At 58.9% G+C, this 56,015-nt stretch carries 56 protein-coding genes and 3 pseudogenes; 17 read left to right on the forward strand and 42 right to left on the reverse strand.

Annotated features, from left to right (window positions below):
- Positions 1–811, reverse strand: a pseudogene (locus BM035_RS08130) (hypothetical protein); the annotation flags it as partial.
- 283 nt (positions 812–1,094) lie between these two features.
- Between BM035_RS08130 and BM035_RS08135 the strand changes: the two are divergent.
- Both BM035_RS08135 and BM035_RS08140 read left to right on the forward strand, forming a co-directional pair.
- Entirely contained in the window at positions 1,095–1,343 is a 249-nt protein-coding gene (locus tag BM035_RS08135) for a hypothetical protein (protein WP_092031072.1), read from the forward strand.
- Complete coding sequence (locus BM035_RS08140; RefSeq protein ID WP_254775431.1) at positions 1,292–1,795, forward strand: hypothetical protein; 504 nt, start codon at positions 1,292–1,294, stop codon at positions 1,793–1,795. The genes BM035_RS08135 and BM035_RS08140 overlap by 52 nt, the downstream gene beginning before the upstream one ends.
- Positions 1,796–2,003: 208 nt before the next feature.
- Here the strand turns inward: BM035_RS08140 and BM035_RS08145 are convergent, their stop codons facing one another.
- The 24 genes from BM035_RS08145 to BM035_RS08260 all read right to left on the reverse strand — a co-directional run bounded on the left by BM035_RS08145 (position 2,004) and on the right by BM035_RS08260 (position 28,095).
- Positions 2,004–3,182 carry an NAD(P)/FAD-dependent oxidoreductase gene (locus BM035_RS08145; RefSeq protein WP_092031075.1) on the reverse strand — a complete coding sequence of 393 codons (1,179 nt, stop codon included), beginning with the start codon at positions 3,180–3,182 and terminating at the stop codon, positions 2,004–2,006.
- A 58-nt stretch (positions 3,183–3,240) separates the two neighbouring features.
- A complete protein-coding gene (locus BM035_RS08150; protein WP_092031077.1) occupies positions 3,241–3,561 on the reverse strand; it encodes a P-II family nitrogen regulator in 321 nt (106 codons plus the stop codon).
- A 136-nt stretch (positions 3,562–3,697) separates the two neighbouring features.
- On the reverse strand, positions 3,698–5,143 hold the full coding sequence (gene nuoN, locus BM035_RS08155) for an NADH-quinone oxidoreductase subunit NuoN (RefSeq protein ID WP_441295078.1): 1,446 nt from the start codon (positions 5,141–5,143) through the stop codon (positions 3,698–3,700).
- Complete coding sequence (gene nuoM, locus BM035_RS08160; RefSeq protein WP_092031080.1) at positions 5,140–6,663, reverse strand: NADH-quinone oxidoreductase subunit M; 1,524 nt, start codon at positions 6,661–6,663, stop codon at positions 5,140–5,142. The genes nuoN and nuoM overlap by 4 nt, the downstream gene beginning before the upstream one ends.
- Entirely contained in the window at positions 6,660–8,528 is a 1,869-nt protein-coding gene (nuoL, locus tag BM035_RS08165; protein WP_008169468.1) for an NADH-quinone oxidoreductase subunit L, read from the reverse strand. Before nuoL ends, nuoM begins: the two co-directional genes overlap by 4 nt.
- Complete coding sequence (gene nuoK, locus BM035_RS08170; RefSeq protein WP_008169467.1) at positions 8,525–8,833, reverse strand: NADH-quinone oxidoreductase subunit NuoK; 309 nt, start codon at positions 8,831–8,833, stop codon at positions 8,525–8,527. The genes nuoL and nuoK (BM035_RS08170) overlap by 4 nt, the downstream gene beginning before the upstream one ends.
- On the reverse strand, positions 8,830–9,354 hold the full coding sequence (gene nuoJ / locus BM035_RS08175) for an NADH-quinone oxidoreductase subunit J (RefSeq protein ID WP_008169466.1): 525 nt from the start codon (positions 9,352–9,354) through the stop codon (positions 8,830–8,832). Before nuoJ ends, nuoK (BM035_RS08170) begins: the two co-directional genes overlap by 4 nt.
- Positions 9,355–9,372: 18 nt before the next feature.
- Positions 9,373–9,933 carry an NADH-quinone oxidoreductase subunit NuoI gene (gene nuoI / locus BM035_RS08180; protein ID WP_039881756.1) on the reverse strand — a complete coding sequence of 187 codons (561 nt, stop codon included), beginning with the start codon at positions 9,931–9,933 and terminating at the stop codon, positions 9,373–9,375.
- Positions 9,934–9,942: 9 nt separating this feature from the next.
- Positions 9,943–10,920 carry an NADH-quinone oxidoreductase subunit NuoH gene (gene nuoH, locus BM035_RS08185; RefSeq protein ID WP_008169464.1) on the reverse strand — a complete coding sequence of 326 codons (978 nt, stop codon included), beginning with the start codon at positions 10,918–10,920 and terminating at the stop codon, positions 9,943–9,945.
- Positions 10,917–13,673 carry an NADH-quinone oxidoreductase subunit NuoG gene (nuoG, locus tag BM035_RS08190; RefSeq protein WP_092031081.1) on the reverse strand — a complete coding sequence of 919 codons (2,757 nt, stop codon included), beginning with the start codon at positions 13,671–13,673 and terminating at the stop codon, positions 10,917–10,919. Before nuoG ends, nuoH begins: the two co-directional genes overlap by 4 nt.
- A gap of 60 nt (positions 13,674–13,733) precedes the next feature.
- Positions 13,734–15,134, reverse strand: a complete 1,401-nt coding sequence (nuoF, locus tag BM035_RS08195) for an NADH-quinone oxidoreductase subunit NuoF (protein WP_092031083.1) — start codon at positions 15,132–15,134, stop codon at positions 13,734–13,736.
- Entirely contained in the window at positions 15,131–15,646 is a 516-nt protein-coding gene (nuoE, locus tag BM035_RS08200) for an NADH-quinone oxidoreductase subunit NuoE (protein WP_092031084.1), read from the reverse strand. The genes nuoF and nuoE overlap by 4 nt, the downstream gene beginning before the upstream one ends.
- The gene (gene nuoC / locus BM035_RS08205) at positions 15,646–17,424 is read right to left on the reverse strand and encodes an NADH-quinone oxidoreductase subunit C/D (protein WP_092031086.1); all 1,779 of its coding nucleotides are present in this window, start codon (positions 17,422–17,424) and stop codon (positions 15,646–15,648) included. Before nuoC ends, nuoE begins: the two co-directional genes overlap by 1 nt.
- 48 nt (positions 17,425–17,472) lie before the next feature.
- A complete protein-coding gene (locus tag BM035_RS08210) occupies positions 17,473–18,150 on the reverse strand; it encodes a NuoB/complex I 20 kDa subunit family protein (RefSeq protein ID WP_092031088.1) in 678 nt (225 codons plus the stop codon).
- Between the two features lie 87 nt (positions 18,151–18,237).
- Positions 18,238–18,645 carry an NADH-quinone oxidoreductase subunit A gene (gene ndhC, locus BM035_RS08215; RefSeq protein ID WP_008169454.1) on the reverse strand — a complete coding sequence of 136 codons (408 nt, stop codon included), beginning with the start codon at positions 18,643–18,645 and terminating at the stop codon, positions 18,238–18,240.
- 350 nt (positions 18,646–18,995) lie between these two features.
- Positions 18,996–19,526, reverse strand: coding sequence for a proton-conducting transporter transmembrane domain-containing protein (locus BM035_RS08220; RefSeq protein WP_254775433.1), 531 nt, complete (start codon positions 19,524–19,526; stop codon positions 18,996–18,998).
- A 53-nt stretch (positions 19,527–19,579) separates the two neighbouring features.
- Positions 19,580–20,731, reverse strand: coding sequence for a hypothetical protein (locus BM035_RS08225; protein ID WP_039881755.1), 1,152 nt, complete (start codon positions 20,729–20,731; stop codon positions 19,580–19,582).
- A complete protein-coding gene (locus tag BM035_RS08230; RefSeq protein ID WP_008169451.1) occupies positions 20,719–22,092 on the reverse strand; it encodes an NADH-quinone oxidoreductase subunit N in 1,374 nt (457 codons plus the stop codon). Before BM035_RS08230 ends, BM035_RS08225 begins: the two co-directional genes overlap by 13 nt.
- Positions 22,092–23,561, reverse strand: coding sequence for a complex I subunit 4 family protein (locus BM035_RS08235; RefSeq protein ID WP_008169450.1), 1,470 nt, complete (start codon positions 23,559–23,561; stop codon positions 22,092–22,094). Before BM035_RS08235 ends, BM035_RS08230 begins: the two co-directional genes overlap by 1 nt.
- A 35-nt stretch (positions 23,562–23,596) precedes the next feature.
- Complete coding sequence (locus tag BM035_RS08240; RefSeq protein WP_092031091.1) at positions 23,597–25,417, reverse strand: NADH-quinone oxidoreductase subunit 5 family protein; 1,821 nt, start codon at positions 25,415–25,417, stop codon at positions 23,597–23,599.
- Positions 25,414–25,725, reverse strand: a complete 312-nt coding sequence (gene nuoK / locus BM035_RS08245) for an NADH-quinone oxidoreductase subunit NuoK (RefSeq protein WP_092031092.1) — start codon at positions 25,723–25,725, stop codon at positions 25,414–25,416. Before nuoK (BM035_RS08245) ends, BM035_RS08240 begins: the two co-directional genes overlap by 4 nt.
- Positions 25,722–26,258 (reverse strand): NADH-quinone oxidoreductase subunit J family protein, encoded by a 537-nt coding sequence (locus BM035_RS08250; protein WP_092031094.1) that lies wholly within the window; start codon positions 26,256–26,258, stop codon positions 25,722–25,724. Before BM035_RS08250 ends, nuoK (BM035_RS08245) begins: the two co-directional genes overlap by 4 nt.
- A complete protein-coding gene (locus BM035_RS08255; protein ID WP_092031095.1) occupies positions 26,258–27,154 on the reverse strand; it encodes a complex I subunit 1/NuoH family protein in 897 nt (298 codons plus the stop codon). Before BM035_RS08255 ends, BM035_RS08250 begins: the two co-directional genes overlap by 1 nt.
- Positions 27,151–28,095 carry a Ni Fe-hydrogenase III large subunit gene (locus BM035_RS08260; RefSeq protein ID WP_092031097.1) on the reverse strand — a complete coding sequence of 315 codons (945 nt, stop codon included), beginning with the start codon at positions 28,093–28,095 and terminating at the stop codon, positions 27,151–27,153. Before BM035_RS08260 ends, BM035_RS08255 begins: the two co-directional genes overlap by 4 nt.
- 27 nt (positions 28,096–28,122) lie before the next feature.
- Here BM035_RS08260 and BM035_RS23180 point away from each other — a divergent pair, with 27 nt between their 5' ends.
- Positions 28,123–28,710, forward strand: coding sequence for a hypothetical protein (locus BM035_RS23180; protein ID WP_092031099.1), 588 nt, complete (start codon positions 28,123–28,125; stop codon positions 28,708–28,710).
- Here the strand turns inward: BM035_RS23180 and BM035_RS23185 are convergent.
- The 9 genes and pseudogenes from BM035_RS23185 to BM035_RS08305 all read right to left on the reverse strand — a co-directional run.
- Positions 28,618–29,121: pseudogene (locus BM035_RS23185) on the reverse strand (hypothetical protein); the annotation flags it as partial. The gene BM035_RS23180 and the pseudogene BM035_RS23185 overlap by 93 nt on opposite strands.
- A complete protein-coding gene (locus BM035_RS08270; RefSeq protein ID WP_199452674.1) occupies positions 29,118–29,483 on the reverse strand; it encodes an NADH-quinone oxidoreductase subunit A in 366 nt (121 codons plus the stop codon). The pseudogene BM035_RS23185 and the gene BM035_RS08270, both read right to left, overlap by 4 nt.
- A 148-nt stretch (positions 29,484–29,631) precedes the next feature.
- Positions 29,632–30,048, reverse strand: a complete 417-nt coding sequence (locus BM035_RS22300) for a hypothetical protein (RefSeq protein WP_139216027.1) — start codon at positions 30,046–30,048, stop codon at positions 29,632–29,634.
- Positions 30,049–30,161: 113 nt separating this feature from the next.
- Complete coding sequence (locus BM035_RS08280) at positions 30,162–30,395, reverse strand: hypothetical protein (RefSeq protein ID WP_008169431.1); 234 nt, start codon at positions 30,393–30,395, stop codon at positions 30,162–30,164.
- Positions 30,396–30,407: 12 nt separating this feature from the next.
- Positions 30,408–31,763, reverse strand: a complete 1,356-nt coding sequence (locus BM035_RS08285; RefSeq protein ID WP_075267639.1) for an APC family permease — start codon at positions 31,761–31,763, stop codon at positions 30,408–30,410.
- An 11-nt stretch (positions 31,764–31,774) separates the two neighbouring features.
- Positions 31,775–32,131 (reverse strand): hypothetical protein, encoded by a 357-nt coding sequence (locus BM035_RS08290; protein WP_092031100.1) that lies wholly within the window; start codon positions 32,129–32,131, stop codon positions 31,775–31,777.
- A gap of 146 nt (positions 32,132–32,277) precedes the next feature.
- Positions 32,278–33,027, reverse strand: a complete 750-nt coding sequence (locus BM035_RS08295) for a copper resistance protein B (protein WP_092031102.1) — start codon at positions 33,025–33,027, stop codon at positions 32,278–32,280.
- Positions 33,024–34,804: pseudogene (locus BM035_RS23125) on the reverse strand (copper resistance system multicopper oxidase). Before BM035_RS23125 ends, BM035_RS08295 begins: the two are co-directional and overlap by 4 nt.
- An 87-nt stretch (positions 34,805–34,891) precedes the next feature.
- Positions 34,892–35,419, reverse strand: a complete 528-nt coding sequence (locus tag BM035_RS08305) for a cupredoxin domain-containing protein (RefSeq protein ID WP_092031103.1) — start codon at positions 35,417–35,419, stop codon at positions 34,892–34,894.
- 201 nt (positions 35,420–35,620) lie between these two features.
- Between BM035_RS08305 and BM035_RS08310 the strand changes: the two genes are divergently transcribed.
- The 3 genes from BM035_RS08310 to BM035_RS08320 all read left to right on the forward strand — a co-directional run bounded on the left by BM035_RS08310 (position 35,621) and on the right by BM035_RS08320 (position 38,623).
- Positions 35,621–36,286, forward strand: coding sequence for a response regulator transcription factor (locus BM035_RS08310; protein WP_053113967.1), 666 nt, complete (start codon positions 35,621–35,623; stop codon positions 36,284–36,286).
- Complete coding sequence (locus BM035_RS08315; protein WP_092031105.1) at positions 36,273–37,601, forward strand: ATP-binding protein; 1,329 nt, start codon at positions 36,273–36,275, stop codon at positions 37,599–37,601. The genes BM035_RS08310 and BM035_RS08315 overlap by 14 nt, the downstream gene beginning before the upstream one ends.
- A gap of 332 nt (positions 37,602–37,933) precedes the next feature.
- The gene (locus BM035_RS08320) at positions 37,934–38,623 is read left to right on the forward strand and encodes a hypothetical protein (RefSeq protein ID WP_053113969.1); all 690 of its coding nucleotides are present in this window, start codon (positions 37,934–37,936) and stop codon (positions 38,621–38,623) included.
- 2 nt (positions 38,624–38,625) lie between these two features.
- On the opposite strand, the gene BM035_RS22765 is transcribed toward BM035_RS08320, so the two are convergent.
- On the reverse strand, positions 38,626–38,925 hold the full coding sequence (locus BM035_RS22765; RefSeq protein WP_008169415.1) for a hypothetical protein: 300 nt from the start codon (positions 38,923–38,925) through the stop codon (positions 38,626–38,628).
- A 962-nt stretch (positions 38,926–39,887) separates the two neighbouring features.
- Here BM035_RS22765 and BM035_RS08330 point away from each other — a divergent pair.
- Complete coding sequence (locus tag BM035_RS08330; RefSeq protein ID WP_008177322.1) at positions 39,888–40,358, forward strand: MarR family winged helix-turn-helix transcriptional regulator; 471 nt, start codon at positions 39,888–39,890, stop codon at positions 40,356–40,358.
- Between the two features lie 42 nt (positions 40,359–40,400).
- On the opposite strand, the gene BM035_RS08335 is transcribed toward BM035_RS08330, so the two are convergent.
- A complete protein-coding gene (locus BM035_RS08335; RefSeq protein ID WP_053113887.1) occupies positions 40,401–40,793 on the reverse strand; it encodes a glutaredoxin family protein in 393 nt (130 codons plus the stop codon).
- Between the two features lie 160 nt (positions 40,794–40,953).
- On the opposite strand from BM035_RS08335, the gene BM035_RS08340 reads away from it, so the two are divergent.
- Positions 40,954–42,669, forward strand: a complete 1,716-nt coding sequence (locus BM035_RS08340; RefSeq protein WP_254775437.1) for an FAD-binding oxidoreductase — start codon at positions 40,954–40,956, stop codon at positions 42,667–42,669.
- Here BM035_RS08340 and BM035_RS08345 read toward each other — a convergent pair.
- Positions 42,647–43,780, reverse strand: a complete 1,134-nt coding sequence (locus BM035_RS08345) for a putative sulfate/molybdate transporter (RefSeq protein ID WP_092031106.1) — start codon at positions 43,778–43,780, stop codon at positions 42,647–42,649. The two genes, BM035_RS08340 and BM035_RS08345, sit on opposite strands and share 23 nt — an antisense overlap.
- Positions 43,781–43,818: 38 nt before the next feature.
- Positions 43,819–44,703 carry a helix-turn-helix transcriptional regulator gene (locus tag BM035_RS08350; RefSeq protein ID WP_092031108.1) on the reverse strand — a complete coding sequence of 295 codons (885 nt, stop codon included), beginning with the start codon at positions 44,701–44,703 and terminating at the stop codon, positions 43,819–43,821.
- Positions 44,704–44,821: 118 nt separating this feature from the next.
- Between BM035_RS08350 and BM035_RS08355 the strand changes: the two genes are divergently transcribed.
- From BM035_RS08355 to BM035_RS08385, 7 genes are all read left to right on the forward strand, one after another.
- Complete coding sequence (locus tag BM035_RS08355) at positions 44,822–45,520, forward strand: ABC transporter permease (RefSeq protein WP_008177308.1); 699 nt, start codon at positions 44,822–44,824, stop codon at positions 45,518–45,520.
- Positions 45,517–46,260 (forward strand): ATP-binding cassette domain-containing protein, encoded by a 744-nt coding sequence (locus BM035_RS08360; protein WP_008177307.1) that lies wholly within the window; start codon positions 45,517–45,519, stop codon positions 46,258–46,260. Before BM035_RS08355 ends, BM035_RS08360 begins: the two co-directional genes overlap by 4 nt.
- 68 nt (positions 46,261–46,328) lie before the next feature.
- The gene (locus BM035_RS08365; protein ID WP_008177306.1) at positions 46,329–47,135 is read left to right on the forward strand and encodes a substrate-binding domain-containing protein; all 807 of its coding nucleotides are present in this window, start codon (positions 46,329–46,331) and stop codon (positions 47,133–47,135) included.
- A 182-nt stretch (positions 47,136–47,317) separates the two neighbouring features.
- On the forward strand, positions 47,318–48,187 hold the full coding sequence (locus BM035_RS08370) for a formate dehydrogenase accessory sulfurtransferase FdhD (protein WP_008177305.1): 870 nt from the start codon (positions 47,318–47,320) through the stop codon (positions 48,185–48,187).
- 12 nt (positions 48,188–48,199) lie between these two features.
- A complete protein-coding gene (mobA, locus tag BM035_RS08375; RefSeq protein ID WP_092031110.1) occupies positions 48,200–48,787 on the forward strand; it encodes a molybdenum cofactor guanylyltransferase MobA in 588 nt (195 codons plus the stop codon).
- Positions 48,784–49,275 (forward strand): molybdopterin-guanine dinucleotide biosynthesis protein B, encoded by a 492-nt coding sequence (gene mobB, locus BM035_RS08380; protein ID WP_053113873.1) that lies wholly within the window; start codon positions 48,784–48,786, stop codon positions 49,273–49,275. The genes mobA and mobB overlap by 4 nt, the downstream gene beginning before the upstream one ends.
- Before the next feature lie 26 nt (positions 49,276–49,301).
- Positions 49,302–50,549, forward strand: coding sequence for a molybdopterin-binding protein (locus BM035_RS08385; protein WP_092031111.1), 1,248 nt, complete (start codon positions 49,302–49,304; stop codon positions 50,547–50,549).
- Here BM035_RS08385 and BM035_RS08390 read toward each other — a convergent pair whose 3' ends face one another.
- Genes BM035_RS08390 through BM035_RS08405 form a run of 4 tightly spaced genes read right to left on the reverse strand, consistent with a single transcriptional unit; the run spans position 50,550 to position 54,569 of the window.
- Positions 50,550–51,026 carry a DUF6505 family protein gene (locus BM035_RS08390; RefSeq protein WP_008177294.1) on the reverse strand — a complete coding sequence of 159 codons (477 nt, stop codon included), beginning with the start codon at positions 51,024–51,026 and terminating at the stop codon, positions 50,550–50,552.
- Complete coding sequence (locus tag BM035_RS08395) at positions 51,023–51,727, reverse strand: biotin/lipoate--protein ligase family protein (protein WP_008177292.1); 705 nt, start codon at positions 51,725–51,727, stop codon at positions 51,023–51,025. Before BM035_RS08395 ends, BM035_RS08390 begins: the two co-directional genes overlap by 4 nt.
- Positions 51,724–52,572 (reverse strand): Mrp/NBP35 family ATP-binding protein, encoded by an 849-nt coding sequence (locus BM035_RS08400; RefSeq protein WP_075267633.1) that lies wholly within the window; start codon positions 52,570–52,572, stop codon positions 51,724–51,726. Before BM035_RS08400 ends, BM035_RS08395 begins: the two co-directional genes overlap by 4 nt.
- Before the next feature lie 17 nt (positions 52,573–52,589).
- Positions 52,590–54,569 carry a 4Fe-4S binding protein gene (locus BM035_RS08405; protein ID WP_053113870.1) on the reverse strand — a complete coding sequence of 660 codons (1,980 nt, stop codon included), beginning with the start codon at positions 54,567–54,569 and terminating at the stop codon, positions 52,590–52,592.
- 143 nt (positions 54,570–54,712) lie between these two features.
- Between BM035_RS08405 and BM035_RS08410 the strand changes: the two genes are divergently transcribed.
- Together BM035_RS08410 and BM035_RS08415 are read left to right on the forward strand one after the other, a co-directional pair.
- Positions 54,713–55,291, forward strand: coding sequence for a DUF3305 domain-containing protein (locus BM035_RS08410; RefSeq protein WP_092031113.1), 579 nt, complete (start codon positions 54,713–54,715; stop codon positions 55,289–55,291).
- Positions 55,291–55,917: a DUF3306 domain-containing protein gene (locus BM035_RS08415; protein ID WP_092031115.1), complete on the forward strand. Its 627-nt coding sequence runs from the start codon at positions 55,291–55,293 to the stop codon at positions 55,915–55,917. Before BM035_RS08410 ends, BM035_RS08415 begins: the two co-directional genes overlap by 1 nt.
- The last annotated feature ends 98 nt before the right edge of the window (positions 55,918–56,015 follow it).

Here is a 56,015-nt window from a genome sequence, read left to right on the forward strand (position 1 = left end):
ACGACTTTTTGTAAAGTACCGAGCCGCTATAGGCCATTTTGTTATAGGTAAAATCGGCGTAGGCACCGAAATAGTTGTCATCCGTTCGAGCCGCCGTACCATTCAGAGCAGCCTGACTGCTGTTGCTGATCTGAGCTCCGGTAAGGCCGTAGTGGAAAACCTCGCTGGGATGAAGTTCGGCACTCAACATGTAGAAGTCCACGTCGTCCGCAGAATCTCTATCGTTTTCTTCCCACTTGAACCAGCCACCTGTCAGCGTGGCCATACCAACATTGCCCGCAAAGGAGACGCCATTCATGTCGTCGTTGGTAACAAAGCTCTCGTACTTGCCGAAGCCATACCCCTGGACGCCCGCTCGCACCCTCCAGTCGCTGTTCGGCACCTTCAGTTCAGCGTAGGCATTTTTGGTCTCAACGCCAACGCCGTCGGCGCTGAGTTTGCCGCAATTGTCACCCTGGCAGCTTCCCTTCTCACCCCAGGGAGAATCGAGCTCACCGTACCAAACCAGGCTCACGTTATCGTTGAGGTCGCCGGTGATCTTTGCACGCAGGCGCTGGTCAACAAATGAACTGCTGTTCTCGTTGGTTTCATCCAGGCTTTCTGAGGTCGCCTGCAGGCGGTAATAACCGTTCACCGTGAAGGGGGAATCGCCTTTCTTGAGCTCTTCCACTTCAGCCGTCAGTTGATTTATTTCAACCTTCAGGTCTTCTACGGTTGGTGACGCACGCCCGACCGGCTCCGCGGCCAACGCCGGTGTTGCTACTAAAGCTATCGCCAGCGGAGCGCTTATTGATTTGAAGATTTTGCTCACCTGAAACTCCTTATTTTAATTTTCATACCGACAACGATTTATTGCCTCAATATGGATGTGCCAGTTAAACGGCACTTAATCTTGACGCACAAAGCTTGTAGTGGTCAACTGAAACGAACCTGAATTTTCAGCTAAATTTCATTTTCCCGATTTTCGTACTGACATCCCCACCCGTCAGACTGTCAGACCTGACGACGCATCAAAGAGGCTATTTCGCCCCCAGCGCCCATCTTGGAGAGGTGCTATGATTGCTCACTATTGAAAGGCATACTGGGCGCCAAGCATGCAATCCGACCATTTGGCGCATGAAATCGAGATGGCCGCAATGAACCGACGAGTTATCTCCTTGCTGCTGCCGTTGTTTTTGGGTGGACCGGTTCTGGCCATTTCCGAATTATCGGGTGGTCAGGAGGCCGCTGCGATGAAGGGTTGCGATTTCAACTTCGGCTGCCTGAAGTTATTAGATTGGCTGGATAGATTATGCATTGTTCACGTCGACCATCACGTAGAGGCTGGTTCCTGTTTTTTTTAATCTGGTCTGTCAGCTTTTTGCTGCATTTTTTTTGGGAAATGATCCAGGTGCCTTTCTTTACAGGGATGATGGAGGCGTCCCATGGTGCGGTCGTCTGGCTCTGCACGCGGGCGGCAATCGGCGATGCCAATATTGCACTATTTGCCTATGGCGTCGCCGCAGCGGCAACTAAAGATGGCTTTTGGATACAGGGGCGGTGGCGCCGCCATGCTTTAGGAGCGTATTTTGCTACCGGTCTGCTTATAACCATAGTCTTTGAAGCCTGGGCCACAGGCGCAGGCCAGCGCTGGAGCTACAATGATTCTATGCCCCTGTTTCCCTTCCTTGGCACAGGTATCGCCCCTCTAGCGCAGTGGATTATCGTTCCAACAGTCTCGCTCTTTGGTTTGCGTTGGCTCTACAGAGGCTGGCTTGATCTCAGACGTCAGGGCTGTGATCACCCTCGGCAATGAATGCCGGAGCCCCGGGCATCATATAAACCGCCCTACAGACAACTGCACATCCACACCAATCACGAGTGTGGCGGTCAGCGACACTACACTATTGATGATTGCCACCATTGCCAGACGTAGACAAGTACGATCACAATAATACGATGTTCCACTGTGACTGATCGACTCATCCATCACTCAACTCCGAAATCCTTGCGGACGGTTGACATCACGTATGCGGCTCCCGGCCATGCCGGCACCAGACACAGCTGCAATCGACATGATTGCAGCTTATATCCCGTCGCTGGCTCCGCAAATGCAAACCCGCCAACGGCGCCAGCAGACGCCTGGCAAGTGTGGGCCGGTAGAGACGGCGCAAAAACTCGCGCGCATCCAGATGGTTTTCCTGGCGGCGCATGCACCAGCGATAACCGCGGTTACCCAGCAGCCCATAAAACGCGCGGTTCACCAACGCCGCCGCCATCGGACGCTCCAGGGATTCTCGCCAAAGCCGGTTGTAGTCGTCACCATGCAGCAGGCTGCGTGCGGCCAGCACGCCGGAGGTGATGGCCGCGCGCATCCCGAAGCCCCACAGCGTATCCTGGAAACCGGCCTGCTCACCCGCTACCGGGTGCACCCCGGACAATGCGGTTACAGGGATACGGAAGTTTCCAACACCGCCGTGCGGCTGAGGATTCATCATCTCCATGCCGGCCAGCCTCTGAAACGCACTGACAGTTCGCTCCACATACTTTGCTTCATCCCTGAAACCAGTAAACATGCAACTCTTTACCGTTCCCTTGCCTCCCATTACCAAAAGGTAGGCATACCCTTTAGGGGCAAGGTTGTTATCACAAATTGCCCAGAAACCGTCCGGCATGGATGTATCGAAATGATAGCCGACCGCAATGGCATCGGCGGCCTTTGGGCCAGTCGCCAGGATGGCCGGGCCCCGGGCATGCCGCAGCCGGCTTTTGAAATGCACCTGCACGCCCAGTTCCCTGGCCTGTCTCAGCAACGCCGTGTCCAATGTGTCTGGCCCGGAGCCACGCTCCACCAGGTAGAACAGCGGCTCAATGCTCTCAATGGCGTACGGGGAATCCCAGGCATCAAAGGCGGTACCCCGGCGGCATGGAACTCGCTTGAAGTCGGTGGTGATTCCGAGTTCCTGCAACACCGCCAGGGCATCCTGCTGCGTGCTCCAGTTCTCCAGCCCCTGAAGGTCCCGTTTGAAGCGGTGCCCCACCTCGGCCCGGGCCTCATGCACGATGACTGACCGCCCCGCCCGCGCCAGTGTGATGGCGGCTGCCAGCCCGGCCGGCCCGGCGCCGGCAATCTCGACCGCGCCATTTCTGTTGTCTGACATCATGGCTCCGATACCAGTCCCAGCCTCGTTGACGCCCATCATGTCCGCACCCGCCTTCCCCTCACCTTGTCACAAAGACATAAGACACAGCGATACCCGATCACTGGGCCTCCTTGAAGTCACGGATGTGCAGCAGGTCTTCCACCGGCAGCACGGCTATGATTCCGTCGCTGGCAAGCCCCTTGTGCACCGTCCGGGCAATGAGGTCAACGATCTCGTCTGCCTGCTCGGCTTCCGTGAATATCTCCACGCGAACGGAATCGGCCATGGTGTCCTTGGCATAGTAGTTTTTATATCTGCCACGGCCATGGGTTTTAGACACCGTCATACCGGAAAAACCAGCCGCGATCAGCGCATCCTCTACTTTCTTCAAGTCCAGGCTGGAGAAGATCGCAGTCACTTTGCAAAACTTCGTATTCATTTCGCCTCCTCGTCAGTGAGCTGAAGAAGGATCGCTCCGGTTCTTCGGCTTGAAAATGACAGTTAATCACCCACAACTGAACTGACACTGAAAATAGGGAACAATCTGAAACCAGCCGAGGCTATATTGATTTAAGTCAAAGAAGCCTGGCCGCCCAGGCGAGACCCGCCACCCAGTCAATAAACGGCACCGGGTAAATACCCAGCAGCAGTATTGAGACGGCAACAATCAGAAGGGCGAGTTTCTCTACCCGACCCCGGCCGGCATCCGCCACCGCCTGCTGCATACCCGGTTCGCGCAGATACAGGGTGACGATCACCCTCAGGTAGTAGAACAGCCCGATAACGCTGCCGATAACGATCCCTCCAACAAGCCACCACCGGCTGCCTTCCACACCCAGGGCGATGATATAGAATTTACCGAAGAATCCGGCGGTCAGCGGAATGCCGGCCAGGGACAACATGCTCAGAGTCAATAATGCTGCCAGCCAGGGGCTGTGCCAGAACAATCCCCTGTAATGGTGCAACCCGGAGGCATCCTCGCCACTGCCAGTGCCGGAGACATGCATAATCACGCCAAACGCCCCCATGGTGGCCACAATATAGGTGAACAGGTAAACCCCGGTGGTTTCCAACGCCAGGGGGCCACCTACTATAACGGCCACCAGCAGGTAGCCCATATGGGCGATGGAAGAGTAGCCCAGCAGGCGCTTCAGGTCAGGCTGGAACAGGGCCAGCAGGTTGCCACCGAACATGCTGAGAAGAGCCAGCAGGCTGATCAGGCCAAGGAGCCATCCACTGCCGAAGACCGGGGCCACCAGTACCAGCCGCAGCAATACCAGAAACACCGCCAGTTTGCTCACCGTGGCCAGCACAGTGGTCGCCGGCGCCAGACCTCCCTGGTATACGTCCGGTGTCCACTGGTGAAACGGTATGATGGACAACTTGAACCCCAGCCCCACCAGTAACAGTGCGGCGCCGCCCAGAATCCAGGGGTCCGGACTGCCAGCAACCCCCGCGGCGAGTGCCGTCAGCTCAAGGTGGCCGGTGCGGGCATAGATCAACGCCATGCCAAACAGCAGAAAGGCGGTGGCGGCGGCGGACAATATGAGGTATTTGATCCCCGCCTCCAGGGACCGTTCTGTCCGGAAACTGTACGCCACCATGCCGTACAAAGGCATCGACAACAATTCAAGGCTGATGAACAGGCTGGCCAGGTGGTTGCTGGCCACAAGGCCCAGGGCACCCGTTACCGCGCAAAGCAACAGCAGGTAAAACTCTTCCCGCGGCCCCCTGTAGCCGGCCAGGTAACCATGGCTCATGGCGGCGATAAACAGGCCGCTCACCAACACCAGCGCGCTGCCCATGAGGGCAAGGCCGTCAAAGATCATCAGCGGCGGCGAAGAGGGCGCGGCCGAGGCCAGCGGCAGGCTCGCCAGGGCCAGGGCCAGACCGCTGACAGTGACCGCCGCGGTACCACCGTGGTGGCGTCGCCAGGCGACGCCCAGCATTACCAGTACGGCTGTCGAGGCGACAATAAGCAGGGGCAGCAGCCCCACAAGATCGATCAGGGTCAGCATCAGTTCATCCCTCCTGCCCGGACCGGGCCCGCCATGAACAGGTCCGCCACCGGCCGGACCATTGACGCCGTGGTATCAAGCAGGGGTTGCGGATTCAGGCCCACTGCCAGGGTGAGTCCGATCAAGGCCAACATCATGCCGTACTCCCGCACATCCGGACCCGCGAGCAGGCCCGGTTGTTGTTCGCGACCGAAATGCACCCGCTGCATCATCAGCAGTGAATAGATCGCGCCAAGCACCAGCCCGGCGCTGGCGATGACCACCACCACCGGAGCGCTGCGGAAGGTACCGAACAGTACCATGAACTCGCCAAGGAAATTGGCCGTGGCGGGCATCCCCAGAGAGGCCGCCAGGAAAAACAAGGTCACGCCGGGCAACACCGGTATTCGGCCCCAGAGCCCGCCCATGCGACGCATATCCCGGGTATGAATGCGTTCAAAGAGCTGGCCACTGAGAATGAACAGAGCGGCACTGGAGAACGCATGGGCCACCATGAGTACGATTGCGCCCTGGATCGCCAGTTCGGATCCGGAATAAACGGCAATCAGCACGAACCCCATATGGGATATGCTGGCATAGGCAATCAGCCGCTTGATATCCTGCTGGCCGCAGGCCAGGACCGCGCCGTAAATAATACCCACGACCCCCAGCGCCATGGCCACCGGCGCAAAGGCCTGGGACTGTTCCGGAAACAACGGAATCGCAAAGCGCAGCATGCCGTAGGCGGCGGTTTTCAGCAGAATGCCCGCAAGGTCCACGCTGCCGGCAGTGGGCGCCTGGGCGTGCGCATCCGGCAGCCAGCCATGAAAAGGCACGACAGGCAGCTTCACCGCAAAGGCAATAAAAAACCCGAGCATAATCCAGAAGGACAGATTGTCGGGCACGTCGGCGTTCAACAGTGCGTCATAGCTGAAGGTTATCTCGCCGGAGCTGGTGTAATGCACGAACACCAGCGCAAGGATCGCCACCAGCATCAGCAGGCCGCTGGCCTGGGTGTAGATGAAGAAGCGGGTGGCGGCACGAATCCGGGTTTGCCCCGGGGAGCCGCTGTGCCCCCAGAGGGCAATCAGAAAATACATGGGTACCAGCATCACTTCCCAGAACAGGAAGAACAGGAGCAGGTCCAGCGCCAGAAACACACCCACGACGCCACCCAGAACAAACAGCAGATTCAGATGAAAAAAGCCCACCCGCTCGACAATCTCTTTCCATGAGCAAAGTACCGCCAAGGCACCGAGAAAGCCGGTCAGCGCAATCAGGATCAGCGACAAGCCGTCCAGAGCCAGATGAATCTCGATGCCAAAACGAGGAATCCAGGGGACTCGCCACTCCAGCAGCCACGGTCTCTCGCCGGTGCCATAGGCGCTGAAATCACCGCCTGCCCAAAGCACGACGCTGACCGCCAGCACGAACAGCATGGTGGCCAGGGCAATCCAGCGCGGCGCCTGTTCGCCCCAACGCTCCGAGTGCCAGCACAGCATGCCACCGAGGAACGGAATCAGAATCAGCCAGAACAGAATCATGCGCCACCTCCCTGAGTCATTACCAGGCCAACCAGTATCACCGTGGCACCGAATACCATCACTTTGGCGTAAGTCCGCAGCTGGCCGTCCTGGGACCGCACCAGGCCCGCATTGCACAGGCGGGCAATCACGGCCGGCAGGTTCATCCCCAGGTTAATAAAGTCGAAACGCAGCACGCGTACCAGGGCCTGCCAGGGCCGGACCAGTGTCCGGTCGAACAGGGCATCGAAGCCCCAGGCCCGGTTGAACAGGATCCAGAGCCGCGCCCCCAGACCCCGACCGACCTTTGCGTCAAGCCACCGGCGCCGCGCCAGGAACAGCCAGCCAGCCAGAGCCAGGCCAGCAAGCACCGCTCCGGTCGCCAGGAACTGAAACAGGGTGTGGCCGGCGTTCGTGGCATCATCGGGGGGCGGCGGGAACACCACCTCAAGCCCCGGGTACAGCCAGGCACCAACGAAGGTGGAAAGCACGGCCAGGATTGCCAAAGGCAGGTGATGCCTGAGGGGACTGGTGCCCGGCCGGGGATGGCGTGCATGATCACTGCGGGGCTGGCCATGAAAAATGCCCAGGATCAGCCGCACCGTGTACAGGCCGGTTAGCACGGCTCCGGTCAGACCCGCCGCGAACAGTCCGTAGTGGCCCGAGGCCATGGCCTGCCAGAGAATCTCGTCCTTGCTGAAGAAGCCCGCGGTTACCAGCGGCAATGCCACCAGCGACGCGCCCCCCGCCAGGAAACCGGCATAGGCGACCGGCAGTTTGCGCCAGAGCCCACCCAGCCGGCTCAGATCCTGTTCATGGTGGCAACTGATGATAACGGCCCCGGCTGAAAGGAACAGCAATGCCTTGAAGAAGGCGTGGGTCATCAGGTGAAAAATGGCCGCGTCAAACGCCCCGACCCCCAGCGCCAGGAACATGTAGCCGATCTGGCTCATGGTGGAATAGGCCAGCACCCGCTTGATGTCGGTCTGGGCCAGGGCCGCGAAGGCCGCCAGCAACAGCGACAGGGCTCCGATGATGCCCACCAGCCACATCACATCCGGTGCCAGCAGGAACAGCCCGTTCAGGCGTGCAATCAGATAAACGCCGGCGGTCACCATGGTGGCCGCGTGGATCAGGGCCGACACCGGAGTGGGGCCTGCCATGGCATCCGGCAGCCAGGTGTGCAGCGGCACCTGTGCAGACTTGCCCAGGGCACCGCCAAGGACCAGCAATGCCGCAAGATTGGCAGTGACACTCCCCTCGGCCCAGACCCGTGGTGCCTGCTCCAGCACCAATCCGATATCGAGGGTGCCGAGTTCCACGAAGATCAGGAACAGCCCCAGGGCAAGGAATACGTCACCTGTGCGGGTCACGATAAACGCCTTGAACGCCGCCCGCCCATTAGCTTCGTTCTGATAGTAGTAGCCGATAAGGCCGTAGCTGCAAAGGCCAACGCCTTCCCAACCGAGAAACAGCAACAGCAGGTTATCGGCCAGCACCAGCACCAGCATGCTGAACACAAACAGGTTCATCCAGGCATAGAAGCGGGTTATACCGGCCTCGCCCACCATGTACCAGACAGCGAACAGGTGAATCAGGAAACCCACGCCGGTGATGATCGACATCATGACCAGCGAGAGACGATCAACCACCACGCCCATGGTCGGCTGGAACTCGCCCACGGAAACCCAGGTCCAGAGCGTGAAGCCCTGGCTGTCGCCGGAGAAGGTCAGCAGCGCCCAGGCGGTGGCCAGCGCGGCCAGCCCCACGCTGCCCACGCCAATGGCCGCGCTGGCCCGCGGTCCCAGCCGCCCGCCGGAAAAGCCGAGAACAATGGCACCGGCCAGAGGTAACAGAAATGACAGTAAAGTCGCAGCCATCATCATCCACGCATCCTGCTGACTTCGTGCAGCTCAAGTGAACGGAAACGCTGGTAAAGCTGTATCATCAGCGCCAGGCCGACGCTGGCCTCGGCTGCCGCCAGGGTGATGACCAGCAGGAACATGGCCTGCCCGTCCGGCTGGTTCCAGGCGGTGCTGCCCACCACAAAGGCCAGCGCGGCGGCATTGAGCATGACTTCCAGGCTCATGAGAACGAACAGCATACTGCGCCTCAGCATCAACCCGGCCAACCCCAGGCTGAACAGAATAACGGCCAGGATCAGGCCATGCTCCATCGGGATACCAGTCATCGGGTGCCTCCACGGTTGCGATTGCCCCGGGGTTTGTTGCGCCGGCCCACGTGGGACGCCGTCACCAGCGCCGCCAGCAGCAGAATGGCGGCCAGCTCCACCACTATCAGCCATGGGCCGAACAGGGTGAGGCCGATGTCCCGGGCGGTTATCAGCTCACCGTCAATGGTCATGCCTGCCTGCCCGTCGCTGATCAGCGCCACCAGCGCCACCAGCAACACCAGAGCCAGCAGCGACGGCCCGAGCCAGTAGCCCGGACGTAGCCACAGGGGATCCCGCTTGGCCTCCGGACGCAGGTTGAGCATCATCACCACGAACACGAACAGCACCATTATGGCGCCGGCATAGACGATAATCTCGAGAGCACCGGCAAAGGGCGCACCCAGGGCGAAGAACACCAGGGCGACGGCAATCAGCGAAACAATCAGGTACACCACCGCATGCACCGGACTGGAGCCGCTGATAAGACCGACCGTGGCCAGCACCGCCACCAGGCCGCTAAGGTAGAATCCCAGTTCCATCAGTAGTTCCTTTTTTGGTCAGGGTAAAAGCGTACGGACATCCTCCGGGACCTCCTCGTTCTGTGCCTCACCTTTATCCTTGCCGGCGATAGCCATGCCGGCAACCTTGTAAAAGTGGTAGTCGTGGTCCTTGCCGGGGCCGTTGATCAGCAGATCTTCCTTCTCGTACACCAACTGCTGACGCTGGTACTCGCCCATCTCGAAATCCGGTGTCAACTGGATGGCGGAGGTGGGGCAGGCCTCTTCACACATGCCGCAAAAAATGCAACGGGAAAAGTTGATGCGGAAGAACTCCGGATACCAGCGGCCGTCGTCTTTTTCACCTTTCTGCAGGGAAATACAATCCACCGGGCAGGCCACCGCGCAAAGGTTGCACGCCACGCATCGTTCTTCGCCGTCCGGATCCCGGGTGAGTATGATGCGGCCCCGGTACCGGGGAGGCAGATAAACCTCCTCTTCCGGATAGTTCACGGTTTCCCGCTTGCGGAAGCCGTGCATGAATACCATCCACATGGTACGCAACAGCGACCAACTGGCCGGTATCAGCCATAACACCGACAACACCTTGTTTTTTCGCATCTTTCCTCCCTATGAACCGGTCAGTAGCAGCACCGCCCCGGTAGCCAGCAGATTGACCAGGGTCAGCGGCAGACACACCCGCCAGCCAAAGCTCATCACCCGGTCATACCTGGGCCGTGGCAGCGATGCCCGGAGCAGGATAAACAGCATCAGGAAGAAGCTGGTCTTGAGGGCAAACCACACAATGGGTGGCAGCCAGGGGCCCTGCCAGCCGCCGAAAAACAATGTCACGATCAGCGCGGAAACCAGCACCATGCCCACGTATTCGCCAATGAAAAACATGCCGAACTTCATACCGGAGTACTCGACATGGTAACCATCCGCCAGTTCCTGTTCCGCCTCCGGCTGGTCGAAAGGGTGGCGGTGTGTCACCGCGATGCCGGCGATCAGAAATGTGACGAAACCCAGGAACTGGGGAATCACGAACCACAGGCCTTCCTGGGCCGCGACGATGTCGCGCAGGTTGAAGGAGCCGGCCATGGCCACCACACCCATGAGCGACAGCCCCATGAACACTTCGTAGGACAGGGTCTGGGCCGAGGCTCGCAACGCGCCGAGCAAGGCATACTTGTTGCCACTGGCCCAGCCACCGATTAACACCGCGTAGACGTTGATGCCGGCCAGCGCGAGGAAGAACAGCAGCCCGATGTGCATGTCCGCCACCCCCCACCCCGGTGTTATGGGGATAATAACGAAAGACAGCAGCAGGGAAGCGAAGGCAAGGTTGGGTGCCAGCATAAACAGGGCGCGGCTGGCAAAGGGCGGAGTCCAGTCTTCCTTGAAAAAGATCTTCAGCATATCGGCAATCAGTTGAAGAGTGCCGAATGGCCCTACCCGGTTGGGACCATAACGATCCTGCCAGAGGCCCAGCAGCCGACGTTCGACCACGGTCAGTGCCGCTCCCACCACGACCACGGCAAGCAGGATCACCAGCGCCTGGAACATGGCCCAGAGAGTGGCTGCCAGTTGTGGAGTCCACCAGCTCATGACTCACCTCCCGTGGGTTTTCCTAAAGTGAGTGTCGCGCCCTGCCCCAGGCCGGGCAACAATCCCGCGGGCAGGCCAGCCCAGCCGGGGGGCCAGTCTTCCTGCTCCGATACCGTAATGTCCGGACCGCCAAACAGCATCAGGCTGTCGCCCTCACGCACACCAAGCAGCGTCAGACTGTCGCCGTCGCGCACGCCCAGCGCCTCGGCATCCGGGCGGGCCAGGATGACCACCGGCGCGGTCATCCGCTGCCGGACAGGTTCAGCCCGGGCAGACGTTTCCTCGCCCCCGAACACCCGTGGCAACACCAGCGCCCGCAGCCCGCTGCTGTCAGTGGCGCCGTCATCAAAGACCGGGTCGGGGTATTCGCGATGGCCGGGCTGAGGCCGAATCAATCTTATGCCCGGGTCCCCTCCGCGCAGGTGACCGCCCACTTCATCGGTGAACTTGTTCCACGCCTGCGGGGAATTCCAGCCCGGCGCCCAGGCGAAAGGTATCTGCTGCCGGGGCCGGTCAAATCCGCTGTAGCCTTCCATGGAGTAAGCGAAGGGTGTATCGGTATCCTGTGGCGGGCGGGGTTCATTTACATCGAGGTTGGCGCGCATGGCGGTGCGGCCGCTGTAACGCTGGGGCTCACGGGCCAGCCGCAGGCCCTCTATGCGATAATCGGGCCCGGGCGCGGCATCCACAATCCCGGCCAGGCCTGGATGGGCCCCGGCGCAGGCCCGGGTGGCCAGATCCAGGCTGATATCCCCGGGGGCTTCGCCCCGCAGCCCGGCGGCCAGGGTGTGTAACCAGCGCCAGCTCTCGTGAATTCGGGTCTCGGGGCGCAGGTAGGCCGGTTCGAACACCCGGAAGAAGCGCTGGGCCCGCCCTTCCAGATTTACCAGGGTTCCGCTCCCTTCCGCGAAACTGGCAGCAGGCAGGATGAAGTCCGCCCCCTCGGCGGTTCTCGTCCGCTGGTGGTCCAGCACCACGCGGGTGTTGGCACGGGCCAGGGCCTGCTCCACCCGGTCGGCGGGCAGGCGTTGATACAGGTCGTTCTCCAGCACCACCACCGCATCGGCCCGGCCCTCACTCAACTCATCCAGCGCCCAGTCCAGTGTCTGCCCCCCCATGAGCGACAGCCCGGTGCTGTTGGCCTCCCGCCGGATCAACACCAGCCCACCCTGCGCTGCCCGCCTGGACAGGGCCCGGGCAACCGCACCGGCGGCTTCCAGGATGGCCTCGCTGGCGAGGGAGCCGCCGCTGACAACCAGCGGCCGCGCCGCTTTTAACAGGCTGACGGCGATTTCTCCGGCCCGCTCCTGGCTGGCCGGGTCGAGGCCGTCCACCGGGGGCGCCGCCGGGTCGATGGCATGAGCCACCGCGAAACCGAGCCGGGCGATATCATCCGGCGCCAGGGCATGGCGGGCGACAGCGACACTGTCCAGCTCGGTGGGCGCTGGCCAGACAATGTGCAGCGGGTGGTACCGGTCCTGCCCCAGGGTCTTGACGGCCTCGGCATTCCAGGCCGGCACGCCGATCTGTTCAGCCAGTTCTTCCCGCCGTGACAGCACAGCCTGACGCAGATTCAGCCCCAGGCGCGCGGCGCTCTGGACCGGGTCCTCGCCCAGCACCAGAATGGCATCGTGGCGTTCTATTTCCCGGGGTGTCGGGGTGGGCAGTCCCGACGTTTCCTGCAGCCGGTTCATCATGGCCAGGCACGCCTGCTCCCGGGACTCTATCCCGGTGGAAAAGTTTTCCGGCCCCACCATGGCCAATAGCTGGTGATTGCTTTCCAGACTGGCCCGGGGCGATCCGATGCCGATGATGCGCCGGGCCTGACGCAGGGCGCCGGTGATACGCTCCAGGGCCGGATCCACCCCCAGCGTCACGGCCTCCTGCCCCGGCCGTTCGGTCCATTCCGGAACCCGTGGCCGGTCGGCGCGGTTGACGTATCCGTAACCAAACCGGCCGCGGTCACAGAGGAAGTGGCTGTTAACCTCACCGTGGTAGCGGTTTTCGATGCGGCGAATCTCGCCGTAGCGTTCCCCGGGGCTGATGTTGCAACCGACCGCGCACTGGTGGCAGATGCCGGGGGCATACTGCAGGTCCCACTTTCGGGTGTAGTGATCGGAATGACTCTGGTCGGTGAACACCCCAGTGGGGCAGACTTCGGTGAGGTTGCCGGAGAACGGGCTTTCCAGTGTGCCTTCGGCGTATCGTCCGAAGTAGATGTTGTCCCGGGCACCAAAGGCGCCCAGATCGGTGCCACCGGCGTAGTCGTTGTAAAAGCGCACGCACCGGTAGCAGGTAATGCAGCGGTTCATTTCGTGGGCGATGAACGGCCCCAGGTACTGGTTGCGGCGAGTGCGCTTGTTGAACCGGTAGCGGCGGCGGTCATGGCCGGTCATTACCGTCATGTCCTGCAGGTGGCAATGGCCGCCCTCCTCGCACACCGGGCAGTCGTGGGGGTGATTGATCATCAGCCACTCCACCACACTGGCCCGGAAAGCCCGGGCTTCCTCGTCATCGATATCGATTCGGGTCTGGTCCGCCGCCGGGGTCATACAGGACATGACCAGAACGCCCTTGTTGTCGTCCTTGTCCTTGTACTGGCGCACCGCGCACTGGCGACAGGCGCCGACACTTCCCATGGCCGGATGCCAGCAGAAATAGGGAATATCCAGGCCCAGTGACAGACAGGCCTGGAGCAGGTTGTGCGCCCCGTTGACCTCGTAGGTTTTTCCGTCCACGTGAATCGTCGCCATGCTTGCTTCTGCCTTCACCTAGAAAGTACGATCACTGTTTGTTGAAAGTGACTGTTGAAACTAACGGTTGTTTGCCGGCGCGTCCGCTGCGACCCGGTCCGGAACGCCCCGGGTGTCGCCGCTTACCTTGCCAATGCCCTGCTCAAACTCCTGCCGGAAGTGCCGCAGCGCTGTCTCCAGCGGCATGGCGGCGCCAGGGGCAAGGGCGCAGAATGTCAGCCCCGGGCCACAGTCCGCCGCCAGCTTGTCGAGCAATTCGATGTCGCCGGCCTGCCCCTGTCCCTTTTCCAGGTCCCGGAGCAGTTTTACCACCCAGGGCAGACCATCACGGCACGGAGTGCACCAGCCGCAGGATTCCCGGGCGAAGAACTCCTCCAGGTTGCGCATCAGCGATACCATGCCCCGGTCCTCGGGGACCGCCATCATCAGGCCGGTGCCCAGCCGGCTGCCGACATTGGCGATAGAGTCAAAGTCCAGGGGCAGCTCCAGATGCTCCGGCAACAGGAAGCCGGTGCTGGTGCCGCCGGGCAACCACGTCTTGAGCCGACGGTCTTGCTGCAGCCCCCCGGCCCGGTCGAGCAGCTCGGCCCCGGTGACGCCCATGGGCAGCTCCCAGAGGCCCGGCTCCACAACCGGCCCCGACACGCCATAAAGCTTGGTGCCGCCGTCACCGGTACGGTTGCCGGACAGGTTCTGATACCAGTCAGCGCCATGGAGAATCACGGCGGGTATGTTGCACAGGGTCTCGACGTTGTTAACCACCGTGGGCCTGCCCCAGGCTCCGGACTGGCCGGGGAACGGCGGCTTGGCCCGGGGATTGGCGCGCTTCCCCTCCAGTGCATTGATCAGAGCCGTTTCCTCGCCGCAGATGTAGCGCCCCGCCCCGGTATGCACCGCGATGTCGAAATCGAACCCGCTGCCATCAATATCCGGCCCCAGCCAGCCGGCTTCGCGGGCCTCATCAATGGCCCGGTTCAGCACCCGGGCCGCCTCCACGTATTCACCCCGCAGAAAAATGTAGCCTTGCCGGGCGTTGTTGGCCCGGGCTCCGAGGATCATCCCCTCAATCAGCAGGTGGGGTTGCTGCTCCATCAGCAACCGGTCCTTGAAGGTGCCCGGTTCCATTTCATCCGCGTTGCAGATCAGGTAGCCCCGGGGCATGTCACCCCCCTGCAGCGTCAGGCTCCACTTGACGCCAGCGGAAAAACCGGCGCCGCCCCGGCCACGCACATTGGCGTCTTTCACCACGGTGATGATGCCCTGGGGGTCGCTCTCGGCCAATGCCCGGCGGACCGACTGATAACCATCCTTATCCAGATATTCGCCGAGCCAGACCACCTCGCCGTCGTCCCTCAGCCTCCAGGTCAGCGGATGGGTTTCGGGTTGACGCTCGGTACCGGATTGCCGTATCCGGCTGTGATAACGCAGCGGGTTGCCTTGACCTGAGGTGGATCCGCTCATTCGTAGCCCTCCAGCAGGTCGGACAGATCCTCCGGTGTGACCGGCCCGAAGGTTTCGCCGTCAATCATCAGCGCCGGGGCACCGTCACAGGCGCCGAGACAACACACGGGTAACAGGGTGAAGCGGCCATCGGCGGTGGTGGCGCCGTAGTCCACTCCCAGCTTCTCCACCAGGGCCTGTTTCAGCGTTTCATACCCGGTCAGGAAGCAGGAGCTGCTGTCGCAGACCAGGATCACATGGCGCCCTACCGGCTGACGGAAAATCAGGCTGTAAAAGGTAGCCACGCCGTCCACCGCGGCGAATCCCAGGCCCAGCAACCGCCCAACGGCCATGATGGCACCGTCGGGAACCCAGCCATGGCGGCGCTGGACGATTTTCAACGCCTCGATACAAGCGGCCTGGGGCTGCTCGTAGTGTTCCTTTTCCCGGAGAATCGCGGCTTCGTCGTCCGGGTGCAGTTCAAAACGGTCACTGCCGATCAGTTCGGGTGTGTGCGGGGTTGTTGCCATCATCAGCGATCCACGTCTGCCATTACGAAATCGATACTGCCCAGGTGGGCGATCATGTCCGGCACGAAGCCTCCGCGCATCAAGGACGGTATCTGCTGCAGGTGCGGAAAGCTCGGAGTCCGGATGCGGGTTCGGTAGCTCATGTTATTGCCGTCGCTGATCAGGTAATAACTGTTAATGCCTTTGGTGGCCTCCACCATTTGCAGGGATTCGCCGGGTTTCAGAACCGGACCCCAGGACACCTGCAGAAAGTGGGTGATCAGCGTTTCGATGTGCTGCAACATCCGCTCCCTGGGTGGCGGGGTGGTCAACGGATGATCCGCCTTGTAGTCACCCGCGGGCATGTGATCGACGCATTGCTGGATAATGCGCAGGCTCTGCCGCATTTCCTCAATACGCAGCTGGCCCCGGTCGAAAACGTCTCCGTGCTGCCCCAGAGGCACCTCGAAGTCGAAGTTCTCATAGCCGGAATAGGGTCGCTGTTTGCGCAGGTCGAAGTTGCAGCCGGTGGCCCGCAGGTTGGGACCGGTCACGCCCCACTCCAGGGCCTCAGGGGTGCTGAAAGCCGCCACATGCCGGGTCCGCTCCCGCACCAGGGCATTTTTCATCATGGCCAGCTCGTATTCCCGCAGCCGCGGCGGCATCCAGTCAAGGAACTCCTGCACCAGTTGCTGCCAGCCCACGGGCAGATCCTGGGCAAGGCCGCCGATCCGGTACCAGGCCGGATGCATGCGAAAACCGGTGATACCCTCAATCACCTTGTAGGCCCGCTGGCGGTCGGTGAAGCTGTAGAACACCGGCGACATGGCACCCAGATCCTGCAGGTAGGTCCCCAGGAACAGCAAATGGCTGCTAATACGGAACATCTCCGCCATCATCACCCGGACCGTCTTGACCCGGTCGGGCACCTCGATACCCGCCAGTTTCTCAACCGCCAGGACATAGGGAAGGTTGTTCATTACGCCGCCGGTGTAGTCGATGCGGTCGGTATAGGGAATGAAGCTGTGCCAGGTCTGGCGCTCGGCCATTTTTTCCGCGCCCCGGTGGTGATAGCCAATATCCGGCACGCAGTCGATGATCTCCTCGCCGTCCAGTTGAAGCACGATCCGGAAGGCACCGTGGGCAGAGGGATGATTCGGGCCCAGATTGAGGAACATGAACTCGCTGCCATCCCGCTCACGCTGCATGCCCCAGGCTTCCGGTTCGAATTTCAGCGCCTCCTGCTCCGTCTGCTGCCCCTCCACTGTCAGGGTGTAGGGGTCGAATTCCGTGGCCCGCGCGGGATAGTCCTTGCGTAACGGGTGGCCATGCCAGGTGGGCGGCATAAGCAGCCGTTGCAGATGGGGATGGCCAGTTGCGGTAATGCCGAACAGATCCCAGATTTCCCGCTCATACCAGTTGGCATTGGCAAACACCCCGGTCACGCTTGGCAGGTTCGGGTCGCCACCGGTCAGCGCCACCTTGATGATCAGGTCTTCATTACGATCCACCGACAGCAGATGATAGAAGACCGTGAAATCCGCCGCTGGCAGCCCGTCACGGTGGGCACGGAGCCGCTCGTCCACGGCCGAGAGATCGTAAAGCATGGAAAAAGACGCCGGCTGCGCCTTCAGGTGGCGCAGTATCTCCACTATCCGTTCACGTCGCACCCACAGCACCGGAAGCCCGGTCAGGGTGGACTGAACGTGCTCGATGTGTTCCCGGAATCCGTCCAGAAGCCCGAGGGCCCGGTCAATGCAGGACTGGGCCGGTGCATGCCTGTCGAGAGCGTCTGTGCTCATGATACTGACTCATCTCCTGTCAAGGTTGGGCAAATCGGGAATCGGCGCTCAGAGTTTGTCCGGAGTCCTCAGTTCGGTGACTTCGATTCGCTGGCTCCGTTTCTGCTCCCGCTGGGACCCCATCTCGGCCTTGTAAACCCCCTGATCCCCCACGACCCAGGACAGCGGCCGGCGCTCCTCCTGAATCGAGTCCTGCAACAACTGAAGTGCCTGCAGGAAGGCCTCGGGCCGCGGCGGACAACCCGCTACATAGACATCCACGGGCAAGAACTTGTCAACCCCCTGAACCACCGAATAGATGTCGTACATACCGCCGGAGTTGGCGCAGGAGCCCATGGAAATGACCCACTTGGGTTCCAGCATCTGATCGTAGAGCTGCTGAATAACCGGAGCCATTTTGATGAAACAGGTACCCGCTATCACCATAAAGTCGGCCTGCCTCGGCGAGGCGCGGATCACCTCCGACCCGAAGCGCGCAATGTCATGGGGCGAGGTAAATGCGGTAGTCATTTCCACGTAGCAGCAGGACAGACCGAAGTTATAGGGCCACAAGGAGTTCTTGCGCCCCCAGTTCACCGCCGAGTTGAGGACGTCACTCAGCTTGCCGGTGAATACGTTGCGTTCAAGCTGGCTTTTGACGTATTCCTCCGATGACTGCCGGCGCCCCATCGGGTAACGGTCACTGGATTCCTGCTCTTCCTCGGCCCGTGTCAGTCTGTAAGGCATGGCTGGTCTCCATATAAAGGTTTGCTGACAGTGATCAAGGTCCGGACGACAATCATCGGGAACTGAATACACCCTGGAACCGAACGATTAGCCCTCCCCGTGTCCCTGAGAACCCTCGGGGGCCCACTCCAACGCCCCGGAGCGACTGTCGTAGAGCAGGCCGGCAAGCAGTATCAGGATAAAAACCGCCGCGCCCCAGAACCCGCTCCAGCCCGTTTCCGGAATCACAACCGCCCAGGCAAACAGAAACACCGCCTCAATATCGAAGATCACAAAGAGCATCGCGACCAGATAAAACTTGACGGAAAACCGCTGGCGGGCGTCACCGACACCGACAATACCGGACTCAAACGGGATGGTTTTGCTGACGCCATGGCTGCGCCCGCCAAGCAGGCTGGAAACGCCTGCCATGAAGGCACATAAGCCGAGGGCAGCGATCACAAAAAAACCGGTTGCCCAGTAGTTGACCAGCAACTCATTGACCGTGTCCGACATACCCCCTCCTGTTCTGAATCATCATCCTATCCGCCCAGCCTGAAACGGAACTGAATCAGCAGAGCAATCGTTCTCAATTTTTGATCCCGATCAAATTCACAAGACTGTTTCCAGCCGGCCTCAGTCAGCAGAGCGCACTACTCACTGCCATAAATCAAGACCTGCAGGAAACAGCAACTCCGCGGGCATAATCGAGTAGAGCAAGGTATCTGAAGGCTTCATACTGGCGCTGCTTTGAAAGCAGGTACCGCACAGACTGTGTTGTCTACTAATATGGCTTCATCGCACCGATTGAGGCCTTCGTGCAGTAACCATTGCCAGCACGATTGCCAACATCGCCAGGGGAGGAATTAGGACGACGACCACGCTACCAGTCCCAAGAGAAAGAACTGGGCCGCCAGACCGAGGATCAGCGTGGCAGCAAAGGTTGTCACTACCACCGTGCCAAGAGCTTTGCCCACCGGCGCGAATTCCGTCGCCGCCTGCTGGTACATGGGCACGACAATGCGCAGATATACCGCCAGTGAAAGTACACTGTTGGCAATTGCAACCACCGCCAGCCAGGTGAATTGGACATCAATAACGGCGGCGAACAGCAGGAACTTCCCAACGAAGCCGGCAAGTGGCGGAATCCCGACCAGCGATAGCAGAAAGACCACCATTGCGATGCCAATAAGCGGTTGGGCGCGCCCCAATCCGTCAAAATCGTTCAGAGTCCGTCCGATATTGGCGGCAACGGCGAAAGCGCCCAGATTCATGGCCGCATAGGCGGCAGCAAACAGTATAATGGATGGCAGAGCAAGTTCACTGGCGCCGACTGCCAGGATACCCAGAAGGAAATAGCCGGATTGGGCAATCGACGAGTAGGTCACGGAGTTCATTATGAATTCTTGGTGCAGATCAGACATTCAGGCTTTCGCCGGAAACCGCCCGGTCAGCCGGCCGGCACCGCAAAAAGGAGGACAAAAATGAGTGCCAGCGCAACCAGGAAGAAACGTACCCGCTCACGCCGGTTGCGGCACACCGTCAGGGCCACCAGACATTGCAACAGGTAGTATAGGGCGAAGGCGCGTGACGCCAGCGCGATCACCGTAAAGGTGGAACCGGACCAGGCCAGCGCCATAGCCGCACCGCCTACCAGCAGGTAACCCCAACGCTGGGTGAGGCGCCGCCGCGTCACTTCCTCCAGGTTCGCCGCAGCCGCCAGGGTGTCCGCAACGGCAGCGGAGAACTGCGACAGGCCGGCGGCGAGGATAAGCGGCGCCGAAAGAAGTACCGAGACCGAGGCAACCACCTGGATCAGGCTGTTATCTGCGTATTGCCCGTCCAGAATTGGCACCAGGGGCAAGACCACGGCGACGAATGCCACGTAGACCGTGAGAGATACATATTGCGACCAGCGCGAGGCGTGGATCCGCGTCCAGGTATCAAAACTCTGGCCGAGATAGCGCGGCGTTTCGAAGCCCTGCACCACGATCAGGGTACCGGCCACCATGGTCACCATTTCCCAGCCGGAACGTTGCGGCATGGATGGCAGCACAAAGCGTCCGGTGTCCAGAAAGTCGCTGATGTCACGCAGGGCGAAGGCGGCCAACAGCACAGCGAGCACCAGGATGGTCACATACAGAGCCCACCGCTCCATCCGCTCCAACGGTCTCAAGCCACCCATGATGCCAATTGCAGTAATCACGCCGATCACCAGCGTGGTAAACAGGCTCTTGTTGAAGCCCGAATCCAGTCCGAAAGCCCCGAGCACGAAGGCGCTCAGGATATGAATGTAGAGGCACACGGACACAATATAAGCCAGGACCAGCGCCCCATCCGACAGTCGTTCGAGCGTGAGCGTCAGACGTTGACTGCCCGCTGCCAGCACCGGTTCAGCACACAGAATGTTATGGCGCACGACGGCACCGGTGTGAAAAGCGACAAAAGCCACCGCCAGCATCGCCCATAACGAATACGGCCCCACACTACTGGCCAGTACCGGTACGATGACCAGGAAGCCACTGCCGAAAATGGACGCCAGCGGTGTGCTCATGGCCGGCACGATGGCCAGCGTCGCCGGGCGGGGCACTAGGCCGGCCACTCCACCAGTCCCGCAAGAAAGAACTGGGCCGCCAGGCCGATGATCAGTGTGGCGGCAAAGGTGGTCACTACCACCGTGCCAAGACTTCTGCCCAATGGCGCGAATTCCGTCGCCGCCTGCTGGTACATGGGTACGACGATGCGCAGGTATACCGCTAGTGAAAGCACACTGTTGGCAATCGCCACCACCGCCAGCCAGGTGAACTGGGCATCGATGCCGGCGGCAAATAGCAGGAACTTGCCAACGAAGCCGGCGAGAGGCGGAATACCGACCAGCGACAGCAGGAAAACCACCATTGCGATTGCGGTCACCGGCTTTGCACGGCCCAGCCCACGGAACGCATCCAGCACACGGCCAGTTGCCGCGGTAACGGCAAAAGCGCCCAGGTTCATGGCCGCGTAGGCGGCAGCAAACAGGATAACCGATGTCAGCGCGAGTTTGCTTGAACCCACCGCGACGATGCCCAGCAGAAAGTAGCCGGACTGGGCAATCGAAGAATACGCCAACAGCCGGATGACGTTATCCTGCACCAGCGCGGCGAGATAGCCGTAGGTCATGGTCAGAACGGCCAGACCCGCGATGACGGCAGTCCAACCACTTTCCGGGGGCAGACCGCGAACCACCTGAGCAAGTGCGAACAGAGCCCCGATCTTGGGCACCACGGACAGGTAAGCCGCTATCGACAGCGGCCCGCCCTCGTAGGCATCTGGCGCCCAGAAATGAAACGGAACCAGCGATGCCTTGTAGCCAAGGCCGATAACGACAGCCACAAAGCCGATGATGACGGCCATAGGCATGGTATCCATGCCCGGCAGATCAGCAAGCAAGGTGGAGCCGGCGGCACCGAACCAGTAACTCAGACCGAAAATCATGATTGCACCGGTGACCGAGGCAAACACGAAGAATTTCATGGCGGCTTCGGTGGCCGGGTCGGTATCCGGGTAGGCAACCAAGGCGAAGGTGGCCAGGCCGGTCAACAGTGTGCCCAACACCAGGAACATCGTATCGCCCGCGCCGGCCAGAACCAGGGCGCCGAGGGTGGCAAAGCACAGCAGGCTGTAGACCGTACCCTCACGCGCGGTGCCTCGCACATCCACTCGCGCTAGTAGCATGGAGAGCACGGTGGCCGGCAACAGAATAAGCTTGGCCCAGACACTGAGTTCGTCAATCCGGAAGCTGCCGCCGAACACCGTTGTGTCCGCGCCAATCAGACGCAACGTCAGCCCCGTGGCAGCGAGCAGCCCGATGACCGAGACCACCAGCGCTATTCGCGGCCGGCGCAGCATTTCCGCAATCAGCGCGCCGACAGCCGTTAACAGTACGGCAATTTCCGGAATCAATAATGCAAGATCACGGGCCATTACAGCACCAGCGCCGATGTGGTCCGGTGAATGATGTCCAGCACCCAGGACGGTGCCACGCCGGTGGCAACCGTGAGTACCAGCAGTGGCGCCACGGCAAGCCATTCCCGTACACTGAGATCGGGCATGGCCTGCCAGCGCTGTCTGGGCTCGCCCAGAAAGGTTTCGCGCAACGCCTTGAGAAAGGTGCCAGCGATGATGGCAATGCCCAGAATCACAACAACCGCTACGGGCGCGCTACCCAAGGTGGCGAGAAATATCTGGAACTCAGCCGGAAAGTGCGCCAGCCCCGGCAGGCCCAGGGACGCAAAGGCCGCCAATATAAATGACCAGCCAAGCATCGGGACCGTCTTGAGCAGACCGCCGAACTCACCCATTTCACGGGTATGGGCGCGGTCCTGAATCATGCCCACCAGCAAGAACAGGGCGCCGGTAACCAGACCGTGACTGAACATCTGCAACACGGCACCATCCAGCGCGACGGCACGCACCGAGGAGTCCAGAGTCAGTGCGGCCACGGCGACGCCGACGATCACATAGCCCATGTGATTAACTGAGGTGTAGGCAACCAGGCGCTTGAGGTCGCTCTGAGCCAGGGCGGCAAAAGCCCCGTAGAGCGCGCTGACGACACCAAAGATCAGAACAACGACCCCCGCTTCACGGAAAGCATCGGGGGTCATTTGCAGGGCAAAGCGGACCAATCCGTAAGTGCCGAACTTCAGCATGATGCCGGCCAGGATGACACTGCCGACGGTCGGCGCCTGAACATGAGCGGCAGGCAACCAGGTATGCAGCGGCACCGCGGGGATCTTTACCGCAAAGGTGATCAGCATAGCGACCAATGCCCACATAGCCGCCGCCCCTTCCAGTGGCGGATTCTCGATCCAGGCTCGCATGTCGAAGGTCGGTTCAGAGCTGCCGAGGTAAAGCCCCAGGATGGCGAGCAACAGCGGCAGGCTGCCCAGCAGCGTGTAAATAAAGAACATCAGGGCTGCACGCTGCCGCTCCTCGTGTCCCCACCCGGCGATCATGAAGTACATCGACACCAGGGAAACTTCGAAGAAGACGTAGAACAAAATCCCATCGAGAGCGGTGAAGGTACCGACTGCCGCAGTCTCCAGAAGCAGGGCCAGGGCCACGTAGGCGCGCGGACGTTCACGAAGCGACGAAGCGTAGATGAACGCAACCAGGAAAAGCACGGCACTCAGTAGCACCAACGGCAGGCTGATGCCGTCGACCCCCACCCGGTAGGCGGCGCCAATGGCCGGGATCCATTCCAGCTCCTCGACCTGGGAAAAGCCTACGCCGCTGACACCCCGCAGCCACATGGCAACGGCAAAGGCCAGTGTCAGGGAGGCGGTGGCGATGCCGATGCCGTGCACGGTCTGTGCCGTCGGTCGTGGCAGGGCCAGGATCAGGACGGCGCCCGCCAGGGGCAGGAACAAGGTGATGGAAACGAGTGGTAACATGAATATCGGATTCCCTTTAGAAACTAGAAACGCAGCTAGAAACGCAGCAACGTCACAAGCAGCACGACCAGTCCCACGGCCGTAACCGAGACACTGACGGCCAGCTCACGATGGATCAGACCACTTTGCAGCGCGCGGGCGCGATCCCCCAAAGCCCGCACACCTGCCACCAGGGCGAAGATCAGGCCATCGATGCGGCGCTCGTCGCTGGCGCGCGCCAGCCGCGCCACCGCGAGCCCGGCCTGGCCGACATTGAGGACGGCTGCATACAGGCGACCTTCCAGCCACTCACACCCCCGGGCAACGGCCATTGCTGGCCTCCCGACCCAGACCGTAAGCCCGCCGCCAACGGCAAGTCCGCGTCGTGCCCACGGGTAGACCGGCCCTAGCAGGCGGGGAGCCGGCACGAGCCAGCCCAGGCCCAGCCCACTCGCGGCAGCAAGGAGCCCAAGCAGCACGGCCACTGTGCCTGCGGTGACGGCGGGCAGATCAAGAACTGCCTCGATGGGGCCGAAGGCCAGGCCGAGGGTAGTGGCAGGGACCACCAAACCCCAAATGCCCACGCGCATCCAGGCACTACCAGCAACCGGTCGGGTTTCGCCGGAGCCTCGCCACAGCAGGCGCAAGGCCCGGGCCATATAGCCGCCGGTCAGCAGGGTACCGGCCAGCGCCAGGGGGCCGAGCCAGGCGGCGCCCTGCGCAGACAGGGCGGCGGCGATTACCGCGTCCTTGGAGAAGAACCCGCTCAGTGGCGGAATACCGGCCAGTGCCAGCGCCGCCAACGCAAAGCCGGCAAAAGCCCAGGGTCTGGCGCGGCCAACGCCCTCCAACTGATCGAAACTGGTACCCCCGCGGGCATGCTGGAAGTCGCCGGCGGCAAGAAACAGGGTGCTCTTGATGGCGGCATGGGCGAGCAAATGCAACAGGGCAGCCAGCGGAACCCCGGCGCCGACCGCGACCAGCATCAGGCCATATTGACTGGCAGTGGAAGCCGCGAGCAGGCGTTTGAGATCACGCTCGGCAAGTGCAATAACCCCGGCTGCCACCGTGGTAACGCCGCCGACAAGTCCGACGACGAGCAACACCTCGGGTGTCAGCAGCGGGGCCGAACGGATCAGCAGGATGGCACCCGCCGCCACCAGCGTGGCCGAGTGCAGCAGCGCCGAGACCGGTGTCGGCCCCGCCATCGCGCGCATAAGCCAGTCCTGCAAGGGGACCTGGGCCGACTTACCCATGGCGGCCAGTAGCAACAAAAGCCCCGCGGCGGTCGAGGCACTGCCGCCGGCCTCCAGGGAGGCGGCAATCTCGCCGGTACCGGCCGACCCAATCAGCATAAATACCGCCACGTACAAACCCAGATCGGCGCTACGAGTGTAGAGGAAAGCGCGACCGGCGGCATCCGCGGCCTCGGGTCGCTGGAACCAGAAGCCAATCAGCAGGTAACTGCACAAACCGATCAATTCCCAGGCCGCCAGCAACAGAACCCAGTCGCCGGACAGCACCAGCGCCTGCATGGCAGCCAGGAACAGGGACATTACGGCGTAGAAGCGGCACAGGCCGGACTCCCGCTTCATATAACCAACTGCATAAATCAGCACGAACGTGCCCACGGTGGCCACCGCCACCGCCAGCAGCGCCGTCAGCGGTCCGGCGACCAGTCGAAGTGGCATTTCCGGCAGACCGGGCAGAAGCAGGGTTTCGGCCTGACCGCCGGCGACCCGGGCCAGGAGCCAGAGACTTCCTGCCAGGCTGAGCGTTGCGCCGGCCAGGGCCAGCGCAGGTCCGCCCCGACGCAGTATCAGCACGGCCAAGGCGGCGAGCAGGGGTGGCAGTACCGGCAGCACTACGGTACTCATCCTTTAAGGTCCCCCGCTTCTTCCATCTCTACCGAGCCCCTGGCCCGGAAGCGTGCGATCGCGACGCCGAAGCCGACCGCCATTTCAACCGCCATGACCGTCATTACCACCAGCGCGAACATCTGGCCGGAGTAGCTTTCGGGGTGCAGAAAACGCCAGAAGGCGACCAAGTTCACCAACGCGCCTGCAAGAATCAGCTCCACCCCCATCATGATCATAACCAGATTGGTCTGGGACAACGCGCCATAAACACCAATACCGAACAGGATTGCACCGGTTACAAGCGCCACGATCAGGACGAGAGTCATTCCGTATCCTCCTTGTCAGCACTATTGGCCGTCGTTTGCACCGGTATCGCCACCGCCGTGGCCGCGATCATTGCGGTCAGGATAGTAACGCCGGCGGTTTCGAAGATCAGCATGGAGCGACCCAGCAATTCCATGCCCAGCGCCCGTGTCTGCATCGCCGCATCCGGCGCCTCGGCCGTTACAGGTCCCCAATCGGCCCAAAACGCGACCACTATCGCAACACCGGCAGCGACCACGCCAGCGCCAATTGAAAAGCGCTTCTGGTGGGTCATATCCATGCCCCCCATCCCGCCCGGGTCCATCATGAACATCACCATGAAAATGGCCATGATGCTCATCTCCGTCGCCATCATCATGATCTGCAGCACGCCCAGGAATTCGGTCTGCATCGCCAGGAACATGCAGCCGACGGCAGTCTGAGAAAACAACAGCGCCAGCGCGGAACGCACCATGGACGAGGTGCGAAACACCACCACGCCGAAGCCGATGGCGGCCAGCCCGAAAACGGCAACAAAAAAAGCCTGAGCGTACATTATGGAACCACCAGAACCAGTAAACCGACAACAATGATATTGAGCAGTGCCAGGGGAATCCCCAGGGTCCAGCACCACCGCATCAGATCCGCCTCGCGAATGCGCGGCAGATAGCGACCGGCCAGGAGCATCGACACGGCCACGGCCAGGGTCTTGATCAGGCTCCAGGCCCAGGGAGGCAGCAGCGGCCCATGCCAGCCGCCGAGGTAGAACACCGTGGTCGCGGAAGCCAGCGTGATCACCAGCGTCAGCCTGGCCAGGCGCAACACCGCCAGGCGCACGCCGGTGTATTCCGCGTCCACACCCCCGCCCAGTTCCCCGGGTGCGGTTGGCAGATCAAAAGGCGCACGAAACGCCAGCGCCATGGCGGCAATGAAAAACAGCACGAAACCAAGCGGCTGATAGACAATGTTCCACAAGCCGTCTTGGGAGACCACGATCACCGTGGTCACCAGGGATTCGGCGCGCATCGCCACCGCAGTGATGGGCATGACAATAAGCATGGCGTAGGCGATGAGCTGGCCAAGGAATCGCCAGCCGCCGATCATGGCGTAGGCGCCATTCGGGCCCCAGCCGGCCATGATCAGCGCCACCAGCACATAGGCAAGCGCCGCGTTGATGAACAGCGCACCGGTAGCCAGATCCGCGATCACCAGGGTCGGCGCCAGAGGCAGAACCGCCGCGCCAAGCACCGCGACGATCAGCAGTAGCACCGGCGCCGTCTCGAAAAAGACCCGGTCCGGCGTGCGCGGTACAATGGATTCACGACCGAGGTGCGCCAGGCCGCTGAGTAGGGGCGCGGCCGGACGCAGGCGGCCCGTTGTCGTCCAGCCCTCGACCACGGCGAGCAGCCAGACGCTACCAAGCAACGCAAGCAACACGAAGACGAAGTTCACGAGATCACCTCCCAGGGCGAAAGGTCAAGTGATCCGACCGCCACCAGTGCGTCGCCCAGTTCCCGGCCCTCGACAAGCTTTGCGACCAGGCCGATATGGTGACTGCAGGCGGTGTCCAACCTGTAGGATTTCACCTGGCCGTGTTCCAGAATCAGGCTCAGTTGAGCCTCGCCGCGCGGGGTTTCCACGGTGGCCTCACCGGTGCCTGATCCACGCCCGATGTTTCGCAAAACAGGTAGCCCCGGCTCCCCGGTTGCCTTGATGTAGTCGAGGCTCGTGATGATTTCGTCCAGGCGCTGCCACAGGCGCGCCCAGGCATCTCCGGCGTCGTCAGCAGCGCGCGCCACGGGGCCACTCAGGCCCGCAGTGCCCGATGGCAGTACGCCGATCCCCTTCAATCGCGATTTGAGCAAAGGCGTTCGCCCAAGACGAGCCGCCAATGCCTGCAGAGCGGGCGTCAGTTCCACAAGCCGTTTTCCACTGGCGCGGCGGATCTCCAGTTGCAGGGTTGCGGCACGATCCGTCAACCAGGCGAAGCCGAGCTGGCGCCCCGTTTGCGCCAGCCAACCCAGGTGACTGGCGATGCGCTCACATTCAAGCGCCACAGCCCGGGCCTGATCGGTTGCCGAATCGTTCTCCAGACCAGCCGCCCGCTCGATTGCCAGGCAGGCCAGCAGTCGGTAGCTCACGCTGGCCAGTGGCATGGCCGACGCCAGGCGCTCGATAAAGGTCTCGGCGTCGATCTCCTTGCCTTCTTCACTATCATTGATCATGCCCACCAAGGATGTGGCCTGTCCTTCTGTTACGCCGTCACCGTCAAGAGTCAGCGTCAACTTGAGCCCACCAGGCAGACCGGGGAAAACCGGACCGAACGGCACCTCCATCCAGTCCATCGCCAACCCGTCGGCGCTACGAGGCAGGTCCTTGGTCACTTCAATCATGGACATGAATCCCGAGGCGCCGTGGTCATGCCCACCATGATCATGACCACTATGACCGTGACCTACATGATCATGGCCACTATGACCGTGACCTACATGATCATGGCCACCATGTTCGTGGCTATCATGACCGTGCTCACTGTGATGGTGGCCACTGTGATCATGCCCAGAACCTTTCTCCTCCGCGTCGCCGTCGGACTCATCGTGCTGGTGCTTGTGTCCGTGATCATGATGGTTTTCGTGCGAGTGCTGATGACCCTCGTGCTGCTCATGATCGTGCTCATGCGAATCATGATGGTCATGGCAGTGACCATGATGGTGTTCGTGTTCATGGTGTTCGTGCTGCTGCGCATGATCATGATGCTGGTGTTCGTGCTCATGATGCTGGTGTTCGTGCTCATGATGCTGGTGTTCGTGCTCATGGTGCCGGTGCTCGCGATGATCGTGCCCATGGTCATGCTCGGGGGCCGGCTCCCCTGCCTCCCGGGCGACCAGGTCCATGCCACACTTGGGGCAACTACCCGGCTCGTTCTGGACAACTTCCGGGTGCATGGGGCAGACATACTCGATTCTGGCGTGCAGAACAGGGGCGTCGAAATCCTCGGGGGAGTCTGAGAATGCGCCCTTGGCCAGCGCGCGCTTCAACCAGTCAACCGCGTCGATCAGACCGGCTTGCGAAACACCCGCGGAAAAATCAGGGTCCGGTAGCGTTGACGGCGTCTGTCCGCCCAAAATGACAATGGCTCGCGGCCTCGGCATCTGCGCATAGAGCACCGCCACGGCCTCGTTCATTTTCTCTGAAAGCTCGCCGATAATCAGGAGCATGCTCGCATCGCGAGGTGTCGCGGTGATGCGCATACCTGCCGCTGTCACATCCAGGCCATGGGACAGTGCCACTTCAGGCCCCGGGACGATCAGGCAGCTCAGGTTGCCCGCGAGGGCCCGGGAAACCCACTTCTGAAGTACCGTGAACCGCTCCTGCCACTGGCGCGCGCCCGTAATGGTCATTGTCGGGTCAGAAGTCATTGCCGCCTCAATGCCCCCTGACTCCAGCCGTAGAGCAAACCAAGAAAGAGAATGGCAAGGAACACCCCCATGTCATACAAAGCAACCAGCCCTACTTCCCTGTATACAACTGCCCAGGGGTACATAAATGCCATTTCCATGTCGAAGGCCAGAAAGAGCAGCGCGTAGCCGTAGTACCGTGCGTGATAGCGGCCCCAGACCGGGTCCCGTGACAACACTCCGGAACTCGCTGGCACGTCCTTGCCCGGCTCCCGACGCGTCGGGCCCATGGCACGGGCAATCCCAAACAGGGCCAAAACCGTAGCTGCGATGCCAAGCACCAAGGCAAGCAGCAGACCGTACTGCTCCAAAATACTCATCATCCAATCCTCAAGTCGCGCAACGGAGTCTGCACTCCGATAGCGTTCTCCAGAGACAAGATCAATATGCCCTTAACTCGCTTCTTGGTTCCGCATGGGCGAACCGTACTTCCCGAGCAAACAGAGGCTAAAAACTCACCCTCAGATATCCTTACTCCAGTCCATGATGCTTCCCTTCATATACCTTGACGTTCCTTATCTTGCCTCCCTCATTGAGCAATTCGAAATCATTTCCAGACAAAGGCTTTATCTTGTTACAGGAATAGTCGCGACCATAGACAGATGTGCAAAATTTACCGTCTTTGACCTCCCATCTTCCGATATAGTGGGTAAGGTTTCCCTGCTGTTCGCGATATTTGGTCATTCCATAGATCGAACCATCAGGATCATAGTACTCATGAAAAGTTCGAGTGCGAAAATTGTCCTGAGCATCTCGGAATTCCATTTGCACCGTGTTTCCGACGACAACATCTGCGACATCTCCGCCAGAAAGAACTTCTTCAGCGTGCAAAAATGGCGCTTGCAAAAAAGTCAAAAATACGAAGAGTTTAAAATTTATTGCTTTCATCTGGTTATCTCCCAGTTTCTTTCAATTATTGTGATCACACGAACAACAGCCTTAAGTCGTATCGTAGGATTGTGAAGAAAGCTCAATGTATCAATTGCATTACAACAGTCCACTTATTTTCCACTCCGCTCAACTGGCCAGTCACTAAAAGCGATGAAGTAGAGCAAAACCAGATTGACGATGGGGATAAGTATCAAGACCCCCATCCAACCCGGATAGCCCGTGCGCTGGCAAATACGCCAGGCCGGGATGACGACTACGATGGCAATCACCAGCATCCACAGCCAGTGCCCGGCCCACATGGTGTTGCCAAACATGTTTTCCCCCATCGTGATACTGCCCTCCATGTTGAATTCCGATTACTGGTGACCGTGAGCATGGGATTCCTCGTGGCCGTTTTTTTCGGCTGCTGCAGCCCTTTTCAGGAAAAGCTGCCCGGATACCGCGATCACGATCATCGTGACAACCGCCACGCCAATGACAAACGGGTCGGTATTCAGTTTGACCCAGACAAAGCCGCCCAGCACGAGCAAATCCAGACCGATGGCCGTTGCCGGCACCCACGCCCTGGCCTTCACATCGTCGCGCAGGTAGCGAAGCACGCCCCAATGGATGGCAATGTCCATAACCAGGTAGAACACGATACCCAGGGCGGCAATCCGGGAGAGGTCAAAGAAGGCTGTCAGAGCCAGCCCCAGGACCACAGTGTAGACCAGCGTGTGCTTCTGGATGCTGCCCGGCATACCAAAATGACGGTGAGGGACCAGTTTCATTTCAGTCAGCATGGCAAGCATGCGCGAGACAGCAAAAATGCTGGCCAGAATGCCACCCGCGGTGGCCGTCATGGCAATGGCGACCGTGAACCAGAGGCCATAATCCCCCAGCGCCGGACGCGCGGCAGCCGCAAGGGAGTAATCCTGGGTCTTGATGATTTCCGCCAGGGACAGGTTGCTGGCCACGGCAAAACCGACCAGGGTGTAGATCACCACGCAGGCCGCGATGGAAATAATGATTGCTCGCCCCACATTCCGCTTAGGATCTATGACTTCGGAACCACTGTTAGTGATAGTGGTGAAGCCTTTGAAGGCAAGTATTCCAAGTGCCGTCGCACCCAGGAAATTGCCTGCGGTTCCGGCCTCGCCCGGGCTTGAGAAATCCACCGCCAGGCTGTCGGCAATCCAGACGCCCACCAGCCCGAAAACCAGTATACCGCCGATTTTCAGAAACCCGATAAAGGAAGCCACGCCCTGAATCATCCGGTTACCGAGCAGATTGGTCAGAAACGCCGCCAGGATCAGCGACACACCCAGAATGGACACCATGCGACCACTTTCATCACCACCGAACAGTTGCATGGTGTAGGAACCGAAAGTACGCGCGAGGAAGCTCTGGGCGATCACCATCGAGAAATACATCAGCAAGGCGTTGAACGCGGTCGGCAGCCGATTGCCATAGGCTTTGTAAAGGTACATGCCAATGCCCCCGGCTGACGGCCAGGCATTGGAAATCTTGACGTAGGAATAAGAACTGAAGCTGACGATCACCGCGGCCGCCAGAAACGCCAACGGGAAAAGAACCCCCGTCATCTGCGCCATTTGCCCGGTAAGGGCAAAGATACCGGCGCCGATCATGACGCCGGTACCCAGCATAACGGTTCCCGTGAGGGTGAGACTGCCTTCCTTGTAGCGAGTAGTTCTGTCCTGCTCCGTGCTCATCTAACCTCCAGCTATTTTCGTTTCATGGGCGGGATCTTTGAACAGCAAAACGGATCAAGTTTGGCATTGGCACGTACGTTATCATCTGTAAACCGGTACCACGCCAGTTTCCGTTTAGTCCACCACCCCCCCTTCAACCGACCGCCATGTGCTTCAATCGCCTCCAGCAACTCATCGGTGGACCAATGGGTTCCATCGAAGGTGACTTGCAGTTGGTTATTTGCCTTGCGTTCGGCAAAATCTACACAGGGATGATGGTTGAGTTCGTGAATAAAATCAAACCATTCGCCCTCTTCAATACCTTCAACGGCAAGTTTTCGGCGCAGCAGAAACTGCTCTTGGTTCGATGCTTTGTGTGCTTTAGTCATGGGAGAAACCTCTTAGCCTTATCATCTCCCCTCTATGACAACATGCGGACCTGAACTGCGACTGAAAATCAGTGAGGGCTTTCGATGAAATTGATGTACATCATAAAATAGAGCCAGGGCAACCCCTGGCTCCTTATTCATTCCGATCAGAACGAGATGCGGGCACCGACGACTGCGAACCAGTCTTCTGTGCCACCGCCTTCGGCTTTAGCGAGATCTGCGGTATCACCGTACTTGCGCTCATGCACCACGCCCACGTAAGGCGAGAATGCGCGATCGATCAGGTCATAGCGTAACCGGAGCCCAGTTTCGGTGGAAACCAAGCCTTTGCCCACGCCAATTTCCTCATCCTCGCTGAATGCTACCGTCGCATCCAGGGTTGCAGACAGGATCCAGTAATTGGTGAAAAGCAGCTCGTATTCCGCGTCGATTTCGGCAGACGTATCACCATCCTTGCTGGCATACAGGTTGGCATCGACTTCAAACCATTGTGGGGCAAGCCCAGCGACACCCAGCACGGCATAAGTGCGATCCGGCCCTTCAGGGGTGTCGAAGCGAACACCCGCTTTGGCGTCGAAGAACTTGGAGATGGGGATCTGGCCGACCAACTGGTTTTCCAGTGTTTCGTAGGCCTGTTCCTCTATCTCGTATTCCCCGGTTGTGAGCAGCCGGACTTTGAACTCGTCGGTGCCATAGAAGGCATCCGCATTCCAGACGCCCAGTTCCTCATCATCATCGCTGTATCGGTACTCAAACTCCTCAAATTGAACACCCCAGGCTGTGAGCGGTTGTTTACGAGCGGTGGTATCGGAAATCATTTCCTGAGCTATCACCGTCGTTGAGAAACCAATAGAGGCAAGGAAACTGACTGCGGCAAGTGATCGAATACAGCTCATGCCTCACCTCCATCTTCAGCAACAACGCCTGTCTTGGCCTGCGTGGACTCAGGGCCACCCTCAACAATCACCTTGCGGAACATCCCGGCAGCCGCATGGTAAGAAAGATGGCAATGGAACGCCCATTGGCCTGGCTCGTCAACCTCGGTTTCCATGTACACCGTAGTGCCCGGGTTCACGCTAACGGTGTGTTTGATCGGGTTCCACTGACCTGCGCCAACATCAAGGATGGACCACATACCGTGCAGGTGCATGGGATGAGTCATCATGGTTTCGTTCACAAACTTGAAACGGACCCGTTCACCATATTTGAGACGAATGGGATCCGCGTCTTCGTATTTAACACCGTTGATACTCCACGTGTAGCGCTCCATATTGCCGGTCAAACGAAGCTCGATCTCCCGAGTCGGTTCGCGGTCTTCGTACAACGGGTCCTGAGCCTTCAGATCAGCATAGGACAGGAACTTGCCACCATTGGCCGCCGTCGGCACAAGGCCACTGCCCTTGGCATAGAAGGGATCGCTGGGACCGCCTTTTCCCATCGCCATGGAACCATGGTCCATGCCGGACATGTCAGAGTGATCCATTCCTTTCATGTTGGAGTGATCCATTCCTTTCATATTCGAATGGTCCATGCTGCCCATGTTTGAGTGGTCCATTCCGGACACACCTTCTGAGCTGCCCATATCCATGTTTCCATGATCCATGCCTGCCATGCTGCCATGGTCCATACCGGGCATACCGCCCATATCCGCCATGGTCAGTCGGGCAGCTTCACGCAGTTGCGGCACGGCCGCTTCCATACCCTCTTCGGGGGCCAGTGTTGCCCTCGCATAACCGGAACGCCCCATGGATTCGGCGAAGATTGTGTAAGCCTGCTCGTCCTTCGGGCGTACTATCACGTCGTAGGTTTCCGCCACACCGATCCGGAATTCATCGACACTGACCGGCTGAACGTTGTTGCCATCGGCCTGAACGACTGTCATATCCAGACCGGGAATCCGGATATCAAAATAGGTCATCGCCGAGGAGTTGATGAAGCGCAGCCGGATGCGTTCGCCGGGCTCAAAGATTCCGGTCCAGTTTTGGTCCGGTCCTTTACCGTTGATCAGGCCCGTAAAGCCCTGCAGATCCTCAACGTCCGCTTTCATCATGCGCATATCGCCCCATGCCATCCGATCTCGGACAGTATTCATCAGACCGTTTCGGACACGTCCGAGAAAAACTCGCCCACGGTTTGCTGCTCACGGTTGTAATAGTCCGGCATCATTTTCAGGTTGCGCATGATGCGGTCACCGGAATGTGGGTGTTTATCGGTCAGCTGCACTACGTATTCACGATCGTAGCGGAACGGTTCACGGCCTTCGGGCTCAATGACAATGGCGCCATAGGCTCCGTCTGGTTCCTGAAAACCAGAGTGGCTGTGGAACCAGTAAGTGCCTGCCTGCTGGATAGGAAATTCATAGGTGAATGTTTCACCCGGCTTGATACCTGGAAAACTGATACCGGGTACACCATCCTGGTCGAAGGGAAGAATCAGGCCGTGCCAGTGGATCGAGGTCATCTCGTCCAGGTTGTTGGTCACGTTGATTTTGACGTTTTCACCTTCCTTGAAGCGCATCACCGGTCCAGGAGATGCGCCGTTGTAGCCTATACCTTCTTTCACAAAATCGCCGGTATCAATTTTAACCCGGTCAACCGTAAGGTCGTACTCACCGGCCATAACCATGGCCGGCATCAGCAGGGTCAAAAGCCCTGTCAAAAGGCGTATCTTCATCTGTTTTATTCCCAACTGCACTTCATTGGAGTTAGGCTGGAAAGCCTTCACCAGCCCTTGCAATCGTGCGGCGCTCAGCACACTGTATTATTCGAAATTTACGTCACCGTACATTCCTGACTGGTAATGGCCCGGCACGTTACAGGCAAATTCGATATTGCCTTTATCAGAGAACTTCCAGACAACTTCCTTGCTCTGCCCGGGTTCCAGTAAGACGCTGTTGGGATCGTCGTGTTTCATGGAATGACCATTGCCCATATCCATGTTCATCATGTCGTGGTTCAGCTTGCCGCCCTGAATCACGCCATGCTCAACCATCATCATCATTTCTTTTTGATGGCTCTCGTGCATGGCGGGGGTGCCAATGTTGAACTCATGGACAAGACTGCCCTTATTCTCCACCACAAATCTCACGGTTTCACCAGGCTTCACAGTTATTTCTTCCGGCTCATAGTAGTTGTCGTACATTTCCACGGTGATGGTGCGAGCAACCTCGGAGGCCTTGCCGGGCTCTCCGCTGCTAGCCCCGTGCCCGCCACCGTGGGCTCCTGCTGCAAAAGCACCCGCTGACATTGAAAAGGCCACACCCGCTACCAACAACTTTGATACATTCATACCATCTTCTCCTGTGAAATCGTTCAGCAACAATTAATTGTATTTTCAGGACACTTGATCAATGTCCAGAATCGTTACATAAGATCGCTTACCAACCTGAATTCTTACTGAAAATTCAAAAAAATTTATTTAGGCTGAATTCAGGACTACTAAAGACATTACGTTGAATTCACAGTCGCCGCTCAGCAAAAAGGAAAAAAAATGCGTTTACTACTGGTTGAAGACGATCAGATGCTCTCAAACAGCCTTTTGCATCAACTTGAAAAATCGGGGTTCAGCGTGGACCCTGCGTATACGGCAAAAGAAGCAATAACTCTGGGTGAACAGGAAGATTATCGGGTCAGCATCTTGGATCTGGGGCTGCCCGACGGCAACGGTTTAGATGTTTTAAAAAAGTGGCGCGCAAAGAACATTGCCTTTCCCGTACTAATCCTGACAGCGCGAGATGACTGGCATGATAAAGTGGCTGGACTAAAGGCAGGGGCAGACGACTACCTCGCAAAACCTTTCCAGACCGAAGAGTTAATTGCACGGCTGAATGCTATTGTTCGCAGGAGCGAAGGGAGAACACATTCATTGGTTAAGGCAGGCCGCTTTGTGCTGGATGAAAATCGTCAATGCTTGTCGGTGGACGATGGAACTGAACATCCACTTACCGGCACAGAGTTTCGTCTTCTGCGCTGCCTGATGAGTAAGCCGGGCCATGTCTTTTCAAAAGACCAACTGCTAGAGCAGCTTTACAGTCTCGAAGATAGCCCAAGCGCGAACGTTATCGAGGCATATATTCGGAGGCTGCGAAGACTGGTGGGAAATTCCACAATCTCAACCCGACGTGGCCAAGGCTATATGTTCAATGACAACGTTTAAGAAACCTGCCTCTGTAAAAGGCACCCTGCTTGTAATACTGCTGCCCGCAGGTGTTGCCTTGATGGCAATAGCCTGGTTTGCACATGGTGCTCTGCTCGAAAGAATGTCCCGTGAATTTGTCACGGACAGGCTGAAAGAGGAGGTTTCGTTTTTAGAGCATCAGATTCGGGACAGTGACGGAGCCTTCGACGGACTCAAGACGGGCGATTACTTTCAGCGCGTATTCCACCATGCTTTTGTTCAACACTCCGATTCCAGGACCATCATTTCGCCAGAATCATGGAAACCGCTACTATCGCCGCTCATCAAATCGGAAAAAGAGGGCACGATTCGGGTCGAAAATTCTGAAATAGCAGGGGCCCCAACGGACATATTGGCATATCGGAGTTCCTTCATCGCAAACGAAAAACCGTTTGTTGTTATCGTTGCAGAAGACCTCGGCGCATTGAAGAATAGCCAGGCAGAGCTACATGCATGGACGGCAATCGCATCTCTTTTACTTATCTCGCTATTGGTTTGTGCAATCTGGCTCGGCGTCAATTTGTCCATGCATTCTGTCACACGACTCAAGGCGTCACTGAAAAGACTCCAGGATGGGAGCGTCTCGCGTATAGATATGACTGCCCCCGAGGAGTTCCACCCTCTCGTCGAACAGTTGAACCAGCTGCTTGACTCACTTGATCAACGATTGGAGCGCTCGAGGAATGCGCTGGCAAACCTATCCCACAGCGTTAAAACTCCGATTGCGTCTGTCCAACAAATTCTCAGCGACACTTCTACGCCGCTAGATAGCGAGTTAAGGCAGCAAATAGCTGCGCGTCTCGGGGATATTGACAAACAACTTGAAGCTGAAATGCGCCGCAGCCGGTTTGCTGGGCCGCAGGTAGGAAAAAGCTGCTATCCAGTAGAAAAAGCACGGGACCTTCTGTGGATGATGGGAAGACTATACCCGGCAAAATCATTTGAGTTATCAAGTTCTCTCCCAGAGAATAGCCGTTGGCCAATTGTAGAATACGACCTATCTGAAATACTGGGGATCGTGCTGGACAATGCGGGGAAGTGGTCACATAGAGAGGTGGAGCTAATATTGGAACAATGCGGCCCCTCAAAACGAATTGTCGTGACAGACGATGGTCCCGGCGTTGAGGAAGCTGAATTGAGCAAGCTTGGTCAACGAGGATTAAGGCTGGACGAACAGACTCCGGGCCACGGGCTCGGCCTTGCAATCGTTCAAGACATTGTTAGCCGGTATGGCGCAAAGATTGTCTTTTCCAATCGCCCACGAGGTGGATTAAAGGTCACGATTGAATTTTGAATTCACGGAAGTTAAAGAGCGGGTTGTCGCGTCTGAAAACTCTGATAACTCTACCCTTAGCAAGAACCAACGCAGTCAAACAAGTACGATTTGCCACATAACCGCACTGGCCTGACGGTGGCAACCATTCAGCTGGACGATGCTTCACTCCTAGGAAGCGACAACGATTGACCGAAGGTCGGTGTTTCCAGTTTGCAGCCCAAAGAGGCTGAGAAGTTTATTGACCATTTTCGATTGCAGCAAGCTGACGTAGGCCTCAGAGTAGAGCAGGCGACGCCTGCTTGGCTGCGTACTATCTTTAACGTGATTTGGACGGGAAAGATCGACTATCCATGGCTATTAGCTTTTATGAAAAAGGGGAGCTGACCTCTGGCTTCCACGGTTGGCGAGTTGTTGCCACCATCCGAGGCAAACGCTATCAGAAGTATTTCTCTCTTAAGAGGCCGAACAACAGAATTACTCAAGAACTCTGGTACCAGTATCAAGAGACCAGGGCCAAGTACTATGAGGCCCGTTACATGGCCCGCTCCGCAGCACTTCAATATCTGGATTTCATTGGAAAAGACCATCCCTCAACCCTCCCCTGTCGCGGTGTTGGCTTCCAGGGCATCACGCTTGGCATCGGAAGCGGGAAAAGTGCTGCACAGGAAACCTGCTATTTCTCCGTAAACAAACGAGGAGCTGCTAACAAATTCTACATAGATGAGCGGGCATCTCTATCTCAGGCCTGGGAGCATGCCGTAAAACATTGGGGAGAAGTGTTCAATATCCGACCCAAAGACATAGCTAAAAAGCTCGAACAGGTTCCCAGTCCTGATCAGTTCAAATCGCTTCGAAAACAACTGAACAATCACGAGGGCTGCGACTATCAAGCCAGCGTCCTCCATCATGTTTACGCCGAACAACGTAGCCAGCTGGAAAAACATAAGGCTAAGGCAACCACCAGAGGAACGCTCAACGAGGATGATCTTCTGGCAATGTACGCGAACCTAGAGCGCCAGGTGTCAGAGTTTCGGAATTAGATCTATTCAGTGTCTTGGCCGAAGGACCGGCCCAGCGCGTCCGGTTTAGACGAAAAAACCCTGACCATTGGCTGTCGTCCTTCCACGACGCCAACAATTCTGTCATGTCCGATGAAAGCCCCTACCATGTAGACACCGGGGCCAAGCCGTTTGTAGGGCTCAAGAATCATCGTTCGCCAAGCTTCGATATCCAATAGAACCGACTTTAACTCTAGAACTAATCGTAGAATCCTGCGGTCCGCCACGCCGAGCCAATGAGAAAGCTCAATATTATCTTCTGTAACGATGCCGACGGTTTCCATTGACGCAAACGCTTGAAGGGTGGCGTAGTCATATTGTGTCGGCGACGAAACTCCGTCCTCAGCTCGCTAATCCCGTTCACGTGGATTTCCAACTAGTAAGGTCAGAAGGCAAATACCGTAACCTTTCCAAAGGCAATGCGGACAGTAACCGATGCTCATTGAGAGTGATGGAACACCTCTGACCCAAAACTGAATATTCGAACATTATTCTGATAATCCTGATTGACTAGGTCAAGATTGGGTCGATCAAAGGGTGCGAATTGTCACAAGCGGGGGTGGTGCCAAGTCTCTCCTTGGCGCGTCACACCACTGGGCAGGTGTCGCGTTTGCCTAGCATCCGTGCCGGCGTTGAGTCCCGGTCGTCCTGACCAGCTGACTCGGCCCCAACCCTATCATTGTCAATGCAGGATTCGTGTGAGATATATCTTAAAGCTGCGTAGGATCCTGAATTGGGCGTGGCGGCGACTGTCCGACCAGGGATGAGGAGGATTAACAATCAACCTGTTTCGCAAGGTAGGCTCTACCGACCTTCTTTGCATATCGAGTCTAATCTACCGACATATGCCTGAAGTCGTTAATTGAGAAAGACTCAGAAACAAGTTTAAACAATGAATCAGCCAACTGGTCATGCCGCTATAGCGTGGTCGGAAATTGACACAACAAATTATCCTGTGGTCGCAAAACGGACGTTCAGGCGGACAGACCAAAACTTTTTCTGGGAGAAATTCAATCTCTTTTAGGAATGTCCGCAGTAACGGGTAGAACCCAGCTGATCACCAACTGAGTGAAGACTGCGACTACGGAGTTTCCTGCGAGATCTCAGGAAACTCCGGATTCACAGTGCCCTGCTCCTCCGGCGTGACCCAAGAAAATGCGGAAGATCACCCCGGATCTATGTGAAGATATCGTTGATGAATAGACTCAAACGTCTTGCGAACCATTCTTTACCAACGGGATACGAAATGATCGTCAACGAATCCGGAGGCATCCCCAACCGCCTGTTTTTCCGTCTGTTCCAGACAGGAAACATCCTGCAACGCCAGGTTCAGAATGAAATGGGCATCAGCGCCGTGCAGTGGGCAGTACTGGGTGCATTATCTCGAGAAGGATTCGAAGATGGCACCTCATTCAACCAACTGAAAGAGTACCTCTACGTCAGTCGCCAAAACCTCGATGGCGTGCTCAAACGAATGGAACGAGACGGGCATGTTGTTCGGATACCGGATCCCCAGGATCGCCGAGCTCGACTCGTGGTTCTTACCGAATCTGGCCGCACTTTCTGGAATCGACTTCAGGACACTATTGCCGAATTTTACAGACAGGCCATGCAGGGGATGAGTTTTGATGACGGCGTCAGCCTGCTTCACCTTCTGAAAAAGCTTCAGCATGAACTCATCGACATATCCCTGGAATCGAACATCCCAGGGGAATGATCGTGACTAGCTAACGCCCTCTCCAAAAATCAGCAACGGCAATCAGGCCGGCTCAAACCGCTCCTGTAGCCACGCCTTGATCTCGTCAGACTCATACAGCCAACGATCACTGCCATCCTCCTGATGAATCTTCAGGCAGGGCACCTTGATTTGGCCGCCGCCGGCTTCCAGCGCCGCACGATGTTCCGGGTCATGCTGGGCGTCGCGGGTTTCAATGTTCAGACCGAGCCGTGCGATTTCCTTTCTTACCTTGATGCAGAACGGGCAGGCCTTGAACTGGTACAGGGCGAGATTTTTGCTGGCCTCGTCGGCGCGGGCTTGCTCTTCAGCACTGCGGGTCACGCTTTCAGGCGTGCTGAGCTTTTCACTGAGCAGCATGAAGGGCGTCAGTACCAGACGCAGGGTGCGAAAAAAATAGCGAATAATAACTCTCATGAGTAAGACTCAAACTCCGGGTTTCTTGGTAAAAGTCGGCCTGAACGATGTCGGCATTCAGGATTGATTTGCGTACTTGATAGCGGTGTACGAGGATATCATTTCAACAGATGAAGTGTTCAGAGTAACGGGGGCAGACCCCTCATTGATGGAGAATCCGATGTCTGAGTCCGGCACCAAATCTCTGCGCAAACCCCTGCGATTCTGGGGTTGGGGCTATGCGGATGAGGATCTGCATCCCGAAGAACACGCCATGATCGAGACCGTTACGAAAATGTTGGTGCCGGAAGGCCTGGTGGAGATTGAGCCACCAAAGGTTGAAGACTTTGACCTCCCAGCATCCCGGTTGCTTTCTGTTCCCGAGCATCTCTCAGACATCATTTCCACTACGAACTACGACCGCCTGGTGCACAGCTACGGGAAGTCCTACGCCGACATGGCCAGGATGCTGATGCGGAAAGTGCCCAACCCGCCCGATGCCGTCGCCTTTCCCAAGACGGAAGACGATATCCAGCAACTGTTTCGCTATGCGGCCGAAGACAATATTGCACTGATCCCGTTCGGTGGCGGCACCAGTGTCTGCGGCGGCGTTGAGCCCGATGTTGGCGACACCTACCAGGCGACGATCAGTGTCGATATGGAAAACCTGAACCAGATTCTGGAGATTGATCCTATCAGTCGTCGCGCCCGGATCCAGGCAGGAATCAAAGGCCCGGATCTCGAGCGGCAACTGAAGCAACATGGTTTGACACTGCGCCATTACCCACAGAGCTTTCCGTTCGTGAGTCTGGGCGGCATGCTGGCAACCCGCGCTGGCGGCCATTTTGCGACCGTATACACGCACATCGAAGACATGGTGGAAGCAACCCGGCTGGTCACGCCAAAAGGCATCATCGAGACCCGCGCTCTGCCCGGCTCAGGCGCGGGCCCTTCGGCAGACCGCATGATCTGTGGCTCAGAAGGTACGCTGGGGATCATTACCGAAGCCACCATGCGATTACAGCATCGACCAAAGTGGCGGGCCACGGCGTCCGTCCGCTTTGATCGCTTCATGAACGGTGTCGATGCTGTCAGACAGATCGCGCAATCGGGTTTATTCCCGTCGAATTGCCGTCTACTGGATGAGGCCGAAGTGGTGATCAACCGGATCGCTGACAAACCCTGCGCCATTCTGGTTCTTGGTTTCGAATCCGCAGATCATCCGCAAGACCAGAAAATCGAGCGGGCCGTCGCCATTGCCGAAGAACATGGCGGTGTTCTGCAAAAAGATGGCATTAGCTATAACCCGGATCATGCAGAAAAAGGGTCCAGCGAAGCCGAGTCCTGGAGAAATGCCTTTATCCGAATGCCCTACTGGCGCAATCGATTAACCGCCATGGGCATGATTGCCGACACCTTCGAAACCGCGATCACCTGGGACAGGTTCCCGAGCCTTTACAAGGCAGTAAGATCAACCATGGAGTCCGCGCTTCGCGAGATCACGCAACGACCATTTTCATTCTCCTGCCGCTTTACCCATGTTTACCCGGACGGGCCTGCGCCCTATTTCACGTTTTATTTCGTGGGCGACACTACCGGCGATCTGGGCAAAGCCCTGGAAAAGTGGAAACAGCTCAAGCGCATCTCCATGGAAGTGCTGGCCGAGCAGGGTGCGACCGTTACTCACCACCACGCGGTTGGCCGGGATCACCGGTATGGCTATGAACAGCAGACGTCACCGTTGTTTCGCCAGACCCTGGCTGCGGGCAAACACTTCCTGGATCCACAGGGTATTCTTAATCCCGGAGCCCTGATTGACCCGCAGGATAAAAACGTTGGCATTCGGGGTGTGTTATACGATTCGGACGATGCTCTCAGTCCTGATGAGCACCGCTAATCCTTCCCCGCACCCAGGCGGCCCTGAAAGTCTCCGAAGCAACCCCGGCCAGGAATCCGAAAAACGGATCGGCCCAGAAGGTGACCAGTGCCGTTATCCCGATCACTGGCCAACAGGAAGGTTTGGCGACCCAGAGACGCTTGGTCAGGCCAAGCTCGACAGCCGCCACCATTAGCAGGGCACCGAGACCGGCCGCGGGAACGGCGGCGATGAACGACAGACCGCCGGGCACGAATGCGATCAGGAGCAAACCGGTGCCCAACAGAACCGGCGCCAGGCCAGTCCTGGCGCCGAAGCGGTAATGAGCCGCCACACCACCCGCGCCGTGGCACATGGGCAGCGCACCGAACGGTACCAGGAAGAGATTGGCCAGGCCTGTTGTCACCGACAGACGTGCTGGCGAGACCCGGTGTGACTGATCCCCGAAATAATCCCCAACCACCAGGGCCGTCAGAACGATCGCGTTGGTGATGGTCAGCGCCAGTTGTGGCAGCACCAGGATGGAAAATCCCTGCTGCCAGTCATCCATTGAGGGCAGCTCCGGCATCGAGAAAATTGCCGGATCCACCGGTAGCGGCAGCCCGGGCGAGCCCAGCAACGCCCCGAGAACCATCGCCACGGCAAGCCCCAGTAATGCCGCAGGCCAACTGGGGAAAAGTTTCAGGGTGACGGCCAGCAACGCAAGGACCAGGAGCCCCAACGGCAAAGAGGTGGTCATCAATTCCAGGCTCATGCTGGCCAACAACAACCCCAGCCCCAACTGCAGGCCGCTCAACACCGAACCTGGCACCAGGCGTGCAGCCCGGTTGATCCACCCGGTTGAACCCAGAATCAGAAGAATCGCGCCGATCAGAACACCACTGGCAACAAGGCTCTGGGCGCTGACCTGGGTGGTAAGCAGAAGCGCGGCCACCGCTTTCATGGGTTGCACGGGTACTGGCAGGCGATAATAAAGCCCGGTGGCGATATAGAAGAGGGCAAATCCCAGCAGAACCGGTACCGGCGCCAGCCCGGCCACGCCAATGGCTCCGAGGCTCAGTGGCAACAGTGTACCAATGTCACCCAAAGCGCCGCTGAACTCTTTGACAGTTCTGTTTCCGATTGACCCCATGCAGGCCCCTGCTTGATCTGCCTGTTTATTATTTTTGCTCAGGCGTTGTACACAACGTTTCCAAGCTCACTGATATTATAACCACCCAATGCCTCCGCTCGCTGAACAAATCGTTCACTGCGAGCAAAACCCAGCAAACGCTGCATGGCCGGCTCGAAGTAATGGCGCCTGCGCATGGCCAGGTCAAAGTGCTCCTGCTGCAGGGGAATAAATGCCAGCCCCTGGCGCCTGGCAGCCGCTTCAATACCCACGCCCACATCCGCCTCCCCCTGGCGAATGGCCAGTGCCAGATCGTCCTCACTGAGCGAGGGATGGGCGGCCCAGGTAAGCTGACTGCCATCTATACGATGGCGGGCAAGCAGCCCCTGCAGCAGATGGCTGACACCGGCATCGGGCTGGCGGTGGGCAAGGCGAAGGCCTGGTCGGGCGATATCCTCAAGCCGCGTGAGTCCGTGAGGGTTGCCGGGCGCCAGGAGGAGCCCCTGCTGGCGCTTGGCCCAGCGAATCAGCACCAGGTCCCTCATGCCAGTCAAACCCAGGGTGGCCGGATCGTTGTATCGCTCACTCTCCGCGTGCCAGATGTGCATGCCAGCGACCATCGCGCGCCCGTCCACCAGGCGCTGAACCCCATCGCCGCTACCCTGGCACAACATGGCAAGCTCGGCGTTGCTCTCCTTTACCGCCCACTCCAGCAGCGGGTCCTGGCTACCCACTAGCACCGGCAGCGTTGGAGCACTGATCGCATCGTCACCTTCAAGGTGGTTCATCAACCACAAATCAATACGCTGGCGCGGGAACAATAGCTTTCCTGTGACCCGAACGCAGGGAATAACACCCTGGCTGACGAGATCATAGACCTTGCGTTCTTTCAGGCGCAGATACTCAGCAGCCTCGGCCGTAGTGAGGTAGGCGGGAAGGGGCATCAGAATCTCCGGAGGATCAAGTAAAGCATCAGGCTGTTTTTGACTGCATATTTTTCAGCAGGCTGTGCAAAGCGTAGTTAAAAACGCCACGATGCTCAACATTAAAGGAGACGCAGCTGTGGAAGAAAATGCGTTTTACGTGGCGCTGTCGCTACTGGTGAACCTCGACGCTTCGCTGTACCAGATCGTGGTGCTTTCGCTACAGGTTTCGCTTCTGGCGGTCCTGATAGCGGCGTTTTTGGGGTTTCCCCTGGGTGCGGCAGTTGCATTGTGGCAATTCCCCGGGCGCGGCGGTGTGGTTGTTGCGCTGAATGCCTTGATGGGGTTGCCTCCGGTTGTGGCCGGGCTCGGCGTTTACCTGCTGTTATCGCGGGCCGGACCTCTGGGTGAACTGGGCCTTCTGTTCACGCCCAGCGCCATGGTGATTGCGCAGGTGATACTGGTATTGCCCATTCTCGCCGCGCTCTCGCGCCAGAAAGTGGAGGAGTTACTGGGTGAGTACCGGGAACAGTTCGTATCGCTGGGCATGTCCCGGGCGCGGATGATGCCCACCCTGTTGTGGGACGCCCGCTTTGCCTTGCTGACTGTTCTGCTCGCAGGGTTCGGCCGGGCCAGCGCAGAAGTGGGCGCTGTCATGATGGTAGGCGGCAATATTGATGGCGTGACCCGGGTCATGACCACGGCCATTGTGCTGGAGACAAGCAAGGGTGCCCTGCCCCTGGCGTTGGGCCTGGGCATTGTCCTTCTGACACTGGTCATGGTGATCAACGCCACGGCCTACATTTTGAGTGAAACGGCTAAAAGGCGCATGGGATGACTTCACTGAACGTGCCCGTTAACAACCCGATCGAACTCAGTGCACCGCCGTCGCTGCAATTCGAGAGCGTCGAGTTCAACCCTTTCGGCCACCGGCTTTTTGGCCCCTGTTCGTTCAAGCTTGACGGACCCGGCCCCACGCTGGTGATGGGCCCCAATGGCGCCGGCAAAAGCCTCATGCTGCGACTGGCGCACGGACTGCTCACACCGACGGAGGGCGCCGTGAGCTGGTCAGGCGCCAGCGCGCCCCGCCAGGCCATGGTTTTCCAGACGCCGATCCTTTTGCGCCGTTCGGCGCTGGCCAACCTCCGGCACGCACTGGCGGTCAACAATGTGCCACGCAAGTTGCGCACAGAGCTGGCTCTCGAAGCCCTGGCCCGGTTTGGCCTCTCCTCCTGCGCCGACACGCCTGCGCGGGTGCTGTCCGGCGGCGAGAAACAACGCCTGGCACTGGCACGTGCCTGGTCGCTTTCACCGGCAGTGTTGTTTCTGGATGAACCCACCTCCGCACTGGATCCTGCCGCGATTAAGGCCGTGGAACTCGCCGTACAGGAATTTCACAAGCAGGGTACACGCGTCGTAATGACCACCCACGATCTCCACCAGGCCCGGCGACTGGCCGGCGATGTCCTGTTTCTTTCGGAAGGCAAGGTACAGGAACACACACCAGCGGACATGTTTTTCCGTGCCCCGGTCTCGCGGCAGGCACAGGCCTATCTCAACGGCGAGCTCGTAGCCTGACCCACCAATAAGAAACCGCATCGGACCACCGATTTCTTGGTGAATGAATACCAAAAGGAGAAAACAAAATGAAAAAGACCCTTAACCTGGTTCTTGCAGCCGTCACTACCGTGGGCCTGGCCTTCAGCGCCCACGCCGAAGATTACATAACGCTGGCCTCGACAACCTCAACCGAGAACTCGGGCCTGTTTGATTCGATCCTGCCAAAGTTCGAGGACGCCACTGGCATCGAAGTGCGCGTTGTCGCCGTTGGTACCGGCCAGGCCTTCGAAATCGCCCGCCGTGGTGATGCCGACAGCCTTCTGGTGCACGACACCGCCGGCGAAAAACGTTTTGTGGAGAACGGCTACGCCACAGAGCGGGCCGACGTGATGTACAACGACTTTGTATTAATTGGCCCTGCCGATGATCCGGCCAACATCAGCGCAGCGAAAACCGCCGCTGAAGCGCTGTCTGCCATTGCCGAAGCAGAGGCACCGTTTGCCTCTCGTGGTGACGACAGTGGCACCAACCGTGCAGAACTTCGCCTGTGGGAAAGTGCCGGTGTTGAACCGGGCGGCAGCTGGTATCGCGAACTGGGCAGCGGCATGGGCCCGACCCTGAACACTGCCGCCGCCATGGATGCCTATGTGATGTCAGACCGCGCAACCTGGGTCGCGTTTGAAAACCGCCAGAACCTGAAGCTGCTCTTCGAAGGTGACAAAGTGCTGTTCAACCAGTACGGCAGCCTGCTGCTTTCTGAAGAGAAGCACCCGCACCTCAAGCATGAGATGGCCGCGAAATGGCACAACTGGCTAATCTCCGAAGAAGGTCAGCAAGCGATTGCCGACTTCAAGGTGGATGGACAGCAACTGTTTTTCCCGAACGCCAAGTAATTCAGCAGGGCCAAGGGTCACTGGCCTCACCCTGTCTAACCCTGTATTACCTGAACCCCGGCGCTGCCGGGGTTTTTTATTGGTGTAAGGCAGCTGTTTTTCCCCAATGCCAAATAGGCTAATCTCTGGCAATCTCCGTAGATATTCCATTCCGCGGCATTCACGAAACGGCTACAACAAAAATGACGATTGATCCCATACTTCCCGATCCCAAAGATCCCCGACTGTCCCGGCCGGTGGAGGGTGTTGACGAAAACGGCGAGGCCAAATCGATCAGCGTGATCGAGGAACGCCCCCTGACGATCTACCTGAACAGTCAGGAAATCGTCACCGCCATGACCATTGGCGATCACCCGGAGTATCTGGCCCTTGGCTTCCTGTTGAACCAGGGCATGCTGAAAGAGAGCGATCAGGTCACCGGGATCGATTTCGACGAGGAACTTGAGGTCGCGGTGGTGCGCACGGCGGGCGTTACCGATGTTGAGGACAAGCTGGAGAAGAAAACCCGTACCTCCGGCTGCGCCGTGGGCACGGTCTTCGGCGACATGATGGCGGGCCTCGAAGGGCTGTCGCTACCGGACACCCCGGTACACACCAGCAGCTTTTACGATCTCTCCTATCAGATCAACCACACGCCCAGCCTGTACATGGAAACCGGCGCCATTCATGGCACCGCGCTTTGCCAGGGCCAGACAATCCTGGCCTACATGGAGGACGTTGGACGGCACAACGCGGTCGATAAAATTGCCGGCTGGATGCACCTGAACAACATTTCTGCGGCCGACAAGGTCCTCTACACCACCGGACGACTGACCTCGGAAATGGTGATCAAGACATCGCTGATGGGCATTCCCACGCTGATCAGCCGCTCGGGTTTCACCGCCTGGGGCGTTGATATCGCCCGGCAGGTCGGACTGACTCTGATCGGACGGATGCGAGGCAAGAAATTCACCTGCCTGAGCGGCCAGCATCGTCTGGTGTTCGATCAGGACTTGTCGCAGGTACCCGATGAAGACAAGAAGCTGCGTCGCAAAGGCGCTCAGAATGATTAATGGAGGCACTGCATGACTGATTGTGCAGTCATCCTGGCGGGCGGCCAGGCAAACCGCATGGGCGGCGGCGACAAAGGCCGGCTCATGCTCGGCGACCAGTCACTGATCCAGCGGGTAATTGAGCGGATCACGCCTCAGGTCGACGCCGTGGTGTTGAATGCCAACGGCGATTCAAGCCGGTTTGACGACCTGGGGTTGCCGGTAGTGGCCGATTCCATCGAGGGTTTTCCGGGGCCGCTGGCAGGCGTGCTCGCGGGCATGGACTGGGCCGCCGAACAGGGCCATGACTGGCTGATCAGCGTTGCGGCCGATACTCCGTCCTTTCCCAGGGATCTGGCTGTCAGGCTGGCTGAACATGACACCCCGGTGGTGCTGGCGGCCACGCCGGACCCCGAACGGGGCCGGCTGCCCCAGCCGACCTTCGGCCGCTGGCAGGTCGCTTTGCGGCATGATCTGCGAGCCGCCCTGAACGATGGCGTGCGCAAGATCCGCCAGTGGACACAGGCCCAGGGCGAAACCCTGGTAGTGTTCGACGAGGGCGACTTTTTCAACATCAATACGCCGGACGATCTGGCCTGGGCGGAGCAGAACCTGAAGTGAACGTCATCGGCATTGTAGGTTGGAAAAACTCCGGAAAGACCACCCTGGCCTCGGCCCTGATTCGTGAGCTCTCCAGCAGAGGGTTAACGGTGAATTCGATCAAGCATGCCCACCACATGGTGGATGTGGATCAGCCCGGAACAGACAGCTACAAGCACCGGGACGCCGGTGCCCGTGAGGTCATACTGGCCGGTGGTCAGCGCTTCGCGATCATGCACGAACTCCGGGGGGCAACAGAGCCAACGCTGGACGAATTACTGTCCCGGCTGGGCCCCTGCGACTGGGTGGTGGTGGAGGGTTTCAAGACCCACTCCCACGCCAAGATCGAGGTGCACCGGCGGGAGGGTTCGCGGTCACCGCTGTTCACCGAGGATCCGAGCATTGTTGCCGTGGCGTCGGACTACGCTGCCGAGTTCTCGGGACCCGTGTTCGACATCAACGATATCCCCGCCATCGCTGATTTTATTCTCAACCGTCAGCCAGCCTGAACAGCCCAACCAGGAGCCGAAGATCCATGAAACCGCTTCGCAACGACTGCTTTGCCCTACCCCCCGGCGTCAACTGGACCCCGGTTGAAGAGGCCCTTGAGCGTTTGCGTTCACGGTTACATCCTGTGGTGGAGATTGAGCGCGCCGTTCCCCTCTCCCAGGTAAACGGCCGCATCCTGGCAAACGATGTCCATGCGCCCCGGGCTCATCCCCCAAGCAACAATTCCGCCGTCGACGGCTATGCCCTGGCCGGACCGGTGACGGACGTGCCCTGCACCCTACCCCTGGTCGAAGGTCGCAGTGCCGCCGGTGAGCCATACACAGGCCAGGTGCCCGAAGGCCACGCAATCCGGATTCTGACCGGAGCGGTCATTCCAGCCGGCACAGATACCGTGGTTCTGGAAGAAGACTGCGATGTCGCGGATGGCCAGCTGCACCTGAACGGCACGCTAAAAGCAGGCGCCAATGCCCGCAAAGCCGGAGAAGACATAAAGGCAAAGGACAAGATCCTCACAACCGGAACCCGCCTGAGCCCGACCCAGATTTCGGTACTAGCCAGCGTGGGCGTGGAATCCGTCGACATCTATCAACGACTGCGAGTTGGTGTGCTGTCCACTGGTGATGAAGTGAAACCGGTCGGGGCAACTGTTACCGACTGGCAGATTTACGACGCCAACCGCCCTATGCTCAGCGCCCTGGTTTCGCAACTGGGCTACGAGCTCGTGGATCTAGGCCATGCGCTGGACCGGGCCGAAGAGGTGAAAGCAGCGCTTGAGCGCGGCGCGGAACACTGCGACCTGATCCTGACCAGCGGTGGCGTGTCTGCCGGCGACGAAGACCACGTGTCAAAAACACTGAAAGCCCATGGCGACATCAGCAACTGGCGCATCGCCATTAAACCCGGCCGGCCTCTGGCGCTCGCCATGTTCCAGGGCACGCCGGTCGTTGGGCTGCCGGGTAATCCGGTGGCCGCCTGGGTCTGTGCCCTGCGGTTTGGTGCTCCGGCCATGGCGTTGTTGGCAGGCGCGGAATGGTTTGAGCCACAGGCCTATGTGATGCCGGCCAATTTTTCCAAGAACAAAAAACCCGGGCGCAGCGAGATGCTGCGGGCACGGGTTCGGGATGGGCAGGTTGAGGTGTTCGGTTCGGAAGGCTCCGGCCGGGTGACCGGCCTGGCCTGGTCCGACGGACTGGTGGAACTGGATGAAAGCGCCCAGCAGATAGAGCCGGGCACCCCCGTGCGGTTTATTCCCTACGGCAGCTTCGGGCTGTAATCAGTCAACGCTGCCGTGCACCGCAAAGGCCTCCAGTGAAGCATCCTGCGGCCCCCGGGAACGGTAGGTTTCCTCGACACCCAGCTCGGTCAGCGTGCGGCTGACCATCAGCAAGGTGTTGTCCTCGAAGTCTTCACACATGTTGCGCATCTGATCGATTTCTGCACAGGCCACCGGATAGGCAGCATCAATACTCGGCGCGCCATAATGGTCAACAAATGTCTGGGCGAGGGTTCGTCGCACCTGCTCCAGTTCCGGCTCGGTGATATTGCATACACCCACGAAACTGGCGCGGCCGCCAGACTCAATGCTGTACCAGCCATTAGTGAACGCCTGGCGGGCTTTCCCTTTCAGGTCTGCTTCGGTCCAGTTGGAAAACTCGAAGCCACCGGAGATCGCCCATTCGCCGCTGGGCGCAGGCTTTTCAAATACGTTCTCGTCCGATATATCCAATTGCAGGGTTCGGGCCAGCTTCATACGTGCTCCGCGAATTCAATCAAGCTCAATGTCTCGGTCATCACATCCTGACGCAACAGCATCCGGCCTTTCTCATCCAGGCCAACAAAAAGTCCGGGCCGGGGCCGTTCGATTGTCTTGCCCAACGTGTCACAGCGGGGCCGCCATTCGTTGTGCACCCGCTCGAAGCCACTGTCCATAAAGTAGGTCAGCCACAACAGCGTGTGTTTGGACCAGCTTTCCAACAGGGCCATGGGCGTGATTTCAACGCAGCCTTCTTCGTACAGACAGGTTTCGTTCGGATTTTCTCCCGGCTCGTCGGTCATCGGGATAAAGGGCACCTCAACGCCAATGACCAACCAGTTAGGATGCGCTTTCGGATCAGACACGTCCGCAGCAAACCGGACGCTTCCGCAGACAGCTCCGTTGACCTTGATGCGGTCGGGCCATACAAAGTGTACGGGGACTTCGGGCGGGGCCAGAGCACCCAGACTCTCGGCCAGACCTATCTGGGCGACATAGACCGCCTGAATGGCCTCTTCCAGGGGTGTTTCCGGCGCCAGCACCAGGGCCGCACGCAGGCTGTCGCCTTGCTCGGAGTAGAACACCGTGCCGGAGTCAACGCCCGCAATGGCCCGGCTCACGGCCTTGTCAAAAGGGTCGGTGTGCCTGGGTACCACCTCCCCGGTCAGTAACGGTGGGAACTGGGGTGTATCGATCATTGGATGGCCCGGGCGTAGACGTCAGAGGCAACAATTTCATCGGCGATGCGCTGGAACGCTTGCGCCTGGGGACTATCCGGCTTGGATACCACAATCGGCACTCCGCCATCCGATCCCACCCGGATATCGAGATCCAGCGGAATCTCTCCCAGGAACGGCGAACCGAGTTTCTCGGCTTCCGCCCGCGCGCCACCGTGTCCGAACGGATGGTGCTCTTTGCCGCAGCCATCGCAGATAAACGAGGCCATGTTTTCAATCAACCCGAACAGCGGCACATCCATCCGCTTGAACATATCAATACCCTTGCGGGCATCCATCAGGGCGATGTCCTGGGGCGTCGAGACGATAACCGCTCCTGCAACAAAGAACTTCTGGCTCAGGGTCATCTGGACATCGCCCGTGCCCGGCGGCAGATCCACCAGCAGCACATCCAGCCGTCCCCATTCCACCTGGTTCATCATCTGTTGCAAGGCGCCCATCAGCATCGGCCCGCGCCAGACGATGGCTTCGTCTTCCGGGGCCATCAGGCCCAGGGACATCAGCGTTACGCCGTGGTTTCTCAGCGGCAGGATGGTGCTTCCATCCGGGCTGGACGGCCGACCGGAAACCCCCAGCATGCGGGGCTGGCTCGGGCCGTAGACGTCGGCGTCCAGCAGGCCGACCTTGAGACCTTTCGAGGCCAGGGCAACCGCCAGGTTGGACGACACGGTGGATTTGCCAACGCCACCCTTGCCCGAGGCGATGGCGATGATCCGATCAACGCCCCTGGGGTTTTTGTCCTGAGGCTGGGGAGCGTCGGTTCCGATCAGGTTCGGTTTTTTTCCTACTTCGGTGTACTCAACCATGATGTGTCCTGTTGTTTTTAGCTGTCCAGATAATCATCACTGGTGCGGACCCTGGGGCGTTCACCGGCCGCCATGGGTGCGTTGTCACCATGGAACTGGGATTTGACCCGACAGTCGTCGCACATCTTGATCAGCTGCACGTTATCAGAGTTCTTGTACATCCAGTGCTGGTTTTCCAGTTTCTCGACGATCCGGTTAATGGTGCTGGCAACGCCGAACGGGGTTCCGCACTTGATGCATTCGAATGGCTCCTCACCGTGCAATGCCCGGGCACTCAGCGCCGCCTTGGACACATCCAGCTGGGGCTTCAGGGTGATGGCGGTCTCAGGGCAGGTACTCTCGCAGATACCACACTGGACACAGGCGTTTTCCGTGAACTGGACCTCGGGGCGATCCGGGTGGTCACCAAGGGCGCCCGTCGGGCAGAGTGATACACAGGCAAGGCAGAGCGTGCATTTATCGGAATCAATTTCGATCGCACCGTATGGCGCGCCTACAGGGAGCGGAATCGGCTCTTCGATCTTGTCCGACATCGCAGCCACTGTCACCCGTGTGATATCCCGGCGACCGCCAACCAGCAGAACCGGATCGCTCACTCGCCCGGCATTGTCACCCGCATCGCAGAGTTCGATGGCGGAAATGACCCGCACCCGGCTCGGCGAGTTGTGGGTGCCTTTGAGCATGGCCTGGGCCAGTTCCACTTCCGCAGTCACCGCCCGGCGATCCAGCTCATTGTCCGCAAGGATCAGAACCTCGGCGTAGCCGGCGCCGAACGCCGCCATGATTTCAGCGTGCCCAATCCGGTCGACATGCTCGAGCCCCATCGGGATCAGATCATCCGCGAGGCCATTATCGTAGCGGGCCAGGTTGGCAATGGCCTCTGTGCCAGCCTCCAGGGTATGGAACACCAGGCGTGGCGATTCGTGAGTATGCTCGCGATAGACCTTGGCCATCACTTCAACAGCCTTGGTGATCGCCTCGAATGGCGTCTCATTCATGGTCACCGCAGAGGTGGGACAAACGGCGGCGCAGGAGCCACAGCCGGCGCAAATGTCCGAATCGATCTGAATATGGTCGCCAAAGGAGAAAATGGCTTCCGTCGGGCATACATCCAGGCAACGGGTACAACCGGGCTTGTTGGCCCGGGAGTGCGCGCAGAGCGACTCTTCGAGCCTGAAGTACACGGTTTTTTCGAACTCACCCACCATTTCCCTGGCCGTCAGGGCAATGCGCTCCAGCTCGCCGGTCTTCTTCGGGTCGGCCCAGAAGTAACCGTTGCGCTTCTCGTGGCTGGGAAATGCCGGGGCACCGCCACGCAGATCGATGAACACGTCGCATTCGCTGCGGGCGGTGGGCTTGGCTGCCTCATAATCCAGCTCACCGCGACCGGCCGGATGCAGGGGTTGCAGGTGCGCAAATTCCAGCTTGAAATTGCCCAGTGCGCCGTAGGCGCCCGTCAACTGCCCTTTGGCCACGTCGTAGGCAGCAGATGGCAGCTGGATCGGGCCGGCATCATTAACAATGCAGGTCACGCCCAGTTCGTCCTGCACCAGTCCGGCCATCCTTATGGCCTGTTCGGTGGGACCCACAATGCAGCACACGCCGCTGGACTGGATGGTTTTTGCCGGCGCCATTGGTGCCGGCAGCTGGGCAGCGGCAACCAGGGCGGCCTGCTTGGCGTGCAACCGTTCGGGCTTCGCGTCGGGGGCACTCCAGCCGGCGCGATCCCGGATATCAATGGATTGGAGCGGCGCTGAGTGCTGGGTCTCGGCGTAAACGTCCTCCGCAAGGCGCTCGAAAAAAGCCGCCTGCTGGCCACAGGCAATAAGCACGTCACTGCTGGCGCCCAGGTGCTCGGCGGCAATACTCATTTCGTTGCCGCACAGTTGATCCACTGCGATGACCTGATCCGCGGCCGCGGCTTTGCGCAGGGCCTCTGAATCGAAGGTCTGTGATTTGTCGCAGCTACATAGTAATAGGGTCTTGGATGCCGTCATCAGGAGTTTGACTCTTTCGTTGTTTTTATACGTGTACGCTTCCGTATCGCTTTTCGAGCATGCCACAGGCATTATCTTTTGGACAATTGGATAATCGTTTGTGCCCTGCTATTTTTACGCTATTACAAAAAATGAGAAGCACCATGAGTAGTCGTACAGATCAATGGCAACGCGAATTGAAGGTCGGCGCCGTCGTTCGCCGGTCTCCGGGGGTCACTCGTTGGGCAAAGGTTATCTGGAAGCCTGTTGCCGTCATACCGGGGGCGCCTGAGGCGTTCTGGAAAGAAATGGTTCGCGAGGGCGACGTGGTCGATTACCACGCGGGCACGGTTACGATGGAGCTGTTCCGGGCCGATGTTGAAGGCTATCTGGTCTCCCTGAACATGGCTGCCCCTTCGGTCTGGATCATCCTGGACAAAGATGTAACGAGCCAGTCGCCGTCCGGGTGGGTTGTCAGCACCGTCACAGCCAGCGCCCATGAGGCTCTGGATGCCCTCGACAGTGGCGAAAGCATTGTCGAGGCGGTTCCTATTCCTGAATCCCTTGCAGCCTGGATAAAAGAGTTTATCGATATGCACTATATCGAGGAGCCGTTCAAAAAACGTCGTCGCGACGAAGTCCGCGTGGATGGCGTTGAGGACGCCAAGGGCGACCCGCGCATACGTCAGGAAAGTGACGTTTTTCGTGCTCCCTCGAACATCAAAAAGCCGAGAATTCAGTGATGGCCGAATCACGTCTTCAGCGCTGGGCTCGCAAGAAGGCCGAAGCCGCCAAGCGCCCGGAACCATCCCCTCCTCCGGTTATCGAGGCTGAGCCAGCCCCGGAGGAGCAGGAACTGGCAATCAATGAAGCATTGCCGGAACACGAGCTGCTAGAGAAGTATGGCCTGCCTGACCCGGAAAACATTGAGCTGGGTACGGACATCACCGGTTTCATGCGCAAGGAAATTCCGGAGTTCCTCCGCCGCAAGGCCCTGAGGGGACTCTGGAAATCCAACCCGGTACTGGCCGTTCTGGACGGCCTCAATGATTACGATGAGGACTACACACTGGCCTCGACGGCCGGACAGACAGTGAAAACTTTATACAAGGTTGGAGAGGGGCTCGTCGACAAAGCCAGGAAAGCCGCTGACGTCGTGGAAGACCAGTCTATAGAGCAGGTGCGATTGTCGACGGATGAGTCTGATTCGACAATTACCCAGGAGCCGGAGCCCGATGACACCCTTGAGCCTGAGGACATGGCAACGCCGACGGAACCTCCCGAACAACAGCTGGCCCAACAAGAAACCAGCCAACCGGAAGAACAGCCGGAACCAAGATTCCGCCCCCGGATGCGTTTTGACTATTAGCAGAATGCATTTCAGCTATTAGCGAATCGATGGCGGGTTAGGCCACTATTCAGAAATCTGTACTAGAATAGTGTGACAGACCGCAAATAATAATTAGA

Origin of the sequence: Marinobacter sp. DSM 26671, from assembly GCF_900112835.1 — a bacterium.
GTDB lineage: Bacteria > Pseudomonadota > Gammaproteobacteria > Pseudomonadales > Oleiphilaceae > Marinobacter > Marinobacter flavimaris.

Bases quoted from the DNA above. Each gene is read 5' to 3' on its own strand.
- BM035_RS08280 (WP_008169431.1), bottom strand. From the start codon at position 30,395: ATGGAGGGCAGTATCACGATGGGGGAAAACATGTTTGGCAACACCATG.
- mobA (WP_092031110.1), top strand. From the start codon at position 48,200: ATGACTGATTGTGCAGTCATCCTGGCGGGCGGCCAGGCAAACCGCATG.
- nuoK (WP_008169467.1), bottom strand. From the start codon at position 8,833: ATGACTGGTATCCCGATGGAGCATGGCCTGATCCTGGCCGTTATTCTG.
- BM035_RS08260 (WP_092031097.1), bottom strand. From the start codon at position 28,095: ATGATTGAAGTGACCAAGGACCTGCCTCGTAGCGCCGACGGGTTGGCG.
- BM035_RS08305 (WP_092031103.1), bottom strand. From the start codon at position 35,419: ATGAATGTATCAAAGTTGTTGGTAGCGGGTGTGGCCTTTTCAATGTCA.
- nuoE (WP_092031084.1), bottom strand. From the start codon at position 15,646: ATGATGGCAACAACCCCGCACACACCCGAACTGATCGGCAGTGACCGT.
- BM035_RS08395 (WP_008177292.1), bottom strand. From the start codon at position 51,727: ATGATCGATACACCCCAGTTCCCACCGTTACTGACCGGGGAGGTGGTA.
- nuoF (WP_092031083.1), bottom strand. From the start codon at position 15,134: ATGAGCGGATCCACCTCAGGTCAAGGCAACCCGCTGCGTTATCACAGC.
- BM035_RS08345 (WP_092031106.1), bottom strand. From the start codon at position 43,780: ATGGGGTCAATCGGAAACAGAACTGTCAAAGAGTTCAGCGGCGCTTTG.
- BM035_RS08410 (WP_092031113.1), top strand. From the start codon at position 54,713: ATGAGTAGTCGTACAGATCAATGGCAACGCGAATTGAAGGTCGGCGCC.
- BM035_RS08140 (WP_254775431.1), top strand. From the start codon at position 1,292: ATGCATTGTTCACGTCGACCATCACGTAGAGGCTGGTTCCTGTTTTTT.
- BM035_RS08400 (WP_075267633.1), bottom strand. From the start codon at position 52,572: ATGGTTGAGTACACCGAAGTAGGAAAAAAACCGAACCTGATCGGAACC.
- BM035_RS08320 (WP_053113969.1), top strand. From the start codon at position 37,934: ATGGCTATTAGCTTTTATGAAAAAGGGGAGCTGACCTCTGGCTTCCAC.
- nuoC (WP_092031086.1), bottom strand. From the start codon at position 17,424: ATGAGCACAGACGCTCTCGACAGGCATGCACCGGCCCAGTCCTGCATT.
- nuoJ (WP_008169466.1), bottom strand. From the start codon at position 9,354: ATGGAACTGGGATTCTACCTTAGCGGCCTGGTGGCGGTGCTGGCCACG.
- nuoI (WP_039881756.1), bottom strand. From the start codon at position 9,933: ATGCGAAAAAACAAGGTGTTGTCGGTGTTATGGCTGATACCGGCCAGT.
- BM035_RS08210 (WP_092031088.1), bottom strand. From the start codon at position 18,150: ATGCCTTACAGACTGACACGGGCCGAGGAAGAGCAGGAATCCAGTGAC.
- BM035_RS08145 (WP_092031075.1), bottom strand. From the start codon at position 3,182: ATGATGGGCGTCAACGAGGCTGGGACTGGTATCGGAGCCATGATGTCA.
- BM035_RS08350 (WP_092031108.1), bottom strand. From the start codon at position 44,703: ATGCCCCTTCCCGCCTACCTCACTACGGCCGAGGCTGCTGAGTATCTG.
- BM035_RS08310 (WP_053113967.1), top strand. From the start codon at position 35,621: ATGCGTTTACTACTGGTTGAAGACGATCAGATGCTCTCAAACAGCCTT.
- BM035_RS08240 (WP_092031091.1), bottom strand. From the start codon at position 25,417: ATGAGTACCGTAGTGCTGCCGGTACTGCCACCCCTGCTCGCCGCCTTG.
- BM035_RS08295 (WP_092031102.1), bottom strand. From the start codon at position 33,027: ATGAGCTGTATTCGATCACTTGCCGCAGTCAGTTTCCTTGCCTCTATT.
- ndhC (WP_008169454.1), bottom strand. From the start codon at position 18,645: ATGTCGGACACGGTCAATGAGTTGCTGGTCAACTACTGGGCAACCGGT.
- nuoG (WP_092031081.1), bottom strand. From the start codon at position 13,673: ATGGCGACGATTCACGTGGACGGAAAAACCTACGAGGTCAACGGGGCG.
- nuoK (WP_092031092.1), bottom strand. From the start codon at position 25,725: ATGACTCTCGTCCTGATCGTGGCGCTTGTAACCGGTGCAATCCTGTTC.
- nuoM (WP_092031080.1), bottom strand. From the start codon at position 6,663: ATGATTCTGTTCTGGCTGATTCTGATTCCGTTCCTCGGTGGCATGCTG.
- BM035_RS08360 (WP_008177307.1), top strand. From the start codon at position 45,517: ATGACTTCACTGAACGTGCCCGTTAACAACCCGATCGAACTCAGTGCA.
- BM035_RS08285 (WP_075267639.1), bottom strand. From the start codon at position 31,763: ATGAGCACGGAGCAGGACAGAACTACTCGCTACAAGGAAGGCAGTCTC.
- BM035_RS08250 (WP_092031094.1), bottom strand. From the start codon at position 26,258: ATGTACGCTCAGGCTTTTTTTGTTGCCGTTTTCGGGCTGGCCGCCATC.
- BM035_RS08415 (WP_092031115.1), top strand. From the start codon at position 55,291: ATGGCCGAATCACGTCTTCAGCGCTGGGCTCGCAAGAAGGCCGAAGCC.
- BM035_RS08230 (WP_008169451.1), bottom strand. From the start codon at position 22,092: ATGGCCCGTGATCTTGCATTATTGATTCCGGAAATTGCCGTACTGTTA.
- BM035_RS08135 (WP_092031072.1), top strand. From the start codon at position 1,095: ATGCAATCCGACCATTTGGCGCATGAAATCGAGATGGCCGCAATGAAC.
- nuoH (WP_008169464.1), bottom strand. From the start codon at position 10,920: ATGAGCTGGTGGACTCCACAACTGGCAGCCACTCTCTGGGCCATGTTC.
- BM035_RS08235 (WP_008169450.1), bottom strand. From the start codon at position 23,561: ATGTTACCACTCGTTTCCATCACCTTGTTCCTGCCCCTGGCGGGCGCC.
- BM035_RS08220 (WP_254775433.1), bottom strand. From the start codon at position 19,526: ATGAACTCCGTGACCTACTCGTCGATTGCCCAATCCGGCTATTTCCTT.
- BM035_RS08405 (WP_053113870.1), bottom strand. From the start codon at position 54,569: ATGACGGCATCCAAGACCCTATTACTATGTAGCTGCGACAAATCACAG.
- BM035_RS08290 (WP_092031100.1), bottom strand. From the start codon at position 32,131: ATGACTAAAGCACACAAAGCATCGAACCAAGAGCAGTTTCTGCTGCGC.
- BM035_RS22300 (WP_139216027.1), bottom strand. From the start codon at position 30,048: ATGAAAGCAATAAATTTTAAACTCTTCGTATTTTTGACTTTTTTGCAA.
- BM035_RS22765 (WP_008169415.1), bottom strand. From the start codon at position 38,925: ATGGAAACCGTCGGCATCGTTACAGAAGATAATATTGAGCTTTCTCAT.
- nuoL (WP_008169468.1), bottom strand. From the start codon at position 8,528: ATGATGATGGCTGCGACTTTACTGTCATTTCTGTTACCTCTGGCCGGT.
- BM035_RS08365 (WP_008177306.1), top strand. From the start codon at position 46,329: ATGAAAAAGACCCTTAACCTGGTTCTTGCAGCCGTCACTACCGTGGGC.
- BM035_RS08385 (WP_092031111.1), top strand. From the start codon at position 49,302: ATGAAACCGCTTCGCAACGACTGCTTTGCCCTACCCCCCGGCGTCAAC.
- BM035_RS08330 (WP_008177322.1), top strand. From the start codon at position 39,888: ATGATCGTCAACGAATCCGGAGGCATCCCCAACCGCCTGTTTTTCCGT.
- BM035_RS08335 (WP_053113887.1), bottom strand. From the start codon at position 40,793: ATGAGAGTTATTATTCGCTATTTTTTTCGCACCCTGCGTCTGGTACTG.
- BM035_RS08390 (WP_008177294.1), bottom strand. From the start codon at position 51,026: ATGAAGCTGGCCCGAACCCTGCAATTGGATATATCGGACGAGAACGTA.
- BM035_RS08150 (WP_092031077.1), bottom strand. From the start codon at position 3,561: ATGAATACGAAGTTTTGCAAAGTGACTGCGATCTTCTCCAGCCTGGAC.
- BM035_RS08270 (WP_199452674.1), bottom strand. From the start codon at position 29,483: ATGATGAGTATTTTGGAGCAGTACGGTCTGCTGCTTGCCTTGGTGCTT.
- BM035_RS08340 (WP_254775437.1), top strand. From the start codon at position 40,954: ATGTCTGAGTCCGGCACCAAATCTCTGCGCAAACCCCTGCGATTCTGG.
- BM035_RS08315 (WP_092031105.1), top strand. From the start codon at position 36,273: ATGACAACGTTTAAGAAACCTGCCTCTGTAAAAGGCACCCTGCTTGTA.
- BM035_RS23180 (WP_092031099.1), top strand. From the start codon at position 28,123: ATGCCCACCATGATCATGACCACTATGACCGTGACCTACATGATCATG.
- BM035_RS08370 (WP_008177305.1), top strand. From the start codon at position 47,318: ATGACGATTGATCCCATACTTCCCGATCCCAAAGATCCCCGACTGTCC.